Below are 52,120 nucleotides of genomic sequence, written 5' to 3'. Positions count from 1 at the left end.
CGGTCCGGCGCTGATTCGGGGTTCGTGCAGAAATAGCGACCGCCGAGCCCTCTACGAGCTCGGCGGTCGCTATTTCTGCACGAACCCCGGCGAACCGGGTACCGGGGGAGGCGGGCTGCTACGCCGCCTTGCCGTAGCGCGCGTCGGAGACGCGGCTGCCGGCAGCGCCGGACGCGCCGTCGCGGCGGAGCGCCGCGCCGGCCGGTACCGCGGTGTCGCGGGGCACGTGCACGTCGTCGGAGACGACGGCCCGCGCGCCCACGCGGGAGTGGCTGCCGATGACGGCGCCGCGGCCGATCACGGCCGCTTCGCCCACGTGCACGTTCGCGCCGACGGCGACTCCCGCGCCGAGCACGGCTCCGGCTTCGATCCAGCTGCCGGCGGCGATGCGCGCTTTCTGGCCGATGCGCGCACCGGTCTCCACGTACGCGGTCGGGTCGACATAGGCGGACACGTCGACCTCGGAGCCGACGGCGACGTATCCCTTGCCGTTGGGGTGGCGGCGATACCGCGACACCACGCCGCGTTCGCCCTCGATCTCATGGAAAGTTCTGCTCACGACGGGTGCAACGCGCCGAGCGCCGGAATCATTCCTCACCTTGGTACCGATCGTTCTCTTTCCCTCCGGCCCGACCGGTGAGCGGCAGGAGGGGCGTCCGGATGCGCGATAATCGTCCGATGGCCGATTCCCGAACCGCGCAGTCGTGGACCGTCGTGGTCCCCGTCAAAGGGACGTCGGCCGGCAAATCGCGCCTCGCCCCCGGTGTCGACCCCGAGACCCGGATGCGTCTGATGCAGGCGTTCGCGAGCGACGCGATCGCGGCGCTGCTCTCGTCCGAAGCGGTGGAGCGCGTCATCGTCGTCACCGAACCGGCGAGCGAGGCCGCCACCGTGCTCGCCGCCCTCGGCGCCGACATCGTCGACGATCCGCGTGCGGGTCTGAACGCCGCCGTCGCGGCCGGCATCGCCCGGGCTGATCCCCGAGCCCCGGTGGCCGCCCTGCTCGGCGACCTTCCCTGCCTCGTCCCCGACGACGTCGACCTGGCCCTGGAGCGCGCGCAGGAGCATCCGCTCGCTTTCGTCCCGGATGCGGCAGGACTCGGGACGACCCTGATCACCGCGCGGGCCGGCGACCGTCTCACCCCGCGCTACGGCGAGGGCTCGGCCGCCCGCCACCGCGCCGCCGGGCACCACGAGCTCGACCTGCCCGCGGCATCCGGACTCCGCCTCGACGTCGACACCGAAGCCGACCTCGCCCGGGCCGTAGCTCACGGGGTTGGCCCCGCCACCCGCAGCGCCCTCGCCCTCCGCACCGCCTGACTGGCGGCCGAGCGCCGCCACTTGGCAGAAGTCGTCACTTTTCGCGCCGACTTGCCACAACATGTGGCAAGTCGCGAACCCCTCAGGCCTCGAGCAGCGAGTGCGCGGTGGCCTCGTCGATGATGAGGTCGGTCATCACCCCGGCCGCCAGGGCGCCTCGCAGCGCCGGCAGCTTCGAGCGCCCCGACACCACGCAGACGCGCCGCGACACCTTCGACAGCAGCGCCAGCGAGGGGCCCGAGGAGCGGGCGTTCATCGGGATGTCCTCGCTGGAGCCGTCGGCCCGGTAGAACACCGTCGCCACATCGCCCACCACGTCGGAGTGCGCGAGCTGCTCGAAGTCGGCGTCGTCGAGGTAGCCGCCCACGTACACGTGCGAGGGCACGTCGGCGAACGCCGAGCCGAGCCCGAACAGCGCGATGTCCATGTGCTTCTGGATCTCCAGCACGCGCCGGATGCTGCGCTCGCGCCACAGCACCTCCTTGGTGCGCGGGTCGTCGAAGAACGCCGGCACGGGGAACTGCTGCACGTAGGCGCCATAGGCCTTGCCGAAGCGGCTCATGATCTCGCTCGCATAGCCGATTCCGGTGGTGCGGGCGTTGGAGGCTCCGTTCAACTGCACGATCTGCGAGTTGTGCGTCACCTTGTCCTGCAGGTGCCGTGACACGGCCGACAGCGTCGAGCCCCAGGCGATGCCCATGGTCATGTTCGAGTCGAAGAAGGGCCCGAGAATCCGTGCAGCGCTCATCGCCACGCGCTCCAGCCGGTCGACCTCGGCGGTCGAGTCGGGCACCGGCACGACATGGGCCGTCACCCCGTACCGGGCCAGGATGCGGTCTTGCACCGACGACACGCGATCCGCCGGCGACTTCACCTGGATCTCCACCAGCCCGGTCTCCCGGGCGAAGCCGAGCAGTCGCGAGATGGACGAACGGGAGGTGTGCAGCTCGCTGGCGATGGCCTCCATCGTCAGATCCTGCATGTAGTAGAGGTGGGCGGCGCGCAGGGCGTCGCGCGTCTTGTCGGTGCCGAGGGCCGGGTCACTCGCCATGCGTCGTCGCATCCTTTCGGGTCGATCCTGCACATATGTGCATCTGGCTTGATCATATGTGAAGAACGTCCTAGAACTGTAAGTCGTCGCATGGATTGCAGCACGGCAACCCTCACGGAGACACGAAGGCGAGTACACAGTGAGTTCCCCCCGATCCGACCGCCCCCAGACCTCGACCCGTCAGGGCGTCGAGGCCATCCGCTCGAACCCGAAAGCGCAGGTGCTCGTCATCGGCGGCGGCATCAACGGAATCGGCACCTTCCGCGACCTCGCCCTGCAGGGCGTCGAGGTCATCCTCGTCGAGCGTGGTGACTACGCCTCCGGCGCGTCCGCCGCCAGCAGCCACATGATCCACGGTGGCGTGCGCTACCTCGAGAACGGCGAGTTCCGCCTGGTGCGCGAGAGCGTGCAGGAGCGCAACCGTCTCCTGCGTCTCGCCCCGCACTACGTGAAGCCGCTGCCCACCACCATCCCGATCTTCTCCACCTTCTCGGGCATCCTGAGCGCACCGCTGCGCTTCATCACCCACAAGCAGGGCAAGCCGAAGGAGCGCGGCGCGCTGCTGATCAAGGTCGGCCTGATGGGCTACGACTCGTTCTCGCGCGACGGCGGAAACGTGCCGCGCCACAAGTTCGTGGGCCGCAAGAAGTCGCTCGCCAAGCTGCCCAAGCTCCGGGGCGACGTGAAGTACACCGCCACCTACTACGACGCCGCGGTCGAGAACCCCGAGCGTCTCGCGCTCGACCTGGTTCAGGATGCGCTGGCCACCGGTCCGCACGCCCGCACGGCGAACTACGTCGAGGCCGTCGGTTCGAACGGCGACGCCGTGGTGCTGCGGGACCTCGTCTCCGGCGAGGAGTTCGAGGTGACCGCCGACGTGGTGGTCAACACGACCGGCCCCTGGACCGACCTCACCAACAAGGCCCTCGGCGAAGCCACCAAGTACATGGGCGGGACCAAGGGCTCGCACATCGTGCTCGACAACGACGAGCTCTACGAGGCCTGCGCCGGCGGCGAGGTGTTCTTCGAGAACGACGACGGACGCATCGTGCTGATCTACCCGCTGAACGGCCGCGTGCTCGTGGGCACCACCGACCTCGAGGCCGACCCGGCCGAGCCCAGCGTGTGCACCGAAGAGGAGGTCGACTACTTCTTCGGCCTCGTCAAGCACGTGTTCCCCACCATCGAGGTGAACCGGCCGCAGATCGTCTACCGCTACTCCGGCATCCGCCCGCTGCCCGGCCACGGTGACACCGCTCCCGGCTTCGTGTCGCGCGACTACCGCATCGAGCAGACCTCCTTCGGGTCGTCGAAGACGGTCAAGCAGCTCAGCCTCGTCGGCGGCAAGTGGACCACCTTCCGTGCCCTCTCCGAGCACATGACCAACGACACGCTGGCCCTGCTCGGCACGACCCGCACGGTGAGCACCGTCGATCTCGCGATCGGCGGCGGCGCCGGCTTCCCGCAGACGGAGGCGGCCACCACCAGCTGGGTCAAGGCCCACGGCGCCGACCTCGGCGAGGCGCGCACCCGCGTGCTGCTGCAGCGCTACGGCACGAACGCCGCCTCGGTGATCGCGCACATCGCGGCCTACGACGAAGACGGGGCGACGGATGCTCCGCTCGCGACCCTGCCCGGCTACAGCACCGGCGAGATCGACCACCTGATGACCCGTGAGCACACGGTGCACCTGGCCGACCTCGTGCTGCGCCGCAGCATCATCGCTTTCGTGGGCTCGCTGGACCAGGCCGTGTTCGACGAGCTGAGCACGCTCGCCGCCGCGGCCCAGGGCTGGGACGACGCCCGACTGACCGCCGAGCGCGAGCTCGCGGCCGAGAACCTCCGTTTCTTCCACGGCATCGTGGTCGACGCGGCGAGCACGACGGCGACCGCCGGCGTCAACTGAGAAAGGGCGGCGATGTCGCCGCCCCTGAAGAAAGGTCAACGTGGACAATCTCGGAATCGACTTCCTGTCGGAGCTGGTGGGCACAGCCCTCCTGGTTCTGCTCGGCTGCGGTGTGGTCGCCAACGTGGCGCTCATCCGCACCAAGGGATTCAACGGCGGAACGCTCATGGTCAACATCGGCTGGGGCCTCGCGGTCTTCGCCGGTGTGATCGTCTCCTACGCCTCGGGCGCGCACCTGAACCCGGCGGTCACGCTGGGCCTGCTCGCCAACGGCGCCACCTCGTTCGGATCGGCGGCGACGCCCGTCGACGTGAACGCGCTCACGGTGATCGCGTACATCGGTGCGCAGCTGATCGGTGCGATCATCGGTGCGGTGTTCGTGTGGCTGGCGTACAAGCAGCACTTCGATGAGGAGCCGGAGCCGGCGAACAAGCTGGGCGTGTTCTCGACCGGTCCGGCGATCCGCTCGTACGGCTGGAACCTGGTGACCGAGATCATCGGCACGTTCGTGCTGGTGTTCGTGGTGATCGGTTTCGGTGGCGGTCGTCAGGGCGACGGCGGTCTCGCGGCTCTGGGCGCTCTGCCGGTGGCGCTGCTGGTGATCGGTATCGGTGCCTCGCTCGGTGGCCCGACCGGATACGCGATCAACCCGGCTCGTGACCTCGGCCCGCGCATCGCGCACTTCATCCTGCCGATCAAGGGCAAGGGTTCGTCCGACTGGTCGTACTCCTGGGTCCCGGTCGTGGGCCCGATCATCGGCGGTGTGCTGGCCGGTCTCGCAGCCATCCCGCTGCTGCCGATCCTCACCTGAGCACCTGACCCATCAGAACCATCTCTACAAAGGAGTTAGACATGACTGACAAGAAGTACGTCCTGGCCATCGACCAGGGCACCACCTCCTCGCGGGCGATCATCTTCGACCACGCCGGCACGATCGTCTCGACCGGCCAGAAGGAGCACGAGCAGATCTTCCCGAAGGCGGGCTGGGTCGAGCACGACCCGATCGAGATCTGGGACAACGTGCGCGAGGTCATCGGCCAGGCGCTCTCCAAGGGCGACCTGACCCGCCACGACATCGCCTCGGTGGGCATCACCAACCAGCGCGAGACCGCGGTGGTGTGGAACAAGAACACCGGCAAGCCCGTCTACAACGCCATCGTGTGGCAGGACACCCGCACCCAGTCGATCGTCGACCGTCTCGCGGCCGACAGCGACCTGGGCGTCGAGCGCTTCAAGCAGATCGTGGGCCTCCCGCTCGCGACCTACTTCTCGGGTACGAAGATCGTCTGGATCCTGGAGAACGTCGAGGGTGCCCGCGAGGCCGCCGAAGCCGGCGACCTGTTGTTCGGCACCACTGACTCCTGGGTTCTCTGGAACCTCACCGGCGGCACCGAGGGCGGCGTGCACGCCACCGACGTCACCAACGCCTCGCGCACCCTCTTCATGGATCTCGAGACGCTTCAGTGGCGTGACGACATCCTCGAGGCCTTCGGCGTGCCGAAGTCGATGCTGCCCGAGATCAAGAGCTCCTCCGAGGTCTACGGCCAGGTCGAGTCGTCGAACCTGCTGCGCGAGGTTCCCGTGGCCGGCATCCTGGGCGACCAGCAGGCCGCCACCTTCGGTCAAGCGGCGTTCGACGCCGGCGAGTCGAAGAACACCTACGGCACCGGCAACTTCCTGATCTTCAACACCGACACCGAGATCGTGCACTCCAAGAACGGGCTGCTCACCACCCTCGGCTACAAGCTGGGCGATGCTCCGGCGCACTACGCGCTCGAGGGATCGATCGCGGTGACCGGTTCGCTCATCCAGTGGCTGCGCGACAACCTCGGCATCATCTCCTCCGCCCCCGAGGTGGAGGAGCTGGCCAAGACGGTCGACGACAACGGCGGTGCCTACTTCGTGCCGGCGTTCTCGGGTCTGTTCGCGCCGTACTGGCGGTCGGATGCCCGCGGTGCGCTGGTGGGCCTGACCCGCTACGTGAACAAGGGCCACATCGCCCGCGCCGCCCTCGAGGCGACCGCCTTCCAGACCCGCGAGGTGCTGGATGCGGTCAACGCCGACTCCGGCGTCGACCTCACCGAGCTCAAGGTCGACGGCGGCATGATCGCCAACAACACCCTGATGCAGTTCCAGGCCGACATCCTGGGCGTGCCGGTGGTGCGTCCGGTCGTGGCCGAGACCACCGCTCTCGGTGCGGCCTACGCGGCCGGCCTCGCGGTGGGCTTCTGGGGTTCGCTCGACGAGCTCCGCGCCAACTGGCAGGAGGACTCGCGCTGGACGCCCAACATGGACGACGCCGAGCGCGAGCGCCAGCTGCGCAACTGGAAGAAGGCCGTCACGAAGACCCTCGACTGGGTCGACGGCGACACGGAGGCCTGAACTTCCTGATCCAAAACGACGGAGATTTCCCCGACACGCGGCGGCGGCGTTCGCGCCGGCCCGCGTCGGGGGAAATCTCCGTCGTTTTGTCACGGTGTTACGGCATTCACATGCGGTTCATATGGCTGAAACACGGCGGCGTTAGCGTGGGGGCATGGGGAGAATCGAGTTTCACGAGAACAAGAGTGCGCTGCTGTTCGTGGGAGAGGCCGAGGTGCCCACCGCGGTGCTGTTCGAGCTGAAGGACGGGTGGCACGCCAAGCTCGCGCGGCTGCACACGGCTCAGGCGTGGTCGGGGCCGTACGAGAGCCCTGAAGCGGCGCTCGGCGCGTTCGCTCGCCCGTAGCATCCGCTCACCCCCGCTCGACGGGCGCCGTTCGGGGCTTGAGGCCGCGCGAGTGCTGTGCCAGGGTGAGCACCAGATCGGTACGCGCGTTCTGGATCGGGGTGCCTCATGAGCGACAGTCCCACCGAGAAGTACCCGGCCTTCCCGCCCGGCGGCTCCGGATCGGGTGCGGGCGGGATCCCGCCGCTGCCTCCCGGGGCGAACACGCCGCCGCCACCCGCGGCCCCACCACCCGCGGCGCCTCCGCCGCCGGGCCCATCCGGGCCGCCGAGTCCGCCGCCGCCGAAGAGGTCCAAGGCGTGGATCTGGATCGTCGTGCTCGCGGTCGCCGTGGTCACCCTCATCGCCGTGGTGCTCGGCCTGATCTTCGCCGACGGTGCGGAGGCTCCGGCGCCTTCGACCTCGTCGACCTCGTCGACCACTTCGGCGACGCCCACCCCCACACCCACTGCGGCGCCGACCGCGAGCGCCACGCCGTCCACCTCGCCGACGGCCGCTCCCCAGCCGGACCCCGATCCGGATCCCGGCCCCGATCCGCAGCCCGGCGTGGCGGCGCCCGTGATCACCTCCTTCTCCGCCTCGCAGAACACCGTGCCGTGTTCGATCGACGCACCGGGGTTCCCGGGCCTCAAGAGCACGCCGATCACCTTCAGCTGGTCGAGCACCGGGGGAGCAAAAGCCTGGTTCGGCGTCGACACCTCGGATGCGCAGGCCGCGCCCTACCAATCGGTGGCCGCCGACAGCGGCTCGATCACGGTCGACTTCCAGTGCTACGACGACCACGTCTACGCCTTCACCGTGGTGGGCGCCGACGGCCAGAAGTCGAGCTCGACGGTCTCGGTCTCCAACATCGGAGACCGGCCCTGAGGCGCCGGGAGACGGCTCCGAGGCGGCTCTGACGGGCGCACCCCCCTTTCGATCCGGAGCCCCGTTACCCCCTGTTCTGGAGCAGTGGCACCCCCACCTTCTGTGGGAGCATGGCCCCATCTAGAGAATGGGAAATCTCATGGCATTGAAAGCGGTCCGCGGCACGTTCCTCGACTTCATCGACGACCCGTGGAAGCACGTCGGAAACGAAGAGGCTGCCGTGCGCTTCCAGCTCGACGGGCTGCTCGTGATCGAAGACGGCATCATCGTCGACTTCGGTCCCTACGACGAGGTCGCTCCGAAGCATCCGGACGTCGAGGTCACCGAGATCGCCGACCGCATCATCCTCCCCGGCTTCATCGACGGCCACATCCACCTGCCGCAGACCCGCGTGCTCGGCGCCTACGGCGAGCAGTTGCTGCCGTGGCTGCAGAAGTGGGTCTTCCCGGAGGAGCACCGCTACGCCGAGCGCGACTACGCCGAAGAGGGCACCAAGCACTTCTTCGACAACCTGCTCGCCTCGGGCACCACCACCGCGCAGACCTTCACCACCGGCAACCTCACCTGCAACGAGGTGTTCTTCGAAGAGGCCTCGCGCCGCAACATGCGCATGATCGGCGGCCTCACCGGTATCGACCGTCACGTGCCCGAGTACTTCGCCAACACCCCCGAGCAGTTCTACGAGGACTCGAAGACGCTGATCGAGAAGTGGCACGGACAGGGCCGCAACCTCTACGCGCTCACCCCCCGCTTCGGCTTCGGTGCCTCGAACGAGCTGCTGGCCGCCTGCCAGAAGCTCAAGACGGAACATCCGGACCTGTGGATCAACACCCACATCTCCGAGAACCCGGCCGAGATCCACGGTGTGCTGGCCCTGCACGACGACTGCCACGACTACCTCGGCGTGTACGAGAAGTTCGATCTGGTCGGACCGAAGTTCACCGGTGGGCACGGCGTCTGGCTCTCCAACGACGAGTTCCGCCGGCTGAGCGACAAGGGTGCGGCGGTGGCCTTCTGCCCGTCATCGAACCTGTACCTCGGTTCGGGACTGTTCCGCCTGGGCAAGGCCCTGGACCCCGAGCACCGCGTGCTGCTGTCGATCGGCACCGACATGGGCGGAGGCAACCGCTTCAGCCTGCTCAACTCGCTCGAAGACGCCTACAAGGTCGGGATGCTGCAGAACACCATCCTCGACGGCTCGATCGTGCCGAGCGACCAGGATCTCGCCGAGTCCGAGCGCAACAAGCTCTCCTCGCTGCGTGCCTTCTACCTGCTCACCCGCGGCGGCGCCGAGTCGCTCTACATCGACGACAAGGTGGGCACCTTCGACATCGGCAAGGAGGCCGACTTCGTCGCCCTCGACTGGACCCAGGGTCCGCCCGCCGCGCCGTGGCACGCCTCGCTGCTGCTGGAGAAGGCCGGCGACGTGCTGAACCTGCAGACCGTCACCGACCTGCTGTTCGGCGTCATGATGGTCGCCGACGAGCGCGCCGTCGACCAGACCTGGGTGATGGGCGAGCTCGCCTACCAGAAGGCGTGACTGCGGTGACCGAGACCAGCACGGGGACCGCGCCGTCGGCGGAAGCCGGCGGGCCCGTCGCGTTGGTGGTCCACCGCAGGCTGGCCGAGTCCAGCTACGAGAAGTACGCCGCCTGGCAGGAGAAGGTGGGCGAGCACATCGCGCAGTGGCCGGGCTTCCTCGACCGGCAGGTCATCCGGCCCGACCCGCCGTTGCAGGTGGACTGGGTGGTGGTGCAGCGCTTCCGCGACGTCGACTCGGCCCGCGGCTGGTTGCAGAGCGCCGAGCGTCAGCAGCTGATGACCGAGATCCGCGACGAGTTCATCGGCAACGACGACGTGCACCTGTTCACCGAGGAGGCGAAGCATCCGTCCGAGGCGGCGTCCGTGCTCATCTCGAGCAAGGTGGCGCCCGAGGACGAGTCGGCCTACCTCGACTGGCAGCGGGAGATCTCGGCGGTGGAGTCGCGCTTCGACGGCTTCCTCGGTCACAAGATCGAGCGTCCCGTCCCCGGTGTGCAAGACGACTGGGTGGTCATCCTCAGCTTCGACACCGACGCCCACCTGAACGCCTGGATCGACTCACCGGAGCGCAAGGCACTGCTGGAGGCCGGCAAGGCCTACAACGAGAAGCTGTCGCTCACCAAGGCGAGCTACGGCTTCGGCTTCTGGAGCGGGCAGAAGGACAAGCCGCTGCCCGACCCGGTGTTCAAGAGCAACCTGCTGGTGCTCATGATGCTCTACCCGATCGTGTTCCTCTGGGGCTACTTCGTCGCGGCGCCGCTGTTCGACGACCACGGGGTTCCGTTCTGGCTCTCGCTGTTCATCGGCAACCTGGTGTCGACCCAGCTGCTCGGCTGGTTCTTCGTGCCCTGGGCGTTCCGGATGTTCGGCTGGTGGATCAAGCGCAACCAGCCCGCCCGGGTGCACTTCTACGGGTACGCCATCGTGATCGCCGTCTACGTGATCTCGATGGCCGTCTACGCCTGGCTGATCGCGATCAAGGCCGTCTAGCGACGCTCGCTCCCGCGCCGGGGAAAGGTCACGAGAGGGCAGCTGCCAGGGCGTCGGCGGCGAGCTGGGCGCTCGTGTCGGGGTCGCGCATCCAGAGGGGCACGGCGCGGGTGCGGATTCCGGCCGCCTCGAGCACGGGGACGGATGCCGCATCCGTCTCGTCGACCAGCCAGGCGTCGAGCAGGCCTGTGGTGCTGCGGCGGCGGGAGCCGTAGTGCTTGGCGACCGCTGCGGCTGTGGTCTCGACGCCGATCGCCGTGAGGCAGGCGTCGGCCATGCCGCGCACGGCCGCGCCGGAGATGATGGGGGAGACTCCCACGATCGGGGCCTTCGCCTCGCGGAGGGCGGCGCGCATCCCGGGCACGCCCAGAATGGTGCCGATCGAGACGACGGGGTTCGAGGGGGCGAGCAGAACGATGTCGGCGTGCGCGATGGCGTGCCGCACCTCGGGGGTGGGCGTCGCGGCATCCACGCCGACCTGGATGAAGCGCTTGGCCGGCACGGTGGCGCGGTGCTTCACCCACCACTCCTCGAAGTGCACGATGCGACGCCGGCCGTCGAGCTCGATCTCGACGTGGGTCTCGACGGACTGGTCGCTCATCGGAAGGAGCCGGATGCCGAGGTTCCAGCGCTCCGCCAGGCGTGCGGTGGCCTCGGTGAGCGTCAGGCCGTCGCGCAGAAAGCTCGAACGGGCGATGTGGGTGCCGAGGTCGAGATCGCCGAGCGTGAACCACGGCCAGCCGATGCCGTAGGCGGTGAGCTCGGCCGAAACCCGCTCGCTCTCGCCCTTGCGGCCCCAGCCGCGCTCGTCGTCGTTGGCGCCGCCGAGGGTGTACATGATCGAGTCGAGGTCGGGGCACACCCGCAGCCCTGTGAGCCACATGTCGTCGCCCGTGTTCACCACCGCGGTGATCTCGGCGGTCGACCCGCCGTCGCCGTTCGGATACGCCTTCCGCAACTGCGTGCGCAGCCCCCGCAGGAACCTCGCACCCCCGACTCCGCCCGCCAGCACCGTGATCTTCACGTCCCCATTCAACCGCACGCCGTGCGCCGGCCGAGTCGCTCGCTGAATTCTCAGCCGATCCAGGGATTGACGACTTCGATTCCCGCGTACTCGAAATCGCGGGTATTGCGGGTGGCGATGGTGGCGTGATGCACCCGGGCGATCGAAGCGATCTGTGCGTCGGCGTACGAGACAGGCCGTCCGAGTGCTTTGCGTGTGCTGAACACCTCAGCGAACTCCAGCGCCGCGTCGGCATCGAACGGGTGGATGCGGCCGGCCAGTTCCACGTCGAGCATCATGGAGACGAGTTCTGCCACGGTGGTGCGTTTCGCGCCCTCGGGCATGGTGGCGATCCCCTTGAAGAGTTCGGCCGCGCACACAGCCGTCGTCGCCACCTCCTCCCGCGGGAGGTCGGCGAACCAGTGCAGCACTCCGCTGTCGGCCTCGGTGAGCATGAGCTCGGAGATGACGTTCGTGTCGAGCAGGATCATTCGTCGATCCCGTACTTCGGGTGGGTGAAATCGGGGATGCGGTGGGACCCGTCGTTCTCGCGGATGGGCAGGTGGGGAATCAGGTCGTCCGCCCCTCCCCGTTCAGCGACCAGGGCTCGGATTCGTGTACCCAGGGGTTCCCACTTCGTGGGTTGATCGGCGACCGCCGAATCGAGAATTGCGCGCACTTCTGCCTCCATCGAGCGTCCGTTGCGGGCTGCCCGGATGCGCAGCTTGGCTCGGGTCGTTTCGTCGAGATCTCGCACCGTAATCGTCGCCATCTCGTCCCCTCAGGTCGTGGGCACGATGCTAGCAATGCCAGCAATAGGAAGCAAGAGAAAAATGAGCAAAGATCAGCGCGGTGATGCCAGTGCGGCCGCCGCCAGCAGGCCGCCCACGAGCTCGAAGTCCTCGCCCACCCGCCCCGCGGTCACGCGCAGGAACTGCCCGCCCCCCGGCGCCATCGCGAACGTCGATCCCGCGGCCACCCGGATGCCGCTGGCCGCCAGCGTCACGATCGCCGCCTTCTCGTCGGCCACCGGAATCCAGGTGTTGATCCCGTCGGAGGGCGTGTGCGGCAGCCCGTTGCGCACCAGGGCCTCCGACAGCATCCGCTGCCGGGCCTGGTAGATGCGCCGCGCGTCGTGCACGGCGTTCACCGAGACGCTGGCCGTGAGCAGCTGGTACAGGATGGTCTGCAGCATCCGCGAGGTCCAGCCCGGCCCCAGCATCCGTCGGGCCACGATCCGGTCGATCAGCGGCTCGGGCCCGCCGAGCGCTGCGATACGCAGGTCGGGGCCGTGCGACTTGGCGTAGCTGCGGATGTGCAGCGTGCGCTGGGGCAGCCAGGCGCCGAGGCTCTGCGACGGCGACGACGAGATCTCGCCCGAGTGGTCGTCTTCGATGATCACCGGGTCGCCGAGGTGCTCGTGCGCCCGCAGCACCCGCGCGAGCTCGCGCATCCGCCCCGCCGTCATCGAGATGCCGCTGGGATTGTGGGCGCGCGGCTGCAGGATGATCGCCACGGGGTTCAGCAGCAGGGCCCGGGCGAGCTGGTCGGGCCGCATCCCTTCGCCGTCGAGCTCCACCGGGATCCGCTCGACCCCCAGATGCTCGAGCAGATCCAGGAACGGCGGGAATCCGGGGTTCTCCACCACCACGCGGTCGCCGAACCGCACGAGCGTCTCGAGCGAGCGCGAGACGGCGTCGAGGGCGCCGTCGACGATCGTCAGCGAGCCCACCGGATAGGGCCAGGATGCCCGCAGGTGCCGCTCCAGCTCGGGCAGCACGGGGCTGGAGAGATAGCTCGCGGTGTCGGCCCGGGTCGGGAGCTTCGTGAGCGCGGCGCTGAGGTCGGGCAGCAGCGCAGGGTCGGGCGTGCCGGTCGAGAGGTCGAGGCGGGCCACGACGTGCGAGCCGGCCAGCTCACCGAAGTGCGGCGGCATCCAGGGCGCCGTGGCCTGCAGCACGAAGCTGCCGGCCCGGCCGCGGGAGGTGATCAGGCCCACTCCGCTGAGGGCCTGCCAGGCGCTGCTCACCGTGGCGGGGCTCACGCCCAGACGCGAGGCCACGTCGCGCACCGTCGGCAACCGGTCGCCGGCGTTCAGCGCCCCCGTGCGGATGAGCCGCGAGATGGCGGCCGCGATACCTTCCGGAGTGCGGTGTTCGACCGCCTCCACGATCGTGTCGAGCATCTGGCTCCGATTCGTCGAAGGACCCGGTGATAGCCCACCGGGGGTGGTGCTCGCAACTCTTGACATATTTACTCTCGCGTCACAGTCTGAAACACACGAGAAATGTTCAGACCGAATAATAACAAAACGGGCTGCGGAGACAAGCCGCTCGTCCCCCACCGAAAGGACAGTGCAGATGGCGACGATCCGAGCGGCGATCACCCAGGCGTCATGGACGGGCGACAAGGAATCCATGATCGCCAAGCACGAGCAGTTCGCCCGCGACGCGGCGGCCGACGGAGCCCAGGTGATCTGCTTTCAGGAGCTGTTCTACGGCCCCTACTTCGGCATCACGCAGGACAAGAAGTACTACGCCTACGCCGAGGCCGCCGACGGCCCGATCGTGCAGCGCTTCGCGGCCCTGGCCAAAGAGCTCGGTCTCGTGATGATCTTGCCGATCTACGAAGAAGACCAGCCGGGCATCTACTACAACACCGCCGTGGTGGTGGACGCCGACGGCACGATCCTCGGCTCCTACCGCAAGCACCACATCCCGCACGTCGACCGCTTCTGGGAGAAGTTCTACTTCCGCCCGGGCAACCTCGGCTACCCGGTGTTCGACACCGCCGTCGGCAAGATCGGCGTCTACATCTGCTACGACCGCCACTTCCCCGAGGGATGGCGCGAGCTCGGCCTGAACGGCGCCCAGATCGTGTTCAACCCCAACGCCACGAAGCCGGGCCTCTCGAACCGGCTCTGGGAGCTCGAGCAGCCCGCCGCGGCCGCCGCCAACGGCTACTTCGTGGCCGCGCCGAACCGCGTGGGGCGCGAGGACAACGAGTACGGCGACCTCGCCGTCACCTTCTACGGCACCAGCCAGTTCGCCGACCCCCAGGGCAACATCGTGGGCGGCTACGCCTCGGGCGATTCCGAGGAGCTCGTCATCCGCGACCTCGATCTCGACATGATCCGGGCCGTGCGCGACGACTGGCAGTTCTACCGCGACCGCCGCCCCGAGTCGTACACGAGCATCCCGAAACCGTAATCACCGAGCGAGCAACGGAGCTGACGATGACCAAGACCCTGATCACCAACGGAACCGTCGTGAATGCGACGGGCACCGCCCAGGCGGACGTGCTGATCGACGGCGACACGATCGCCGCCGTGCTCGCGCCCGGGAGCACTCTGCTGGGCTTCGACCTGGCGGGCAATGTCGACCAGGTGGTGGATGCGGCCGGGAAGTACGTGATCCCGGGCGGGATCGATGCGCACACGCACATGCAGATGCCGTTCGGCGGCACCGAGGCCAGCGACACGTTCGAGACGGGCACCCGCGCGGCGGCCCACGGCGGCACCACGTCGATCATCGACTTCGTGGTGCAGTACGCCGGCGAGAACATCCTCGACCAGTACAACCTGTGGCAGGAGAAGGCGGCCGGTCAGTGCGCGGTCGACTACGGGTTCCACCAGATCCTCTCCGACGTGCAGGACAGTTCTCTGACGGCGATGGATGAGCTGATCAACGAGGGCGTCACCTCGTTCAAGCTCTTCATGGCGTACAAGGGCGTGTTCCTCAGCGACGACGGCCAGATCGTGAAGGCCATGCAGAAGGGCGCCTCGAACGGTGCGCTGATGATGATGCACGCCGAGAACGGCTCGGTGATCGATCTGCTCGTGCAGCAGCACATCGAGCGGGGCGAGACGACCCCGTTCTACCACGGCACCTCGCGCCCCTGGCAGGCGGAGGAGGAGGCCACGCACCGCGCGATCATGCTCGCGAACCTCACCGGCGCCCCGCTCTACATCGTGCACGTCAGTGCCAAGGAGGCGCTCGCGCAGATCACCCAGGCGCGCGACACCGGCCAGAACGTGTTCGCCGAGACCTGCCCGCAGTACCTCTACCTGTCGCTCGAAGACCAGCTCGGCGCCACGAGCGAGCAGTGGGGCGACTTCGAGGGCGCCAAGTGGGTGTGTTCCACTCCGCTGCGCTCCAAGCACGAAGGCCACCAGCACCACATGTGGCAGGGCCTTCGCACGAACGACCTGCAGGTCATCTCGACCGACCACTGCCCCTTCTGCATGAAGGGCCAGAAAGACATGGGGATCGGGAACTTCTCGAAGATCCCGAACGGCATCGGCTCGGTCGAGCACCGGATGGACCTGATCTACCAGGGCGTCGTGATGGGCGAGATCTCGCTGCCCCGCTGGGTGGAGCTGACGAGCACGACGCCGGCGCGGATGTTCGGCATCTACGGCAAGAAGGGCGTCATCCAGCCCGGCGCAGACGGCGACGTAGTGATCTACGACCCCAACGGCCACACCAGCATCGGGGTGGGGAAGACCCACCACATGAACATGGACTACTCCGCCTGGGAGGGCTACGAGATCGACGGCCACGTCGACACCGTGTTCTCCCGCGGCCGCAAGATCGTCGACGAGAACGCCTACCTCGGCACCAAGGGCGACGGCGCGTACTTCAAGCGCGGCCTGAGCCAGTACCTGATCTGAGAGAGAGACACACAGCATGGATTTCGGCGTCGTCGTACAGACCAACCCGCCCGCCGCCCGCACGGTCGGCCTCGCGAAGCTCAGCGAGCAGTTCGGCTTCGACTACTTCTGGACCTTCGACTCGCACCTGCTCTGGCAGGAGCCCTACGTGATCTACTCGCAGATCCTCGCGGAGACGCACAAGATCAAGGTCGGACCGATGGTCACCAACCCGGCCACCCGTGACTGGACCGTCACGGCATCCGTCTACGCCACCCTCAACGAGATGTACGGCAACCGCACGGTCTGCGGCATCGGCCGAGGCGACTCGGCGGTGCGCGTCACCAACGGGGCGCCCACCACGCTGAAGGCGCTGCGGGAATCGATCCACGTCATCCGCGAGCTGGCCTCCTCACGGAGCGTCGAGTACAACGGGGCCACCCTGCAGTTCCCCTGGAGCCACGGCTCCGAGCTCGAGATGTGGGTGGCCGCCTACGGGCCGCTGGCGCTGAAGCTCACCGGTGAGGTCGGCGACGGTTTCATCCTGCAGTGCGGCGACGTCGACATCGCCAAATGGATGATCGCCACCGTGCGCAAGGCCGCCGAGAACGTGGGCCGCGACCCCGATGCCATCAAGTTCTGCGTGGCCGCACCCATGTACATCGGCGACGACTGGGAGCACATGCGCGACCAGTGCCGCTGGTTCGGAGGCATGGTGGGCAACCACGTGGCCGACATCGTCTCGAAGTACGGAACAGACGGCGCGGTTCCGCAGGCGCTCACCGACTACATCAAGGGCCGCGAGGGCTACGACTACAACGAGCACGGCCGGGCCGGCAACACGCACGCCGACTTCGTGCCCGACGACATCGTCGACCGCTTCTGCATCCTCGGCACCGCGGAGGATCACATCGCGAAGCTCCAGCAGTTCAAAGACATCGGGGTCGACCAGTTCGCCGGCTACCTGCAGCACGACAACAAGGAGGAGACCCTCCGCGTGTACAGCGAGACGGTGATGCCCGCCATCCGCGAGCACATCACGGCCAAGGCATGACCGCAGCCCCCTCGTCGAGCGCTCGCGCGAAGCCGGCCCGGCCCCGCTCCGGCCCGGGCGGCCAGAACGCGCCCCGCGGCAACGCCGTGCTGAAGCGGATCGCCTTCGGCGTCGGAGGCGTGCTGCTGCTGGTGGTGCTCTGGGAGCTGTACAAGGCGCTCGGCCCCGCATCCGGAGTCGTGGTGGGCGACCTCACGATCCTGCCCCGCACCACCGACCTCGCCATGCCGCACGTCTGGGACATGATCGGCCGGTTGTTCGGCGAGACCGGATCGGGCCGCAACGCCCAGCCGGTGTGGCTGGCCGTGGCACAGGCCGCCGTGTTCACCCTCGGCGTCGCTGCCGTGGGCTGGGTGGCCGGTGTGGCCGTCGGGCTGCTGCTGGCCGTGCTGATGCAGCGCTTCCGCACGGCCGAGTCGGCGGTGCTGCCGTGGATCATCCTCAGCCAGACCGTTCCGCTGATCGCCATCGCCCCGCTGGTGCGCCGCTGGGGCTCGCAGCTGGAGTTCGGCGACTTCACCTGGGAGAACTGGATGTCGGTGGCCGTGATCGCCTCCTACCTCGCCTTCTTCCCGGTGTCGATCGGCGCCCTCCGCGGCCTCAACTCGCCCGACGCCATCCACGTCGAGCTGTTCCGCAGCTACGGGGTCGGCTGGTGGAAGACGCTGTTCACCCTGCGCCTGCCGGCCAGCGTGCCGTACCTGCTGCCGGCACTCCGCCTCGCGGCCGCCAACGCCGTGATCGGCACGGTCGTCGCGGAGGTGTCGATCGGCCTCCGCGGCGGCATCGGCCGGATGATCATCGAATACGCCCAGCAGGCCTCCGGCGATCCCGCCAAGACCTGGGCGCCCATCTTCGGAGCCATCGCGGTCGGCCTCGTCGCCGCCGGCTTCATCGCACTGCTCGGAGTCCTGCTCCGCCGTTACCGCAGAGGGGAGGTGCCCGCGTGAGCGAGGCATCCGCAGCATCCGCCGTCGAGGTGGCCGCCCTTCAGGTCACCGGGGTCGACAAGATCTTCACCGGCAAGAAGAAGGCCACCATCACGGCGCTGGAGAAGATCGAACTCACGGTCGCACCGGGCGAATTCGTGTCGTTGATCGGGCCCTCCGGATGCGGCAAGTCGACCCTGCTGCGCCTGATCGCCGATCTCGACACTCCCACCACGGGCACGATCTCGGTGTTCGGCAAGACCGCGCGCCAGGCCCGGATCGACCAGGAGTACGGCATCGCCTTCCAGCAGGCGGGCCTGCTGCCCTGGCGCACGGTCACGGCGAACATCGAACTGCCGCTCGAGCTGCACGGCGTGGGCGCCGCCGCCCGCAAGGCGCGGTCGGCCGAACTGCTTTCGCTCGTCGGCCTCTCCGACTTCGCCGAGAGCTATCCCGACCAGCTCTCGGGCGGCATGCAGCAGCGCGTCGCGATCGCCCGCTCGCTCGCCGAGAGCCCGCGACTGCTGCTGATGGACGAGCCGTTCGGCGCGCTCGACGAGATGACCCGTGAGCGGATGCAGACCGAGCTCGTGCGCGTCACCGCCGAGACCGGTGCCGCCGTCGTGTTCGTCACCCACTCCATCCCCGAGGCCGTGTACCTCTCCAACCGCGTCGTCGTCATGTCGCCTCGGCCCGGCCGCATCCGCGACATCCTGACCGTGTCGCTCGGCAGCGCCTCCGAGCGCACCGAGCAGCTGCGCGAGAACGAGGCCTTCTTCGAGAACGTCAGCAAGGTGCGCGAACTGCTGCACGGCGAGGCGCCGGTCGGCATCCGCGGGGTGGAGACCCGATGAACGCCTCCGCCGGCCGCCTGCGCACCGTGCTCGCGCCGGTGCTGCTCGGCGTGGCCGCGCTCGCGCTCTGGCAGCTGCTGATCGTGGCGTTCGAGATCAAACCGTTCATCGTGCCGGGCCCGCTGGCGATCGGCGAGCAGTTCGGTTCGAACTTCGACACCGTGCTCGCGGGCGCTCTGGTCACCGGTGGCAACGCCCTCGTGGGGCTCGTCATCGGGGGAGTGCTGGGCATCCTGTTCGCCATCATCTCGGCCCTCATCCGGGTGATCGACGAGCTCAGCGCGGCCGTGATCGCCGCGCTCGCCGTGGTGCCGATCGTGGCCCTCGCCCCCGTGCTCTACACGATGTTCGGGGCGGGAGCCGAGACCGCGCGGCAGCTCGTCGCGGCGATCGCCGTGTTCATCCCGGTGTACATCAACACGCTGAGGGGACTTCGGCAGGTGCGCCCGGTGCATCGCGACCTGATGCACGTCTATGCGGCATCCGCCTGGCAGACCACCCGCACGGTCACCGTGCCCGGTGCCCTGCCGTTCATCTTCACCGGGCTGCGGATCGCGTCGAGTCTCGCCGTGATCTCGGCGCTGATCGCCGAGTACTTCGGCGGCCCCGTCGGCGGCCTCGGCAAATCGATCACCTCGGCCGCCTCGTCGTCGAACTACCAGCTGGCCTGGGCGTACGTGCTCGGCGCCATCCTCGTCGGGCTCCTCTTCTACTGCGTCACCCTCGGCATCGAGACCTTCGCGACCCGGCACTACAAGCCGAGCCGGTAGCCGGCCCACCAGACCCCGGATGCCTCGCACCACCCGCATCCGGTCGCTCCACCCGCACCATCCGCAGCACACGCAGCATCACCCATTAGGAGGAAGCATGAAACGCAGCACACGTCTCATTCGGGCCCGTGTCATTGGGGGCGTCGGAGCGCTCGCCGTCACGGCACTCGCGCTCGCCGGCTGTTCCAGCGGAGGCTCGAGCTCGGGCTCCGGCGACTCCACCGACGCCGCATCCGGCGACCTGACCCCGGTGAGCCTGCAGTTGCAGTGGTTCTCGCAGGCCCAGTTCGCCGGCTACTACGCCGCACTCGACCAGGGCTTCTACGAGAAGGAAGGGCTCGACGTCACCATCCTCGAGGGTGCGGCCGACATCGTGCCGATCGACGTGCTCACCGGCGGTGACGCCGACTTCGCCATCTCCTGGGTGCCGAAGGTGCTCGGCTCGATCGAGCAGGGCGCGGCCGTCACCGACATCGCCCAGATCTTCGAGCGCTCGGGCACCACCCAGATCTCGATGAAGGACCAGAACATCACCTCGGTCGCCGACCTCAAGGGCAAGACCGTCGGCAGTTGGGGCTACGGCAACGAGTGGGAGCTGTTCGCCGGCATGGCGAAGGACAAGGTGAACCTCTCCGACATCTCGCTCGTCTCGCAGGCCTTCGACATGAACGGCTTCCTGGCCGGCGACATCCAGGCCGCCCAGGCGATGACCTACAACGAGTACGCGCAGGTTCTCGAGTCGGTGAACCCCGCGACCGGCGAGCTCTTCACCCCCGACGAGCTCAACGTGATCGACTGGAACACCGAGGGCACGGCCATGCTGCAGGACGCCATCTGGGCCGACAGCGACCGCCTGGCCGACGACGCCGACTACGCCGACACCGCGGTGAAGTTCATCAAGGCCTCGATCGAGGGCTGGGCCTACGCCCGCGACAACCCCGAGGAGGCCGCGAAGATCGTGACCGCCGCGGGCTCGCAGCTCGGCGAGAGCCACCAGCTCTGGATGACCAACGAGGTCAACAAGCTGATCTGGCCCTCCACCTCGGGCGTCGGCACCATCAACCAGGACCAGTGGGACCAGACGGTCTCCATCGCGATGGACACGCCCAACGAGACCGGCGCGACCGTGATCACGGAGGAGCCGCCGGCTAGTGCGTTCTCCAACGAGTACGTGGAGAAGGCTCTGGCTGAGTTGAAGGATGAGGGTGTGGATGTCATGGGGTCGGACTACAAGCCGATCGATGTGACGCTCAAGGCGGGCGGCGAGTAACCTCGCCGGTCGGTGATCCGGGGGTGTTTCCACCTCCGCCTAGGGGTTGAGCGGAGCTCAAAGGCGGCTGAGGCGGAAACACCCCCGGATCACCTTGATGTTGTACAAGTCGATGCAGACAGAAGAGAAGTAGGGAAAAGGAATGGAACTCGATCCGGGAGACCAGCAGCTGGCGCTTGAGTTGGATCGGGCGCACGTGTTCCATTCGTGGTCGGCACAGGGGGCGTTGAAGCCGATGGTGATCGCCGGTGGGGCCGGCTCCACGGTGTGGGACTTCGAAGGGAACGAGTATCTCGACTTCTCGTCGCAGCTGGTGAACACGAACATCGGGCATCAGCATCCGGCGGTCGTCGACGCCATCAAGGCGCAGGCCGACCTGCTGACGACAGTGGCGCCGGCTCACGCGAACCTGACGCGAGGCAAGGCTGCCCAGCGGATTCTGGAGAAGGCCGGGTCGTCGTTCAGCAAGGTGTTCTTCACCAACGGTGGTGCGGATGCCAATGAGAACGCGATCCGGATGGCGCGGCTCTACACGGGGCGGGACAAGGTGCTGTCGCAGTACCGGTCGTACCACGGGAACACGGGGGCTGCCGTGGTGGCCACCGGCGACTGGCGGCGGGTGCCGAACGAGTATGCGCGGGGACACGCGCACTTCTTCGGGCCGTTCGCCTACCGCTCGGAGTTCTGGTCGTCGTCGGTCGAGGAGGAGTGCTCACGGGCGCTGCATCACCTCGAGCGGATCATTCAGGCCGAGGGACCGGCGGGGATCGCCGCGATCCTGATCGAGACCGTCCCCGGCACCGCGGGCGTGCTCGTGCCGCCGCCCGGGTACCTCAGCGGGGTGCGGGCGCTGGCCGACAAGTACGGGATCGTGCTGATCTTCGACGAGGTGATGGCCGGGTTCGGGCGCACCGGAGGTTGGTTCGCGTTCCAGTCGCTCGCCTCGCAGGAGGGCAGGCTCGTCGAGCCCGACCTCATCACCTTCGCCAAGGGAGTGAACTCGGGCTACGTCCCGGCCGGCGGCGTGATCATCTCTCCGTCGATCGCCGAGGTGTTCGACGACGCCGTCTTCCCGGGCGGACTGACGTACTCGGGGCATCCGCTGGCCATGGCCGCGATCGTCGGCACGATCGACGCCATGGAGTCGGAGGGCATCGTCGCCAACGCCGAGCGGATCGGCCGCGAACTGCTGGCTCCCGGGCTCGCCGAGTTGGCCGCGAAGTACGAGATCATCGGCGAGGTGCGAGGGCTCGGCGTGTTCTGGGCGCTCGACCTGGTGAGTGACCGGTCGACGCACGCGCCCGTGCCGGCATCCGTCATCGGCGAACTGAAGGCTGCACTGCTGGCGCGCGGGCTGCTGCCCTTCTTCGCCGACAACCGGCTGCACGTGGTGCCGCCGTGCGTGGTGACGGATGCCGAGGTGCAGAGGGCGCTGGCGATCTACGACGAGGCGTTCGCCTCGCTCGGATCGACCGTCTGATACCAGCCGGCCGGTCGCCGGGCGGGCTCGCGGCGGTAGCCGTCGCGGGCAAGCACGGCGATCGAGCCGGCGATGCCGGCCAGGGCGACCAGCGCGAACAGAACCAGTGCGATCATCATGGGGGCCTCCTCGGGTGGATGCTCCGGCCGTCTGCCGGGCCGGATGACTTCACCGTGGCAGTGCTGCGGTGTTAAGCACAATCGATTGATTCTGCAGCTACGGTGTAGAGTCGCTACATGGACGTACGTCGGTTAGAACTGCTGCGCGAACTCGCCGAGCGAGGAAGCATCACCGAGGTCGCTCGCGCGACCCACCGCACCCCGTCGGCGGTCTCGCAGCAGCTGCGCGTGCTCGAGCGCGAGGCCGGGCTGCCGCTGACCGAGAAGGCCGGCCGCGGCATCGTGCTGACGGATGCCGGGCGTGCCCTCGCACGCAGCGCCGCCGATGTGGCCGTGGCCATCGAGCACGCCAATGCGCTGTGGGACGAGTTCCGCAACGACCCGACCGGCGAGGTGTCGCTGGCCACCTTCCCGACCGGCGGGCAGATGCTGCTGCCGGGAACCGTGAAGCGATTGGACGCGATCGGCGGGCTCACCCTGCACTGCTCGGATCGGGATCCCGAGAGCGACGACTTCCCGGCGCTCACGGCCGACTTCGACATCGTGCTGGCGCACACGGCCTCACCCGCGGCCATGAACTGGCCCTCGAACGAGATCACGGTCGTGAAGTTGATGACCGAGCCGCTGGACATCGCTCTGCCGCCCGGGCATCCGCTGGCTTCGAAAGAGCTGCTCGACCCCGAAGACCTGATCGGCGAACGCTGGATCGGCGTGCCCTGGGGCTACCCGTTCGAGAAGGCCATCCAAGACATCTCGACCGCTGCCGGCACGCCCATGAATGTGGTGCAGCGCTTCGGCGACACCCGGGTGACCGAAGCCTTCGTGGCGAACGGTCTCGGCATCGCCATCCTGCCCTGCTACACGGCCGGTGGCGCCTACCGCAGCGAGATCGTGCTGAAGAACCTGCGCGGTGTCGTCTCCGAACGCCACATCTTCGCGCTCATCCGTCCCGACCGCGCCGAGCGCCTCGCCGTCCGCACGGTCGTCGACGCACTCCGAGCCGAGGCCGACGCGGTGGTCGCCGCCAACGCCCACCGCAACCCGCCCTACCCGGCCTGACGCCGCCTCGGTGTCCGGGAACTCGGGTAGGATCTCGTAGTGAGCACATTCAAGAAGACCCCTTACACGGTCAACGTGCGCGACCTCCTCCACAAGCCGGGGGAGATGCGCGAGCACTCCTTCGACGTGGCGGTGAAGGAGAAGCTGGGCGAAGGCCTGGTGGCCGTTCAGGCCGGTGAAGAACTGCATGTCGACGTGCGTCTGGAGTCGGTGCACGAGGGCATTCTGGTGAGCGCCGAGGTCTCCAGTGAGGCCGACGGCGAGTGCGGGCGCTGCCTGCGCGAGATCACTCTGCCTGTAGAAGTCGAATTCCAGGAGCTTTTCGCGTATTCTTCTGACGAAGCTTTCGATCACGAAGTTCACGACGACCATGTCGACCTAGAACCTCTGATCAGGGATACGGTGGTTTTGTCGCTGCCGTTCCAGCCGGTGTGCACGCCGGATTGCCCAGGCCTCGACCCGGTGACGGGCGAGCGACTGGCCGATCAGCCGGCGGCCCCTGCACCCGAAGCGATCGATCCGAGATGGTCGGCGCTGGCCGGACTGAGTCAGTCCGGAAATGTGGCAGCTTCCAAAGACACGGACTCCGACGAAAACTAGTCGCGGGTCCACGAACCCCGGCCGTGTGCGGAACAGCGCAGGGCAGGCCGAGAAGAAGAGAGAAAATCATGGCGGTTCCGAAGCGGAAGCAGTCACGCTCCAACACCCACGCGCGTCGTTCGCAGTGGAAGGCCGAGGTCCCCACGCTCGTCAAGACCATCGAGAACGGCAAGACCACCTACAGCCTCCCGCACCGCGCGAAGGTCGTCGAAGACTCCGCGGGCACCCCGCTGTTCATGGAGTACAAGGGCCGCAAGGTCGCCGACATCTGATCAAACCCTCACGAGCTCGCGCAGGTGACTTCGCGAGCGTGATGGCTGCGGTCTTACTGAAAGGTGCGATCCGTGTCTTCTGACTACACCGAAGACCGATCGCACCTTTTGGCGACCCTGCAGATCGACCTCGACGCCGACCTGCTCGATCTCGCGCTGACGCACCGCTCGTACTCCTACGAGCACGGCGGCATCCCCACCAACGAGCGCCTCGAGTTCCTCGGCGACTCGATCCTCGGTCAAGCCGTCACGGTGATGCTCTACACGACGTTCACGGCGCTCGACGAGGGGGAACTCGCCAAGCGCCGGGCCTCGCTCGTGTCGACCGTGGCGCTCGCCGAGATCGCCCGGACCATCGGACTCGGGGCGTATCTCAAGCTCGGTCGCGGCGAAGAGCTCACGGGAGGCCGCGACAAGGCCTCCCTGCTCGCCGACACCATGGAAGCGCTGATCGGCGCCACCTATCTCGATCAGGGCCCGGATGTCGCGACCGCACTCGTGCTGAGGCTCGTGTCGCCGCTCGCGAACGATCCTCTGCGGTTCGGCATCTCGATGGATCCGAAGACCTCCCTCCAGGAGCGGGCGGCTCAGCTCGGGTACGAGGCTCCGGTCTACGAGATCCAGGAGAGCGGGCCCGATCACCGCAAGACCTTCGAGGCCACCGTGTCGGTGCGTGCGGTGTCCGACGGATCCACGGTCGCCGCCTCGGGCAGCGGGTCGAGCAAGAAGCAGGCCGAGTCGCTCGCCGCCGCGGCCGCGTTCGCACTGCTCGGCGGTTCCGCGGGCACTCCCGCAGGTACCGGATCCGGTGCCTGAGCTCCCCGAAGTCGAGGTCGTTCGTGCCGGCCTCGAGCCCGCCGTCTCGGGCGCGCTGATCACGGGCGTCGAGGTGTTCGACCAGCGGTCGCTCAAGAGGCACAGTCCACTCGAGGGGTCGTTCGAGGCCCTGCTGACCGGGCGCCGGATGCTCGCGGCGGGTCGCCGCGGCAAGTTCCTCTGGTTCCCGCTGTCGGCGCCGGAGACCGCCGAGGCCGGCTCCCACCCCGATGCCGTCGAGCGCGCTCTCGTCGCTCACCTCGGCATGAGCGGGCAGGTGCTGCTGCGCACGCCGGGCGTCGAAGAAGACGGGCTGCTGCGCATCCGGCTGCAGATCGAGCATCCGGAGCACGGGGAGTTCTGGGTGAACTTCGTCGACCAGCGCATCTTCGGGTCGATGGCCGTCGACCGGTTGCTGTCGACACCCGACGGCCAGCCCGGCGGGTACTTCGGGTTCGGAGCCGCGGATGACGTCGAGGCCTGGCGGGCGCGCGTGCCGTCGCAGGTCGCGCACATCGCGCGCGATCCGCTCGACCCCGCCTTCGACGACGGGCGCTTCTTCGCCGCACTCGGGCGCAAGCGCACCGGGATCAAGCGTGCCCTGCTCGACCAGACCCTGGTCTCGGGCATCGGCAACATCTACGCCGACGAGTCGCTCTGGGCGGCGCGCCTGCACTACGAGTACCCGTCCGACAAGCTGGCCCGACCGCGGATGCGCGAGCTCCTCGCCGAGGTGCGGATCGTGCTCGAGAAGGCCCTGGCGGAGGGCGGCACCAGCTTCGACGCGCAGTACGTGAACGTGAACGGCGCTTCGGGGTACTTCTCGCACAGCCTGAATGCCTATGGTCAGCAGGGCAAGCCCTGCACCCGGTGCGGCACGCCGATCGTGCGCGAGCAGTTCATGAACCGCTCGTCGCACCTCTGCCCGCGCTGCCAGCGGCCCTTCCGCGCCCGCTGACCGAATCGTCTCTCAGGCGGCGGTCTCGGCCGGGGCCGGGGCGGATGCCGGCGCGGGGGTGTGCTTCACGTGGGCGGCGATGTGGCCGAGCAGGGCGGCGATCAGCGTGATGAGGGCCGCGACGGCCACGCCCCACCCGATGTGCAGCATGAGCAGGAGGGCGCCCACGCCGGCGCCCGCGGCGATCAGCACGATCGCGGCCGCCCGGCGGAACCAGGGCTGGCCCTTGCCGCCGGCGAGCCGCGAGTCGGCCGCGAATCCGGTGATCGTCGAGGTGACCACCACGGTGGTGACGTCCTTCACCGCGATGTGCCGGGCCGTGGCCGCCTGCAGCCCCATCGCCGTGGCGAGGAAGACCGTGATGATGAGCTCCCAGGGCTGCGGCGGCTTGCCGTTCATCACGAAGAGGGCGATCGCGAGCCCGGCGAGCACGGCGCCGACGACGGCGAAGAGCCAGGTGGTGCGCGTTGCCCAGCCGGCCTTGACGGGGCGCAGCACCCGGCCGCCGATGACGGCGCCGAGCATGAAGGCGAACAGCGCGAGCAGCGGGCCGACCCAGGGCAGGTCGTCGGCCCCGGCGAGGGCCATGCCGAGGATGACGACGTTGCCGGTCATGTTGCCGGCGAACACCTTGTCCAGGCCCAGGTAGCCCACCGCATCCACGACCCCGGTGGAGAAGGTGAGGGCGAGCATCAGCCCGAGGTGCAGGTTGTCGCGCTTGGCGCGGAGTCTGGTGAGCACTGTCGTTCCCGTCGATGAGTTGTGTGAATCAAAGCCGATGCACGTTTCCGCCATGTAAAAGATTTCCGCGACGATTCCGGATGGATCCCGGAAAGATCCCGCGCGGCCGTGCCGACACTGCCCTGAAACGGTAGCCGCTCGGTCGGGGCCCGTGCAAACGGGCGCTACTCTCGGGTTGTCGGCGCGCCTACGGAACGCCCTGTTGCGCCGACAGCACGTGAAGGAGGGAGACCGGATGTCGATGTCGGCCGCACTGCAGCCCGGCGCGGGGGAGATCCGCGCCACCGAATACCTCGCGGCGACCCGCGACAACGTGCTCTGGGGCCGGCTGCCCTGCGCGAGCGACCGCGCGGTGCTCGAGATCGATCCCGGCACCGAGGTGACGATCGACACCATCAGCCACGAGGGCATCCTGGAAGACCAGGGGCGGAATCCGGCGGCGTTCTTCGCGGGGCACGGCATCGAGCGCGACTTCGTGCTCTCGGACGCGATCGGGCTGGCGGCATCCGATTACCCGCGTCACGCCTCGGACGGGCCGCACGTGGTCACGGGCCCGATCGCGATCCGTGGCGCGCGTCCGGGCGACCTGCTCAAGATGACCGTGCTGGAGACCACCCCGCGTGTGCCCTACGGCGTCATCTCGAACCGGCACGGCAAGGGCGCGCTGGTGGGCGAGCTTCCGCTCGGCCCCGACACCGTGAGCGTGTTCGCCGAGGTGCTCGACACGCTCGAGGGCACCCGCATCGGCGCCCTTCCGCTGGTGCCCGGCGGCGAGCCCGTCGTGCGCTTTCCGCTCGCGCCGTTCCTCGGCATCATGGGGGTGGCGGTGTCGGGCGACCAGCGCCCGCACTCGGTGCCGCCGGGAGCCCACGGCGGCAACATCGACATCAACGTGCTGACCGTCGGATCGGCGCTGTACCTTCCCGTGCAGGTGCCCGGGGCGCTCGCCTACGTGGGCGACCCGCACTTCGCCCAGGGCGACGGCGAGGTGGCTCTGACCGCGATGGAGGCCTCGCTGCGGGTGACCGTGCGGTTCGACCTGCTCACGCGATCGGATGCCGAGACCGAGTTCGGTGCGATCGCCGGACCGATGGCCGAGACGAGCGAGTTCTTGGTGCCCACCGGCATGGACGAAGACCTCGACGTGGCCGTGCAGAACTGCGTGCGCGCCGCGCTCGCGCTGCTGGAGGCGCGCTACGGCATGGACCGCACGCTCGCCTACGCCTACCTCAGCGCCGCCACCGACTTCAACATCTCGCAGGTCGTCGACATCGTGAAGGGCGTGCACGCACGCATCCGGGTGTCGGACTTCGCGGGGGTGCGCTCGAGCGCAGCGCGCTGAACGACTGCGCCGCGGAGCCGTCGAACGCCGAAGACGACCACAGGATGCGACCATCGGTCGCCAGGACCAGGAGAGAAACCGCCATGCCCGAGCACGCCATCCCGGCCGGAGTGACCACGATCGACGGCGCGCTGGAGCCGGCGGCCCTCGACGAGCTGCTGTCCGCCTTCCGTGCCTACGAGAGCGCTCTGATGTCCAACGACCTCGAGGTGCTCGACCGCTCGTTCGCGCCGGGGCCGTCGACTCTGCGGGGCGATGCCGCGGGGCTGCTCGTGGGGCACGACCGGATCAGCGCGTTCCGGGGGCTGCGTGGGGGCCTGCCGCCGCGGGTGATCACCGAGGTGCACCTGCGGGTGATCGGCCCGGAGGCGGTGCTGATCGTGTCGGTGAGCGCTCCGGTGAAGGGCGGCTCGGGTCTGCAGACCCAGCTGTGGGAGCGTCGGGACGGGGCGTGGGTGATCTCCGCCGCGCACGTGCACGGAGCGCCGCCGGCGATCAACGGATCGGTGTGGCGGGTGGCCGGGGTGCCGCTGGTGCCGGCGCTGCCCATGAGCACCGCCGGTGCGGGGGAGGATTCCGACGGCGCCGAGCCGCGTGCGCTCGAGGGCATGACGGTGGCGGTGAAAGACCTCTACGCGGTGGCGGGCTTCGCCATCGGCGCCGGCATCCCGCAGTACCTCGCCGAGGCGCCGGTGCAGACGCAGGACGCCGCGGCGGTGGCCGCCCTTCGGGCAGGGGGAGCCGCCCTGCAGGGCATCGCCCAGACCGACGAGTTCGCCTACAGCATCGCCGGGCGCAACGTGCACTACGGCACCCCGCCGAACGCGGCGGTGCCCGGGGCGATCTCCGGAGGATCCTCGAGCGGGCCGGCGGCCGCGGTCGCCCTCGGCCAGGCCACGATCGGGTTGGCGACCGACACCGCGGGCTCGATCCGGGTGCCGGCCTCGTACAACGGTCTCTGGGGTCTTCGCACCTCGCACGGCGCGGTGAGCGCCGACGGTCTGCTGCCGCTCGCACCGAGCTTCGACAGCATCGGCTGGCTGACGCGATCGGCGGCCGCACTGCGGGCGGCCGCGGAGGCGTCGTTCGCGGGCGCGCCCGGAGCGACGGCCGTGGCCGGAGTCGCGAGCGCAACGGATGCGCGCTCGGGTGTGAGCGCGGATGTGGGCGCGAGTGCGGGTTCGGGCTCGGGCGCGCGTGCGGGCTCCGGCGCGAGTGCGGGTGCAGGGTCCGGTGAGGGTGCGGGTGTGGCTACGGGTGCGGGGTCCGGTATGCGTGCGGGGTCTGGTGCGAGTGCGGGCTCCGGGGACACGAGGGATGAGGCATCCGGTGGCCCGGGTGCCGTGCTCGACGCGCGATACGTGGTCGACCCGGCCCTGCTCCAGGGCTGCGACGCCGCGGTGAGCGCCGCCTTCACCGGGCTCGTCGAGGGACCTCGATCGTTGGAGCTCTTCGGTGCGATCGAGCTGGTCGACCTCGGCGACCTCGACGCGGTGTTCGCCGCCTTCCGGACGGTGCAGGCCGCCGAGGCCTGGCGTGAGCACGGGTCCTGGATCACCACGCACCCCGGCGTGCTCGGACCGGACATCGCCGAGCGATTCGACGTGGCCTCCTCGGTGGATGCCGACGCCGAGGCCGCCGGGCGCGCCCACCTGGCCGAGGCCCGCGCCCGGCTCGACTCCGTGCTCGGCGGGCGCATCCTGCTGCTTCCTTCGGCCTCGTCGGCGGCACCTGCGCTGAACGCGCCCGCCGAGTCGATTGCGGACGTGCGAGCGGCAACTCTGCGGATGACCTCGGTCGCCGGCACGGGAGGATACCCCGCCGTCTCGGCCCCCGTGCTCTCGGTGCCCGCTCCGGGCGGCCGCGCCCCGCTCGGCCTCTGCCTCGTCGGCCCGCGCGGATCCGACCTCGCCCTCATCGACGTGGCCGCGCGCCTCGCGGAGGCCCTGCGCTCCTGAGGCGCGTCAGGCCGCCTGCGCCGACCCGTCAGCTCGTGCCGTTCTGGGGTGCCGAAAGCGGGGATCTCTGCCGGGTCGCCGCAGCCCCGCGCCCGACCCGTCAGCTCGTGCCGTTCTGGGGTGCCGAAAGCGGGATATCCTGCCGGGTCGGCGCAGGGCTGCGGCGAAGCGACTGCGAGAAGCGATGAGCGGGGCGCTCGACGAAGCGCGCGAACAGGGCGGCGGCGGGAAAGCAGAGCAGCAGCGCGATCAGCACCGTGCTGGGTGCCGTGCCGAACAGTCGCACCGCACCGACCAGAATCGGCTCGTGCACGAGGTAGATGCTGAACGAGATCGCGCCGAGCCAGTGCAGCGGGCGACTCGTGAACACTCTGATCAGCACCGGGGCCAGGCCCACCAGAACCACGACGAGCGTGACCCCGGCCAGAGCGGATGCCGTGTCGACGATGGTGAGCCAGCCGGCATCGAGCCCGCTGCCGCGGAGGATCGATCCGAGCGAGCACAACGCGACCGCCAGGGCGATCCCGGCGGCCATGACGAACGTGGCGGCCAGCGTTGGAATCGGGGTGGAGCCCGACGGCGTGGTTGGTGTCGGGTGGTCCCGTATCCGTCGCCCGCCCTTGCTACGGAGCCGGCGAGCGAGCGCGCTCAGCCGCGGCCAGCCGAGCGCGAGCGCGACTCCGATCGCGAACATCGGCAGATAGAGCAGGATCTCCGAGCCGATGCACGCGCCGAGCGTCGCCAGGGCGATCCCCAGTCCGACCCCGGCGACCGGCGGCACGCGCCGCAGCACGGTGATGTACAGCACGAGCAGCAGCGAGAACAGCACCTCCCACTGCAAGGTCCAGAGCGGGGAGAGCGTGCCGCTGGTGCCCGCGACCAGGGTGGCGTCGGCGACCAGCCCGGCCGGTGTGATGCCGGGCGGGTGAGCGTCGATCCACTGCCCGAGGCCCAGGTTCGCGGCGCGCGGCACGATCAGGATGCTGAGCGCCGTGAACGCCAGCGCCGCCCACACCGGGATATACAACCGGGCGAGGCGCGACAACAGATAGGCGCCGTAGTCGAAACCGGGCCGACCGGTGGCGAAGCGGGTGAGCACGAGCCCGGAGAGCACGAAGAACAGCCAGACCGCCTTGTTGCCGACCGTGCCCACGCCCTCGGAGAGCTGATGCAGGCCCGGCAAGGCGAGCGCGGGGTCGGCCAGCAGGATCAGGCGGGCATGCCCGAGCACCACCGTGAGCGCGGCGAGCCCGCGCAGGCCGTCGAGGGACGGCAGCCTCGTAATCGTGGTGGGCATGACCGGAGAGACTACCAGAAACTGAGGAAAACTCGCACGCGACCATCGTTCGGTGAGGGGCTCTGGATGCCGCCCTGCCGAAACACGCGTGAAACGTCCGTTTCGTAGACTGGTGGCGAAGAAACAAACTTTTCGGACCATCCCCGCGAGGAGACGACATCATCAGCCAGCCGATCAACCCGCCGCCTCGCCTTCTGATGGGCCCCGGCCCGATCAACGCCGACCCCCGCGTGCTGCGCGCCATGTCGGCGCAGCTGGTGGGTCAGTACGACCCGGCGATGACCGCCTACATGACCGAGACCATGGGGCTGTACCGCGAGGTCTTCAAGACCGCCAACGAGCAGACCCTCCTGATCGACGGCACCAGCCGGGCCGGCATCGAGGCGGCCATCGTCTCGCTGGTCTCGCCGGGCGACCGTGTGCTCGTTCCGGTCTTCGGCCGCTTCGGGCACCTGCTGCGCGAGATCGCCGAGCGGGCGGGCGCCGAGGTGCACGTGATCGAGCGCGAGTGGGGCACCGTGTTCACGGTGGCCGAGATCGAGGAGGCCGTCATCCGCACCAAGCCGGCCCTGCTGGCGGTCGTGCACGGCGACACGAGCACGACGGTGGCGCAGCCGCTCGAGGGGCTCGGCGAGCTGTGCGAGAAGCACGGTGTGCTGTTCTACACCGATGTCACCGCGAGCCTCGCCGGCAACGCCTTCGACACGGATGCCCTCGGTCTGGACGCCGTGACCGCCGGGCTGCAGAAGTGCCTCGGCGGGCCCTCCGGATCGGCTCCCGCCACCTTCTCCGCGAAGGCGGTGGCCGTGATCGAGAGCCGCAAGAGCATCGAGGCGGGCATCGCCGGCGACTCGTCCGAGATCCGCGAGTCGCGCATCCGTTCGAACTATTTCGACCTGGCCATGATCTTCGACTACTGGGGCGAGAAGCGCCTGAACCACCACACCGAGGCCACCACCATGCTCTACGGCGCGCGCGAGTGCGCCCGGCTGTTGGTGGAGGAGGGGCTGGATGCGGCCGTCGAGCGGCACCGCCTGCACGGCGCGGCCATGCTGGCCGGCGTGCAAGGGCTCGGTCTCGAGGTGTTCGGGGATCTCGCCGTGAAGATGAACAACGTCGTCGCGGTACGCATCCCCTCGGGTGTGAACGGCGATGCCGTTCGCGGCGAACTGCTGGAAGACTTCGGGATCGAGATCGGCACCTCGTTCGGGCCGCTGCACGGCAAGGTCTGGCGCATCGGCACCATGGGCTACAACGCGCGCAAGGATGCCGTGCTCACGACGCTCGCCTCGCTCGAGCAGGTGCTGCGGCGGCAGGGGGCATCCGTCACGGCCGGCGGAGGAGTCGGAGCCGCGTACGACGTGTACAGCGACGGGTCGGTGGCCTGATGGCCGCCGTCGAGGTGCCCGAGGTGCCCGCGACGACCACCGCGGAAACACTCCTCGCCCGCTGCGAGGAGCTGGCTACGCACAGCTCCCTGCCCGACGGGCTGATCGAGCGCGTGTACCTCTCGAAGGAGCACGCCGAGGTCAACGCCATCGCCGCCGAGTGGATGCGTGCCGCCGGCATGAGCACCTGGCAGGATGCGGCCGGCAACCTCTGCGGCCGGCTCGAGGGTGCGACACCCGGCCTGCCGGCGCTGCTGCTCGGCAGCCACCTCGACACCGTGCCCTCGGCGGGAAAGTACGACGGCATCCTGGGCGTGCTGACCGCGATCGCCGTGGTGGAGCGGCTTCACGCCTCCGGGCGCGCCGCGACCCTGCCGTTCGCGGTGGAGGTCGTCGCCTTCGCCGACGAAGAGGGCACCCGCTTCGGCCGGGCCCTGCTCGGCAGCCGCGCCTACGCAGGAACCTGGGACGACGCCTGGTGGGAGCTCCGCGGCGAAGACGGCGTGACCCTGCGCGAGGCCTTCGTGGAGTGGGGGCTCGACCCCTCGACGATCGGCGACGCCGCCCGCAAGCGCTCGGACTTCGTGGGCTACCTCGAGGCCCACATCGAGCAGGGGCCGTACCTCGAAGACGAGAACAAGGCGCTCGGCATCGTCTCCTCGATCGCCGGCGCCCGCCGCTTCCTGGTGACGGTGATCGGCCGCGCCGGGCACTCCGGCACCCCGTACGAGCGACGCCGCGACGCGCTCGCCGGGGCCGCGGATGCGATCATCGCCATCGAGCGGATCGCGCGATCCGCTCAGCTCATTGCAACCGTGGGGCACCTCGAGGTGTTCCCGGATGCGGTGAACGTCATCCCGGGCAAGGTCGAGTTCAGCCTCGACCTGCGCGGTGAGTACGACAGTGAGCGCGACCGCATCTGGACGGTCATCCAAGACATGCTGTCGGACATCTGCCGGCAGCGCCGGCTGCGCTGGGAGAGCGTCGAGACGCACTCGGCGCCCGCCGCGGTGTGCAGTGCGCGGCTGCGCGGCGTGATCGCCGAGGGCATCCGCTCGACCGGCGACCGGCGACCGATGTCGCTGTTCTCCAAGGCCGGCCACGACGCCATGGCGATCGCCGAGATCGCCGAGATCGGGATGCTGTTCGTGCGCTGCGAGGGCGGCGTGAGCCACAATCCCGAGGAGCGGGTGACGGCATCCGATGTGGCGGCCACGATCGACGCCTTCGAGCAGGCCGTGCTGGCACTGGCGAGGTCATGACCATCGAAGCCGCCGCGGGCGCCTCGATGAACATCGGCCAGCGGATCGACCGCTCGTACGGCGAGCTGTCGCCGCAGGAGCAGCGGGCGGCCGACTTCATCCTCGACCACCTCAGCGACCTGGCGATCTACTCGGGAACCGAGCTCGCGCAGCGCAGCGGTGTGTCGAAGGCGACGGTGTCGCGGCTGTTCCGCCGGCTCGGCTTCGAGAACGCCCAGGAGGTGCGGGAGCACGCCCGCTCGCTGCGGTCGCTCGGCGTTCCGGTGGGGGGATCCTCGCCCGGGGCATCCGCTGATCTGTCGGCGCATCTCGTGCGCGAGGTGGAGAACCTGCGGCGCTGCCTGGATGCGCTCGGTCCGCAGCGGCTCGAGCAGGCGACCGAGCTGCTGGTGCGCAGTCGCAGCGTGACCGTGGTGGGCCTGCGCAACAACTTCGCCCTCGCACTGCACCTGCGCGAGCAGCTCGCGCAGGGCCGCGCCGGCGTGCACCTGGCGCCGCAGCCGGGGCAGACGATCGCCGAGGAGTTCGCGGAGCGGGATGCGCGCGACGTGGCCGTGGTGTTCGCCTTCCGGCGGCGCACCTCGGGCTTCGGACGGCTCGTGGCCGGGATCGCCGCGCAAGGTGTGCCGATCATCCTGATCGGCGACCCCTCGGCCCGCCGCTACTCGGAGTTCGCCGCGGTCTGGATCGAGTGCCCCATCGACAGCGTCTCGCCCCTGGACAGCTACGCCAGCGCCATGAGCGTCGTGAACGTGCTCTCCTCGAACACCTTGGCCGCGCGCCCCCGCGACTCCCGAACCCGCATAGCCGCGATCAACGGCCTCTACGACGCTCTCGGTGAACTAGAGCTGTAGTTTGGTGCGGGTCGCGCCGGTGAAGCTGCGGGACGGCACCCGAAGTCTCAGGCCGTACTCGCCGACCCAAGGTGAGCGTGTGGCCGAACGTCCCGACCGCAGGCCGGGTCGTTCGACCGCGCGCTCACATGTCGCCCGGCGCCGGGCAGGGACCGGCGCCGCCCGGTCACGCCGAGCGAAGCCCGGCGCGACCGGCAGCTAGCACCAGCCCGGCGCCGGCCAGCACTCTTTCCTCTATCGCGCTGCCTCGGCGAGCTTGGCCACGGCTTCCGTCGCGTTCATGCGCACCACATACGCCGGGCGGTCGCGCTCGAAGCGCCAGCCTTCGGAGAGGGGGCCGGCGTCGACGGCGTCGAAGCCGAACTCGTCGAGCAGGGTGGTGACCGTGGCCTTCGCGGCGGCGTCGTCGCCGGCGATCGGGAGGGCGCGGCGATCGTCGGTACCCGCAGGCGATCCGCTGGTCGTCAGGTCGGCGGCCATGATGTTGTTGAAGGCCTTGACGACGGTGGCCTCGGGCGCGTGCGCCTGCAGCATCTCGGAGACTGTGGTGCGCCCCTCGTCGAGCTCGGGGATGCGGCCGTCGCGCTCGAAGTAGTAGTTGTTCGTGTCGATCACGAGCTTGCCGGCCAGAGGAGCGGCGGGCACCTGGCGGTAGTTCTTGAGCGGCACCGTGACCACCACGAGGTCGCCGGCGGCAGCGGCCTCGGCAGCCGTGGCGGCGTAGGCCTGGGGGCCGAGTTCGGCGACGAGGTCGGCGAGCGTCTCGGGACCGCGCGAGTTGCTGATGACGACGCGGTAGCCGTGCGCGACCGCGAGGCGCGCGAGCTGACTGCCGATGTTGCCGGCGCCGACGAGTCCGATGGTGGTGAGTCCTGTAGCTGTCATGCCTTCAGTCAACGCCGTCGTGCCGACGATACTTCCGGAATGCAACGAAATCGCTGCGGATGCTCAGCCCGGCGTATCCACGTCGTCGCCACCACCGAGGTCGGTGCAGTCGACGATCCGCACGTCGTGTGCCAGCAGATAGGGGCGGGCTCCGGTGTCGCCGTGCAGGTGCTTGAGCAGCGGCGCGAGGTGCGCCGCGCCCAGGAACACCGGATGCCCGGGCCGGCCGTCGTAGGCCGCCTGGAGGAGGGCCGATGCCGGGCTCGGTTGGGCGGAACCCCGCGCGGCCGCCAGCACACGCCGCACCGCGGGCGCTCGCAATCCGGGCAGGTCGACCAGGGAGACGAGGGCGGCGAACCCCGGCTCGGCCTGTACCGCGCGGATCCCCGCGCGAAGCGAAGCGCTCTGGCCCCGCGCCCACTCGTCGGCGATCGTCACCGTGACGCGGGCGCGGAGATCGGCGGGTATCAGCGATTCCGCCTCCGGTGCGGCACCGAGCACCACGACGACCCGCTCGCAGCCGCCCTCGCGCAGCACCCGCACGCCGCGCGCTAGCCACGGTTCGCCATCGTCGTCGATCACGAGCGCCTTCGGCGTGCCCATCCGTCGACCGGCACCGGCGGCGAGCAGTATGCCGACGGCATCCGGAGCCGCATCACGGGTGGGACGGATGCTCATGACCTCATCGTAGGAGTCCCGCACTCGAGCGCCGCCCTAAGCTGGAATCATGGCGGAACCCACTGCAGCCCCAGACGGATCGGACGTTCGCTCGGCCACGGTCGCCGGCCTTCGGGGGGCGCTCTTCTCGTGCCTCGGCGTCGACCGGTTCGCCGACGAGGTGGCGGCTGCGGCCCCGTTCGGGTCGAACGCCGAGCTGCTCGCTCTTGCCGACCGCGTGGCATCGTCGCTGACCCCGGCCGAGGTCGACGCCGCCCTCGCGCACCATCCGCGCATCGGTGAGCGCGCCACCGGTGAGGGGCGCTCACAGGCCTTCAGCCGCTCGGAGCAGTCGGCCGCCGAGGCCTCCGACGCGGGCCTGGCCGAGGCCATCGCCGCCGGCAACGCGGCCTACGAGGCGCGCTTCGACCGCGTGTTCCTCATCCGTGCCGCCGGCCGCGATCGAGCCGAGATCCTCGTGGAACTCACCCGCCGCCTCGAGCTCGACGATGCCGCAGAAGCCGCCACCGTGGCATCCGAACTCCACGACATCACGATGCTCCGCCTCCAGCAGCTCTACCCCGCCTGAACTCCACCGACCCCACCACCCCGGGAGCCCACATGAACGCCGCCGCAGCATCCGGTACCGAGCGCAGCCACGTCACCACCCACGTTCTGGACTCCACCATCGGCAGGCCCGCGGCCGGGGTTCCGGTGATCCTCGAGCACGACGAGGTGGGCAACTGGGTGATGATCGGGGCGGCGGAGACGGACGCGGACGGGCGCGTGAACGCGCTCGGTCCGGTCGAGCTCGCCGCCGGGCGGTACCGCGTGAGCTTCGACACGGCCACCTACTTCGCCGAGCAGGAGGTGAACGCCTTCTACCCGGAGGTGCAGATCACCTTCCAGCTGCACGACACGGCCGCGCACTACCACGTGCCCCTGCTGCTCAGCCCCTTCGCGTACTCCACCTACCGCGGCAGCTGAGCTGTGTTTGTCGCACGAGAGGCCTCTCGCCTGCGGCGAGGGGCCTCTCGTGGTCGCGCCGGTCCCCGCCCGGCGCGAGGCGACATGTTCGGGTGCGGTCGCTGACGCGGCCATGCCCTCACTCTGGGTCGTCGATTATGGCCTGAGACTGGCCGTTCGAACTGGGCTCTGAGACTGGGCGCTAGGACGGGGGACTGCGACCGGGCGCTCGAAAGAGGGCTCTGCAACCGGACGGGCGGGGTGGGTGCGGTTCGAAAAGGCTGCAAATCAGGCAGAGCGGGGCCGTATACGGGGTCGGTCTGCGTTATTTGCAGCTTTTTGAACCGGACGGGGGTGGGTGAGGCATCAGTGCCCGCGGGCGGCGAGGGGCGTTCGGCGGCTAGGCGAAGCCGCCGGCGATGGTCCAGGCCGGGCCGGCGGGGGGCGCGTCGTCACGGAGGACCGAGGCCTGGATGAGGCCGTAGGGGCGGTCGTCGGCGTTGAAGACCTCGTTGTCGTTGGCGACACCGAAGGGGGAGAGGTCGTAGAGGAAGTGGTGCTTGTTCGGCGCCGACATCCGGATCTCGGCCAGGAAGGGGTAGGCCTCGAGCACGGCCTTGCCCATCTCGTAGAGGGTCTGCTGCAAGGCGAGCGAGTGCAGGGTGGCGAACACCTCGATCATCGTCTGCTTGATGCCGGTGTAGGTGGCCTCCCAGTCGAGGTCGGCCCAGCTGCCGTCGGGGGAGGTGAAGCGCCACTGCGCCACCAGGGAGGTGGCCATGATGCGGTCGTTCGTGGGCTGCAGCAGCGTGTACGAGTCTTCGAGGAAGTCGCTGAACTCGCTCCCGGTGGTCTTCAGCAGCACCAGCTCCTTGAAACCGCCGATGATCCAGGTCTGCTGCTCGGAGCCCTTGCCCTCGATCGTGATGGCGGCCGTGCGCACCTCCTGGCCCTTGCGCACGAAGGTGAAGTCGTGCTCCGAGCCGCCGACCACGGCACGCTCCCAGGCGTACTCCTCGATCTCGATCCGGGCGCCGGAGACGGGCTCGACGTCGTCGACGAAGTGCCGCGCCAGGGTGAGGCCGTAGGACTCGATCGAGGTGAGGCCCTTCTCCTTCGCGTAGGAGTAGGCGGTCTGCTTCTGCGTGTCGGTGGGGAGCACCGAGCTCTGGTCGCCGACCAGGTGCGCGGCGTCGAAGGAGCCGCGGAGGGCGGTGGAGACGTTGACGTCGTGGATCTCGTGCCGGGGCGAGTCGCGGTAGATCCGCACGATGCGGTTCTCCGCCTTGCCGTACTGGTGCGGGCCGAGGACGATTGCCATGCTCTCCTACTCACTGCGCGACGGGACGGTGCGGGTGCGCGCGCCTCCAGTCTGGTGTCTGCAGGCAGGCCGGAAGAGCGGATGCGGCCCCCGGCATCCGGAATTTACGTCCAATTTACGTACGGACTCAGTCGCTGGAACGCACCAGCAGCCGGCCCTGGGGGAGGCGCGCGGGATCGGCGGCGCCGAGCACGTGCACGACCGATCCGGCGAGCCAGGTGGTGTGCACCACGCCGTGCAGAGTACGCCCGTCGTAGGCCGTGACCTTGTTCTTGTGCTCGAGGGTCTCGGCGTGCACGGCGAACGACTCCTCGGGGGCGAACGCGACGAGATCGGCGTCGGCGCCGAGGGCGATCGACCCCTTCCGCTCGCCGAGCCCCACGAGGGCGGACGTGTTCACCGCCATCCAGCCGAGCACGCGCTCGAGCGGGATGCCGCGCTCGCGCGCCGCCGTCCAGACCGCGGGGAACGCCAGCTGCAGCCCCGAGATGCCGCCCCAGGCCTCCTGGAAGTCGCCGTCGCCCGCGAACTTCAGCTCGGCCGTCGACGGCGAGTGGTCGGAGGCGATCAGGTCGATCGTGCCGTCGAGCAGCGCCTCCCAGAGCAGATCGCGGTTGCCTTCGTCGCGGATCGGCGGGCAGCACTTGAACTGCGTCGCGCCGTCGGGGATGTGCTCGGCCGCGAAGCTGAGGTAGTGCGGGCAGGTCTCGACCGTGAGCGGCAGCCCCTCGGCCTTCGCCGCCCGGATCTGCGCAAGGGCCCGGCCGCTGGACAGGTGAAGGATGTGCGCCCGCGCCCCCGTGGCCCGCACGCCCTCGATGACGTGCGCGATGGCATCCTCTTCGGCGAGCTCGGGGCGCGAGGCGACGAAGGCGAGGTAGTCGGGCCCGCCGTCGGCCGGTGCCTCGTCGAGCACCTCCGGGTCTTCGGCGTGCACGATCAGCAGGCCGCCGAAGCCGGCGATCTCCTCGAGCGCGGCGCGCAGTTGCGCGGAGGAGAGATGCGGGAACTCGTCGACGCCCGAGGGGGAGAGGAAGGCCTTGAACCCGAACACACCCTCGTTCCAGAGCGGCTCGAGCGCTCCGAGGCTGGACGGGATCGCCCCGCCCCAGAACCCCACGTCGACGCTCGCCTGCGGAGCCGCCGCCTCGCGCTTCACCGCCAGCCCGTCGACCGTCGTGGTGGGCGGGATGCTGTTCAGCGGCATGTCGACGATGGTGGTGACCCCGCCCGCGGCCGCGGCCCGCGTGGCGGTGGTGAACCCCTCCCACTCGGTGCGGCCCGGCTCGTTGACGTGCACGTGCGTGTCGACGATGCCGGGCACGAGCACCTGGCCGTCGGGAAGGGTGACGGTCTGGTGCGCCGGCACCTCTTCGTCGTACTCGGCGATCGCCGCCACCACGCCCTCGCGCACCGCGATGGTGGCCTCTCTCCACTCCCCGTCGACGAACACCGATCGGGCACGGATCGCGAGGTCGTATGGAAGTGTCATGGCGGCTCCAGAGGTCGGGGTGATGTCGCTGCTCCAGCCTAAACGCGCGCGGGTGGGCCACACGCTCGTTCGTCCGCGGGTGAGCCGTACCCTCCCCGGCCGAGGCCTAACCCGCCAGCTGGATCGCTCCGGTCACCATGCCCACCAGCTCCTCGTTGGTGACGTCGACGGTGCGGGTGCCGCCGACCACCTGGCCGGCGCGCATCACCCAGACCTGCGAGGAGAGCCGCTTCACCTGCTCGAAATTGTGCGACACGATGAGAACGGTCTGTCCCTGGTCGACGGTGCGCTTGATCAGCGCCTCCACCTGAGCGGTCTCGCGCAGCCCGAGCGCGGCGGTCGGCTCGTCGAGGATGATCATCCCCTTGGCCCACATCACGCCGCGCGCGATCGCCACGGCCTGGCGCTGGCCGCCCGACAGCCGCTTCACCGAGTTGGTGATGGACGGCACGGTGACGGCGAGATCCTCCACCAGGGTCTTGGCCTGCTTCTTCATCTCCTTGCGGCGCAGGAACTTGAACGGGCCGACGCGGCGCACGAGCTCGCGGCTCATGAACATGTTCTGCCAGACGGAGAGCTGGTCGGAGAGCGCGAGATCCTGGTAGACGGTCTCGATCCCGCCCTCGCGGGCGTCGTCCGGGTTGCGGAAGTGGGCGACCTCGCCGTCGATGATGATCTCGCCGCCATCCGGAACGTAGAGCCCGGTGAGGCACTTCACGAGGGTCGACTTGCCCGCACCGTTGTCGCCGACGATGGCCGTGACCTCGCCTTTGCGCACCGTGAGGTTGGCACCGCGGAGGGCGACGATGCTGCCGAAGAGCTTCTCGACGTCGCGGACTTCGACCTTGATGTCGCCGGCGCCGGTCGCGCCGTTGTCGAACGAGCTGCGGGAGCGGGTGTTGTCCGTCATTTGCGGCCTCTCATGAGTGTGGCGGCGGCGATCACGACGATGCCGATGACTAGGGGGGAGTAGAAGGCGCTCACGCCCAGCAGGGTCAGGCCCGACTGGAGGAACGTGAGCAGGATGGCGCCGAGCACGGGGCCGATGATGGTGGCGCGACCACCGAAGAGGCTGACGCCGCCGAGCACGACCGCGGCGATCGCCTTGAGCAGGTAGTCGGTGTTCGCGGCCGGCTGGCTCGAACCGATGTACGAGGTGAGCAGCACCGCCGCGACCCCGCCCATCGTGCCGCAGAGCATGTAGCCGGCGAGCTTGATGCGAGCGACCTTCAGGCCCATCGCCTTGGCCGCGTCGGCGTTGTCGCCCACGGCGAGCAGATGCGTGCCGAACCGCGTGTGGAACAGCACGACGTGCAGGATCACCGCGATCCCGATCGCGATCAGGATGTTGTACCGGATGCCGAACAGCGACTGCGTGCTGATGAAGGTGAGCGCGGGCTCCCGCATCTGCACGGGAACGCCCGTCGACAGGATGAGGGCCAGTCCCATCACGAGGCTCAGTGTTCCGAGCGTCACGATGAAGTCGGGGATCCTCACCCAGCCGACGAAGACACCGTTGAAGGCGCCGACGGCGACGCCGGTCGCGATGGCGACCAGCACGCAGACGATGAGCGGCCAGCCCTGCTGGTAGGCCAGACCCATGGTCACGCTGCCGAGGGCGACGGTGGCCGCCAGGGAGAGATCGATCCCGGCGAGGGCCACCGCGAAGGTGGCCCCCAGCGCGAGGACGACGGGGATCGTCGAGTCCGCCAGCATCCCGCTCAGGTTGGCGGCGGTGAAGAAGCGCGGCGAGGCGATCGAGAACAGGATGACGATGGCGAGCAGCGCCACCGGTGCGGTGGCCTTCGCCCACACCTCCTCGGTTCCGAATCTCTTCGCCAGCCCCTTCACGCGGCCGGACCGGCGTGCGGGAAGCAGGGGTGTTCGTGTTTCAGCGGTCATCGGTGATGATCCCGTCTAATCGATGTCTGTTCGAAGCGTGTTCAGTGAGTGGTCGCGCGGGTTCGGATGCGGATCACTCGAACGGGTTCGGCACGTCGAAGCCGGCCGGCGGCGCGGGCAGCGCTTCCAGGGCCGCCTCGGCGTTCTCCGAGGTGACGATCAGGACAGGGGTCTCGACCGTCTCCGGGATGGTCTTGCCGGAGATCGCGGCCTCGCAGGCCTGAACCGACTGCACGCCCATCAGGTAGGGGAACTGCTCGATCGCGGCGGGCTGGCCGCCGGCCACGATGTCCTTCAGTTGGTCTTCGGTTCCGTCGATGCCGACCACCGCGACCTTGCCCTTCATGCCCTCCTCCTCGACCGCCTGCTGGATGCCCATGGCCATGTCGCCGGACGGGGTGAAGAAGCCCTTGATGTCGGGGTTCGCGCGGAGGATGGTGGCGGCGGCGCTCTTGGCCTTCGCCTTGTCGAAGTCGGCGGCCACCGTCTGCGTCACGGTCAGGGTGCCGTCGACCGAGTCCTCGAAGCCCTTGAGGCGAGCGATGTTGCCGGGGTCTCCGACGAGACCGCCGATGATGGCCACCTGGCTGTCGGCGGCGACGAGATTCATCATGGCCTCGCCGCCGGCTGCGCCCGCGGTCTCGTTGTTGGTGCCCACGTAGGTGGTGACCGTCACCCCGGCGTCCTTCGCCGCGTCGAGGTCGATGGGCAGATCGAGGTTCACGATCGGGGTGCCGGCCTGCGACACCGGGACGAGCGAGGTGAGCAGGTTGGTCTGGCTGGTGGGGTTCACCACGTAGCAGTCGTAGCCCGCGGTGACGAGCGAGTTGAGCTTGTTGGCCTGGCCCGAGTCGTCGGTGACGTTCTCGGCGGCGACCACGGTGAGGTCGATCCCCGCGTCGTCGGCCGCCTGCTGGGCGCCTTTCGCCATGGCACCGAAGTAGGTGTTGTCCAGCGGCTTGATCACGAATGCCACACGGGGTGCGGCGCTGTCACCGCCGTCGGTGCTCGACGCAGTGGTGCCGGCCGAGCATCCGGCCAGACTGACCGCTAGAATCGACACTGCTGCGGTAGCAGCCGTGCGGATGGTGCGCTGACGGGTGAGCTTATTCATCGTCTCATCTCTCCTTTGAGTGGTGACTTGCGTGGGGTGGGTTTCGCTTTTCGGCGTTCGACGCAGGGTCGGTCGCGGCTGTTTCATTCGACTGGTGCAGCCGCGACCGGCTTGGTGTGTTCGGTTGTCTTCTTGTGGTGCTGCCACACGGCGGCGTCACGCCGGGCGGAGGTTCTCGGGGTCAGGTGGCCGGGTGGATCATCGTGGCGGGGCCGTGCCCACCATCAACGGTGAGGTCGAGAGCGGGACGCATCCGCAGGTCGTGCCGTACTCGATGTCGAGGTCGACCGTGACGGTGCGGGGAGGCAGGGTCGGATCGCTGATCCGCTCCTGCAGCAGCTGCATCGCCCGGGCGGCCACCGTCGAGACCGGGACCACCGCCTGGGTGGGCTGGAGGCCCGTCACGGTCGCCTCGCCGATCGAGTCGATGGTGGTGACGATGACGTCTTTCGGGATGCGCAGGCCGAGCCGGGCGATCGCGGCCATCGCGCCCCAGAACATCCGGTTGTTGGTGGTGAACACGCCGAACGGGGGAGTGAGCGTTCGGAAGAGCGCATAGGCGCCGGCGGCGGCATCGTCGGGCGTGGTGTGCCCGTTGGTGATGAACGTCTCCAGCCCTGCCTGCTTCAGGATGCGGCTGTAACCCGTCTGGCGTTCGCGCACGTTGGAGATCGAGAGGTCGCCGGCCACGATCGCCACCTGCTTCATGCCGTGGTGGTTGACCATGTGCGCCACGAGGGTCTCGGCCGCCTTGCGGTTGCTCGCCATCACGTGGTCGGCCTTGCCGCGCACCGAGGGCACGGTGCGGTCGACGATGACGGTGGGGATCTCCATCACCGCATCCGGGAGGCTGGGCGCACCGCACGGCAGCACGATCAGCCCGTCGACGCGCTGCTGGCGGAAGGTGCGGAGGTATCGCTCCTCCTGGGCCTGCTCTTCGTCGGAGTCGCCGAGCAGGAGCGTGGGGCTGCTCGGCGAGAGCCGCTCCTCGATCGCCCGGGTGAGCAGGGCGAAGAAGCCGTTGCGCACATCCGGGATGATGAGGCCGATGAACCCCGACTTCTTGGAGCGCAGACCGCTGGCGGCGGCGTCGCCGACGTAGCCGAGCTCGTTGACGGAGCGGGTGACGCGCTCGCGCATCGCGGCGGTGACGTACGGCTCGTTGTTCAGCACGCGCGACACGGTCTTCGACGAGACACCGGCGTGCTTCGCGATGTCGACCAAGCGCGAGGGCTTACGCAGCCCGCTCGGGTTCAGCGGGTCGCTCAGGGCAGGTGCATCCTTGTCATCCACAGTCCACAGAGTAGCTTTTCTGACACCGTTGTCAAGATCGTGGACATCCGAGCAGGAAATGTGTCGCCGCATCGTTATCGTCATGAGGGCGTACCTCCGGCTGCCGGCCCCACGGGAGACAGCAGTTCGACGACGGGATCGATGTCGGCGGGCGGGTAGCACGACGGGTCCCACCACCCGGCCGCGACACCGGCGAGCAGGGCGGCGCCTCGGGAGACCGCCTCCGGCTCGCGGGCCGCGAGCACCGGATGCGTGGCCCGGCGGCGCTTGGCCTCGACCCAGCGTGGCGAGCGCAGGCCTCCGCCGATCAGGATGATCGGGCCTTGCGTGCCGGTGAGCCCGCGGATCGACGCCTCGCCCTGCGCGGCGAGCAGCGCGTAGCCCTCGAGTACCGAGACCCAGGCGCCGACCGGGTCGGACAGGTCGAGTGCGGGGGGCAGGATCCCCGACTCGAGACGGGCGATGGCCGAGGCCGAGACGGGCTCGACCTGGTCGCGCCGCGTCGCGGCGTTCTCGAGTTCGAGGCGGTCCGATCCCAGTGATTGTAGGAGAGTCGCCAGACCCATGCCGGGACGCAGGGTCTCCCAGAGCAGCATCAGGCGGTCGGTTCCGGGCCAGCGAGACACCGTGATGTGGCCGTCTCCGGAGCCGGCGATCTCGGGATGGAACGCGCGATCCGGCCCGGGCGTCCAGGCGGCGACGATCGGCTCTCCGGTGCCCATCGAATCGATCACCTCGTTCGGAGTGCCGCCCGCTCCGAGCACGCCGACCGGATGATCGTGGCCCGCGATGGTGACGACGGCGCCGACGGGTATACCCGACCAGCGGGACCCCTCGCCGTGCACGGTACCGACGGGGGTGCCGGCCACGAACGGCTCGGTCCAGACCGCGTCGCTCACGCCGGCCACGGCGAGCACGTCGGCGTCGTAGCTGCCGGAATAGGGATCGTAGGCGCCACTCGTGGCCGCGAGCGAGGCCTCCTGGCCGAACCCGCCGGTGAGCCGCCAGGCGACGAGCCCGGCCACACCGAGCCAGGTGCCCTCCAGCTCGGCTCCCCGTGCGCCCAGCCAGCCGAGCTTCGCGATGCTCGTGACGGTGCGGCCCTCCCGGCCGGTCTTGCTGCGGATGCCCGCGTCGCCGAAGGCCGTCCGGAGTGCCTCGACGACCTCTTCGCCGCGCTTGTCGTGCCAGGCGATCAGGGGCAGTGCGCCCGGCCCGTCCGGGGTGACCAGGGTGCCGGTCTCTCCCATGCTCGCGATGCCCACCGCACGCACCTCGGAGAGCCGCGATCCCAGTGATTGCACGGCTTCCCGAACCGCGGAGAGGAAAGCGCCGGCCGTCATCTCGACGCCGTCGGGGGTGGTGCGGAACGGCGTGAGGGCACTCCCGATGGCCACGGATCGCCCCTGGGGGTCGATGAGGTTGGCCTTGATGCGCGAGGTGCCGATGTCGATACCCAGCAGCAGGGGAATGGTCATTCTGACGCGTCTCCTTCGACGGCGATGGTGCCTGATGACTCGGTACGCTAGCATCGTCACAGACATTCTGTCTATCGTTGTCAGAAAGATCGGCCAGATCCGGTCCGGCGACGTGCAGCTTCCACACGAAGGAGTAGGAACAGTGGCACTCATCACATTGCGTCAGGCGCTCGACGCGGCTCGCGAGGGCGGATACGGCGTCGGGGCGTTCAATGTCACCGATCTCGTGCAGGCCGAAGCGGTGCTCGACGCGGCCCGGGCGACCAAGTCCCCGGTCATCGTGCAGACGATCGTCGGGGCCTCCGCGCATCGCAGCGACGAGTTCTTCTGGAAGGCGCTGCGCAACGGCATCGACGACTACCCCGACGTGCCCGTCGTGCTGCACCTGGATCACGGGCCGAGCTACGAGGACTGCGTGCGCGCCATCGAGGCCGGCTTCACGAGCGTGATGATCGACGGCAGCCTCGCCGCCGACCGCATGACGCACTCCACCTTCGAGGAGAACGTCGCGATCACCAAGAAGACCACCGACTACGCGCACGCCCGCGGTGTCTCCGTCGAAGGCGAGCTCGGAACCATCGGCGGCTCGGAAGACGGCGGTGCCCACAAGGAGATCGTTCTCGCCGACCCCGACGAGGCCGCCGCCTTCGTCGAAGCGACGGACGTGGATGCTCTGGCGGTGGCCATCGGCACCTCCCACGGCGCGTACAAGTTCACCAGCCCGCCCGACGGCTCGGTGCTGCACATGGACCTCATCGTCGAGATCGCCTCGCGTGTTCCCGACACCCACCTGGTGATGCACGGCTCGTCGTCCCTGCCGGCAGATCTCCGAGCGGTGATCAACGCGCACGGGGGCACGCTGCCGGAGTCGTGGGGTGTGCCCGAGGCCGAGAAGGCGCGCTCGACCAAACTCGGCGTGCGCAAGATCAACCAGGGCATGGACTCGCACATGGCCTTCGCCGCCGCGGTGCGCAGCTACCTCGCGGAGGACGGGATCAACGTCGACCCGGCGCTCTACGAGAAGCGCGGCCGTGCGGCGATGCAGGCGATCGTCGCCGAGCGCATGGAGGTCTTCGGCCAGGCGGGTCAGGCCTGGAGGCACGAACTCGTCACGGCGAACTGAGCGGAGCGACCACCGGATGTCGCGCCCGGCCTGAACCCCGGCGCGCGACATCCGCAGCACCCAGGCGCCCGCAAAGAAGACTCGACGCGAAATCTCGCTGACACACCCCGCCGCTACCATGTGCGGATGAACGTCACCGCCTCCGAGCGCGCCGGCTGCCCCAAGCACATGGAGTACGGGCCGTGCGGGGGCGTCGACTTCGACGGCACCTGCGAGGTGGGCGACTTCCGCTGCGTGTTCCTCGAGACCCCGACCGTGCGCTGGCACGGGATCGCACCGAACCTGCTGTCGCCCGAGCTCCACTCGGTGGCGCGGACGGGCGAGCGCCCCGCCACCCACTCCGGCGCCTCGGTCGAGGTGCACCACCTCGGCGATGCGCACGAGTTCCCGGTTGCGCCGCACGGGGGCGCCGCCGCCATGCGCGCGAGGATGGCGGCCGGGCCCGTGGTGATCGCCGACTTCCCGGGCCGATCCGTCGACCGCGCCTCGCTGCGGGACTGCGCCCAGGCGCTCGCCGGCCGGGCAGATGCGACGCTCGCCGGCGACTCCGGGCGCAGTCGCGTGCAGTTCTCGCCCAGCTACCGCGCGCATCTCATCCAGGAGGCCGGCCTGCCGGTGTGGTCCGGGCTGAACGCCCGCGACCGCAATCGCGTCGCCCTCGAGGGCGAGCTCGCGGGCCTGGCCGAGGTGGGCGTGGCCGGCGTGCACTGCGTGACGGGCGACCACACCGCCACGGGCGACCGGCCGGATGCTCTGCCCGTCTTCGATCTGGACTCCACCCAGATCGCCGCCCTCGCCCGTCAGTCCGGCCATCTCGTGTCGGTGGGCGAGTCGCCCACCACGCCGCCGCAGCAGAAGAGAGCGGCCCGCCTGCACGAGAAGGTGCTGGCAGGCGCCGACCTCTGCTTCGTCAATCACGCGGGCGGTGTCGAGCCGGTGCGCCGGTTCATCGACGAGGTGCGCGAGCTCGGCGTCTCGCCCGGCTTCATCCCGTGCGTACCGATGGTGGTCGACGCCGGCAGCGCCGGGCTGTTGAAGACGTTCACCACGCTCGTGCTGCCCGAGGGCTACCTCGACCGCATCCTGCACGCCGCCGATCCGTTCGCCGAAGGCATGGATGCCGTCACCCGGCTCTGCGAGCAGCTGCTCGAGGTCGACGGGGTGGTGGGTGTGAACCTCTCGGGAGGGGCGGCGGCCGGCGCCGAAGTCGCCTTCGCGGATGCGATGGGACGGGTCGCCGACCGCCTGGGCCTCAGGCCGTAGGCACCGCGGGAGCAGCAGCCGGCGCGGGCGCGGGCGGCACCGGGCCGTCCAGCACGGCCCCGTTCGAGGACACCAGCTCCTGGTACCAGAAGAAGCTGTCCTTGCGCACGCGGTCGTAGCTGCCGTGGCCGGCGTCGTCCGCGTCGACGTAGATCACGCCGTACCGCTTGGTCATCTGCGAGGTCGAGGCGCTCACGATGTCCAGGCCGCCCCACGCCGTGTACCCCATGAGCTGCACGCCGTCGGCGATCGCCTCGCGCACCTGGCGCAGGTGCTGCACGAAGTAGTCGATGCGGTAGTCGTCGTGCACGCGACGGGTGTCGGATGCTCCGGTGGCGGCATCCGGAGCGGAACCCTCCAGCACATCCGTGGCCCCGAGACCGTTCTCCACGATGAACAGCGGCACCTGGTAGCGGTCCCACAGGTCGTTCAGCACGTACCGCAGGCCCTCCGGATCGAAGTGCCAGCCCCACTCGGTGGTGGGCAGGTGCGGGTTCTTGATGGTGCTGAACAGATTGCCGCCGGTGGCCCCGTACTTCTCGGGCGAGACCGACGAGACCAGGCTCATGTAGTAGCTGAACGAGAGGAAGCCGACGGTGTTCGCCGCCAGCAACTCCTCGTCGCCCGGCTCCATGACCACCCGGATGCCCTGGTCGCGCCAGAAGCGGCGCACCGTTCCCGAGTAGCGGCCGCGCACCTGCACATCGGTGTGGAACAGGTTCAGGTTGTTGTCGAACTGCGCCTTCACGATGTCGGCCGGGTCGCTGGAGGCGGGGTAGTGCGCCATCCGCGCGAGCATGCAGCCCACCTGCGCGTCGGGATCCAGCTGGTGCACCAGCCGCACGGCCAGCGCGCTCGCCACGAACTGGTGGTGCAGCGCCTGGTAGCCGGCCTGGCGCGGGTCGACACCGGGCGCCGGCTCGCGCTCGATCACCCCGCCGCCCGTGTAGGGCTCGATGATGGTCGTGTTGATCTCGTTGAACGTCAGCCAGTAGCGCACGAGACCGCGGTAGCGCGTCACGAGCGTGCGGGCGTAGCGCTCGAAGAAGCCCACCACCGCGCGGTTCGTCCAGCCGCCGTACTCGGTCACGAGGTGCAGCGGCATCTCGTAGTGCGACATCGTGACGACCGGTTCGATGCCCTTCTCGCGCAGCCGCGTGAAGAGGCGCTCGTAGAACAGCAGGCCCTCCTCGTTGGGCTCCGCGTCGTCGCCGTTCGGGAAGATGCGCGACCAGGCGATCGACATCCGCAGCGCCTTCAGGCCGAGCTCGGCGAAGAGATCGACGTCGCCCTCCCAGTGGTGGTAGAAGTCGCTGGCCGAGCGTTTGGGGTAGCGGGCCGAGCCCGGGGTGGCGACCGCCTCGGCGATCGTCGCATCCGTCGCCTTCATCAGCGCGCTGATGTCGACGTAGTCACGAGCGGTGCGGAAGGGGATGACGTCGGCCTGCGAGAGGCCCTTGCCGCCCTGGTCGAAGCCGCCCTCGACCTGGTTGGCGGCGAAGGCCGTTCCCCAGAGGAAGCCCTCGGGGAACGGGCCGGTGGCGCCGGCCGGGCTGGGGTCGGTGGCGATGGAGGCGGAGCCGCCGGCGACGGTGCCGCTTGGGGTGGTGGTGGTGTCGTCGGCGGTCATACGGCGGCTCCCTCGGTGGTGCGGGCGGCGCGGGTCACGCGGATGAGCGCGTCGCCGGAGCGCACCGGCCCAGTGGTGCCGGGGTCGACCGCGTAGTCGCCGGAGTTGGTGATCACGATCACGGTCAGGGTGTCGTTCGTCGTGGCGATCGCGGCGAGGTCGACGTCGAGCGGCAGGTCGCCGGTGGAGACCCGGTCGCCGACGGCCACGTGCGAGGTGAAGCCCGCGCCCTTCAGGTTGACGGTGTCCAGGCCCACGTGGATGAGCACCTCGACGCCCGAGTCGCTGCGCACGGCGACGGCGTGCTTGGTGGGGAACACCGTCACGACCTCGCCGTCGACGGGCGAGGTGACCCGGCCGTCGGTGGGGCGGATCGCGGTGCCGTCACCGACGATGCGCTTGGAGAAGGTGGCGTCGGGCACGTCGTCGAGCGACACGAGCTCGCCGGTCATGGGGGAGGAGACGATCTCGCCGAGGACGGTGCCGGTGGGGACGGGGAGGGTTCCGGATGCTGCGCGGGCGGTCGAACCGGAGACCGCGGCCGTGGCATCCGTCGTCGCCGCGACCGGGGCAGCCGCAGCGGCCGGCGCGTTTTCGGCGGTGCGCGCCAGGATCGACTCGTCGATGCCGAGGATCATCGACACCACGGTCGACACGATGAACGCCACCACGATGCCGACGATCGCCCACACGAAGGTCTCGCCGACGAGGCCGGGGAGGCCCGGGAGTCCGCCGTTGCCGGCGAGCACGTAGGCCTTGACGCCGAGGCCGAGCGAGATCGCCCCGCCCACGCCGGCGCCCGCCATCGATGCGATCAGCGGCCGGCGCAGCGGCAGCGCGAGACCGTAGAGGGCGGGCTCGGTGACGCCCATCAGTGCGGTGAAGGTGGTGGAGAGCGAGAGCGCCTTGACCTGCTTGTTCCTCGCGCGGAGGAACACGCCGAACACGGCGCCGGCGGTGGCGAAGGTCTGCACGTAGGTGAGCGGCAGGAACTTGTCGTAGCCGAGCGTGGCCAGGTTCTGCAGGATGAACGGCACCAGCGTGTAGTGCATGCCGGTCATGATGATCAGCGGCAGCAGCGCCCCGATCACGAAGCCCGCGGGCGCCCCGCCGTTGTCGAGGGCCCAGTTGATGCCGCCGGCGACGCCGTTGCCGATGAAGGTGCCGAGCGGGCCGAGGGCGATCAGGGTGATCGGGGCCACGATGACGAGCGTGAGCATCGGCACGAAGGTGAGCTTGAGGAAGCTCGGGATGATCGCGGTGAAGCCCCGCTCCACCCACGACATCAGGTACACGCCGAGCAGCACCGGGATGACCGAGTACGAGTACGTCACCGCCGTCACCGGGATGCCGAACAGGGCCACCGGGTCACCGGCGCCGAGCAGCGTGCCGAGGGCCGGGTAGACCAGGATCGCGCCGAGCGAGCCGGCGACGTAGGGGTTCGCGCCGAGCTTGCGCGCGGCCGAGATGGCCACGATGACGGGCAGGAAGAAGAACACCGCATCCGCGATGGCCGAGAAGATCAGGAAGGTCTGCGAGGTGGGGTCGACCCAGCCGAAGGCGTTGATCAGGGCGAGCACACCCTTCAGCAGACCCGCGCCGGCGATGGCGGGCAGGATCGGCGCGAAGGTGCCCGAGATGAAGTCGAGGAAGCGGGCGAAGGTGCGCTTGGCCAGGTTGCCGTCGGCTTTCGCGTCGGACCCGGCTCCGGATGCTGCGCCTGCGCCCGATCCGTCGACCGTCTCGGCGCTGGCCAGGCGCGGCAGCTCGGCCACGATGGCGCGGTACACGTCGGGGACGTCGTTGCCGACGATCACCTGGTACTGCGTGCCGGCGTCGTTCACGCCCATCACGGGCGCGATCGCCTGGAGCGCGCCCTGGTCGGCCTTGGCGTTGTCCTTCAGGCCGAAGCGCA

50 protein-coding genes (1 of these 50 running past the window's edge) are annotated in these 52,120 nt (G+C 69.3%); 30 read left to right on the top strand and 20 right to left on the bottom strand.

Going from position 1 to position 52,120, the window contains the following annotated elements; genetic code table 11:
• Positions 1-118: 118 nt before the first annotated feature.
• Positions 119-559, bottom strand: coding sequence for a transferase (locus tag Q0D75_RS04845; RefSeq protein ID WP_291050001.1), 441 nt, complete (start codon positions 557-559; stop codon positions 119-121).
• A 119-nt stretch (positions 560-678) separates the two neighbouring features.
• On the opposite strand from Q0D75_RS04845, the gene cofC reads away from it, so the two are divergent.
• Complete coding sequence (gene cofC / locus Q0D75_RS04840) at positions 679-1,320, top strand: 2-phospho-L-lactate guanylyltransferase (RefSeq protein ID WP_291049999.1); 642 nt, start codon at positions 679-681, stop codon at positions 1,318-1,320.
• 82 nt (positions 1,321-1,402) lie between these two features.
• On the opposite strand, the gene Q0D75_RS04835 is transcribed toward cofC, so the two are convergent.
• The gene (locus tag Q0D75_RS04835) at positions 1,403-2,371 is read right to left on the bottom strand and encodes a sugar-binding domain-containing protein (protein WP_291049997.1); all 969 of its coding nucleotides are present in this window, start codon (positions 2,369-2,371) and stop codon (positions 1,403-1,405) included.
• Between the two features lie 139 nt (positions 2,372-2,510).
• On the opposite strand from Q0D75_RS04835, the gene Q0D75_RS04830 reads away from it, so the two are divergent.
• The 7 genes from Q0D75_RS04830 to Q0D75_RS04800 all read left to right on the top strand — a co-directional run bounded on the left by Q0D75_RS04830 (position 2,511) and on the right by Q0D75_RS04800 (position 10,404).
• Positions 2,511-4,277 carry a glycerol-3-phosphate dehydrogenase/oxidase gene (locus tag Q0D75_RS04830; protein WP_291049995.1) on the top strand — a complete coding sequence of 589 codons (1,767 nt, stop codon included), beginning with the start codon at positions 2,511-2,513 and terminating at the stop codon, positions 4,275-4,277.
• Between the two features lie 40 nt (positions 4,278-4,317).
• Positions 4,318-5,088 carry an MIP/aquaporin family protein gene (locus Q0D75_RS04825; protein ID WP_291049993.1) on the top strand — a complete coding sequence of 257 codons (771 nt, stop codon included), beginning with the start codon at positions 4,318-4,320 and terminating at the stop codon, positions 5,086-5,088.
• 41 nt (positions 5,089-5,129) lie between these two features.
• A complete protein-coding gene (gene glpK / locus Q0D75_RS04820; protein WP_291049991.1) occupies positions 5,130-6,659 on the top strand; it encodes a glycerol kinase GlpK in 1,530 nt (509 codons plus the stop codon).
• A gap of 154 nt (positions 6,660-6,813) precedes the next feature.
• On the top strand, positions 6,814-7,005 hold the full coding sequence (locus Q0D75_RS04815; protein WP_291049989.1) for a hypothetical protein: 192 nt from the start codon (positions 6,814-6,816) through the stop codon (positions 7,003-7,005).
• A gap of 108 nt (positions 7,006-7,113) precedes the next feature.
• Entirely contained in the window at positions 7,114-7,872 is a 759-nt protein-coding gene (locus Q0D75_RS04810; protein ID WP_291049986.1) for a hypothetical protein, read from the top strand.
• Positions 7,873-8,011: 139 nt separating this feature from the next.
• Positions 8,012-9,412 (top strand): guanine deaminase, encoded by a 1,401-nt coding sequence (gene guaD / locus Q0D75_RS04805; RefSeq protein ID WP_291049984.1) that lies wholly within the window; start codon positions 8,012-8,014, stop codon positions 9,410-9,412.
• 5 nt (positions 9,413-9,417) lie between these two features.
• Complete coding sequence (locus tag Q0D75_RS04800; protein ID WP_291049982.1) at positions 9,418-10,404, top strand: antibiotic biosynthesis monooxygenase; 987 nt, start codon at positions 9,418-9,420, stop codon at positions 10,402-10,404.
• 28 nt (positions 10,405-10,432) lie between these two features.
• On the opposite strand, the gene cofD is transcribed toward Q0D75_RS04800, so the two are convergent.
• The 4 genes from cofD to Q0D75_RS04780 all read right to left on the bottom strand — a co-directional run bounded on the left by cofD (position 10,433) and on the right by Q0D75_RS04780 (position 13,592).
• The gene (gene cofD, locus Q0D75_RS04795) at positions 10,433-11,428 is read right to left on the bottom strand and encodes a 2-phospho-L-lactate transferase (protein WP_291049980.1); all 996 of its coding nucleotides are present in this window, start codon (positions 11,426-11,428) and stop codon (positions 10,433-10,435) included.
• Positions 11,429-11,478: 50 nt separating this feature from the next.
• Positions 11,479-11,898: a type II toxin-antitoxin system VapC family toxin gene (locus Q0D75_RS04790; protein ID WP_291049978.1), complete on the bottom strand. Its 420-nt coding sequence runs from the start codon at positions 11,896-11,898 to the stop codon at positions 11,479-11,481.
• On the bottom strand, positions 11,895-12,179 hold the full coding sequence (locus Q0D75_RS04785; RefSeq protein ID WP_291049976.1) for a toxin-antitoxin system: 285 nt from the start codon (positions 12,177-12,179) through the stop codon (positions 11,895-11,897). The genes Q0D75_RS04790 and Q0D75_RS04785 overlap by 4 nt, the downstream gene beginning before the upstream one ends.
• A gap of 72 nt (positions 12,180-12,251) precedes the next feature.
• A complete protein-coding gene (locus tag Q0D75_RS04780) occupies positions 12,252-13,592 on the bottom strand; it encodes an aminotransferase class I/II-fold pyridoxal phosphate-dependent enzyme (protein ID WP_291049974.1) in 1,341 nt (446 codons plus the stop codon).
• A 175-nt stretch (positions 13,593-13,767) separates the two neighbouring features.
• On the opposite strand from Q0D75_RS04780, the gene Q0D75_RS04775 reads away from it, so the two are divergent.
• From Q0D75_RS04775 to Q0D75_RS04740, 8 genes are all read left to right on the top strand, one after another.
• Positions 13,768-14,616, top strand: coding sequence for a nitrilase-related carbon-nitrogen hydrolase (locus tag Q0D75_RS04775; RefSeq protein WP_291049972.1), 849 nt, complete (start codon positions 13,768-13,770; stop codon positions 14,614-14,616).
• A 26-nt stretch (positions 14,617-14,642) separates the two neighbouring features.
• Complete coding sequence (gene hydA, locus Q0D75_RS04770; RefSeq protein WP_291049970.1) at positions 14,643-16,079, top strand: dihydropyrimidinase; 1,437 nt, start codon at positions 14,643-14,645, stop codon at positions 16,077-16,079.
• 16 nt (positions 16,080-16,095) lie between these two features.
• Positions 16,096-17,112, top strand: coding sequence for a TIGR03842 family LLM class F420-dependent oxidoreductase (locus tag Q0D75_RS04765; RefSeq protein WP_291049968.1), 1,017 nt, complete (start codon positions 16,096-16,098; stop codon positions 17,110-17,112).
• Positions 17,109-18,062, top strand: a complete 954-nt coding sequence (locus Q0D75_RS04760) for an ABC transporter permease subunit (protein ID WP_291049966.1) — start codon at positions 17,109-17,111, stop codon at positions 18,060-18,062. Before Q0D75_RS04765 ends, Q0D75_RS04760 begins: the two co-directional genes overlap by 4 nt.
• Complete coding sequence (locus Q0D75_RS04755; RefSeq protein WP_291049964.1) at positions 18,059-18,895, top strand: ABC transporter ATP-binding protein; 837 nt, start codon at positions 18,059-18,061, stop codon at positions 18,893-18,895. The genes Q0D75_RS04760 and Q0D75_RS04755 overlap by 4 nt, the downstream gene beginning before the upstream one ends.
• The gene (locus tag Q0D75_RS04750) at positions 18,892-19,665 is read left to right on the top strand and encodes an ABC transporter permease (protein ID WP_291049962.1); all 774 of its coding nucleotides are present in this window, start codon (positions 18,892-18,894) and stop codon (positions 19,663-19,665) included. Before Q0D75_RS04755 ends, Q0D75_RS04750 begins: the two co-directional genes overlap by 4 nt.
• 97 nt (positions 19,666-19,762) lie before the next feature.
• Entirely contained in the window at positions 19,763-20,935 is a 1,173-nt protein-coding gene (locus Q0D75_RS04745; RefSeq protein ID WP_291049960.1) for an ABC transporter substrate-binding protein, read from the top strand.
• A 142-nt stretch (positions 20,936-21,077) separates the two neighbouring features.
• Positions 21,078-22,415, top strand: a complete 1,338-nt coding sequence (locus tag Q0D75_RS04740) for an aspartate aminotransferase family protein (protein ID WP_291049958.1) — start codon at positions 21,078-21,080, stop codon at positions 22,413-22,415.
• On the opposite strand, the gene Q0D75_RS04735 is transcribed toward Q0D75_RS04740, so the two are convergent.
• On the bottom strand, positions 22,376-22,534 hold the full coding sequence (locus tag Q0D75_RS04735; protein ID WP_291049956.1) for a hypothetical protein: 159 nt from the start codon (positions 22,532-22,534) through the stop codon (positions 22,376-22,378). The genes Q0D75_RS04740 and Q0D75_RS04735 overlap by 40 nt on opposite strands.
• A gap of 117 nt (positions 22,535-22,651) precedes the next feature.
• On the opposite strand from Q0D75_RS04735, the gene Q0D75_RS04730 reads away from it, so the two are divergent.
• The 5 genes from Q0D75_RS04730 to mutM all read left to right on the top strand — a co-directional run bounded on the left by Q0D75_RS04730 (position 22,652) and on the right by mutM (position 26,239).
• On the top strand, positions 22,652-23,593 hold the full coding sequence (locus Q0D75_RS04730) for a LysR family transcriptional regulator (protein WP_291049954.1): 942 nt from the start codon (positions 22,652-22,654) through the stop codon (positions 23,591-23,593).
• A 105-nt stretch (positions 23,594-23,698) separates the two neighbouring features.
• The gene (locus Q0D75_RS04725) at positions 23,699-24,193 is read left to right on the top strand and encodes a DUF177 domain-containing protein (RefSeq protein ID WP_291050005.1); all 495 of its coding nucleotides are present in this window, start codon (positions 23,699-23,701) and stop codon (positions 24,191-24,193) included.
• Positions 24,194-24,261: 68 nt separating this feature from the next.
• Positions 24,262-24,465: a 50S ribosomal protein L32 gene (gene rpmF / locus Q0D75_RS04720; protein ID WP_291049952.1), complete on the top strand. Its 204-nt coding sequence runs from the start codon at positions 24,262-24,264 to the stop codon at positions 24,463-24,465.
• Positions 24,466-24,537: 72 nt separating this feature from the next.
• Complete coding sequence (gene rnc, locus Q0D75_RS04715) at positions 24,538-25,281, top strand: ribonuclease III (RefSeq protein ID WP_291049950.1); 744 nt, start codon at positions 24,538-24,540, stop codon at positions 25,279-25,281.
• Positions 25,274-26,239 (top strand): bifunctional DNA-formamidopyrimidine glycosylase/DNA-(apurinic or apyrimidinic site) lyase, encoded by a 966-nt coding sequence (mutM, locus tag Q0D75_RS04710; protein WP_291049948.1) that lies wholly within the window; start codon positions 25,274-25,276, stop codon positions 26,237-26,239. Before rnc ends, mutM begins: the two co-directional genes overlap by 8 nt.
• A gap of 12 nt (positions 26,240-26,251) precedes the next feature.
• On the opposite strand, the gene Q0D75_RS04705 is transcribed toward mutM, so the two are convergent.
• On the bottom strand, positions 26,252-26,980 hold the full coding sequence (locus tag Q0D75_RS04705) for a YoaK family protein (protein WP_291049946.1): 729 nt from the start codon (positions 26,978-26,980) through the stop codon (positions 26,252-26,254).
• Positions 26,981-27,215: 235 nt separating this feature from the next.
• On the opposite strand from Q0D75_RS04705, the gene Q0D75_RS04700 reads away from it, so the two are divergent.
• Both Q0D75_RS04700 and Q0D75_RS04695 read left to right on the top strand, forming a co-directional pair.
• Positions 27,216-28,322 carry an acetamidase/formamidase family protein gene (locus Q0D75_RS04700; RefSeq protein ID WP_291049944.1) on the top strand — a complete coding sequence of 369 codons (1,107 nt, stop codon included), beginning with the start codon at positions 27,216-27,218 and terminating at the stop codon, positions 28,320-28,322.
• Positions 28,323-28,405: 83 nt separating this feature from the next.
• Positions 28,406-30,280, top strand: a complete 1,875-nt coding sequence (locus Q0D75_RS04695; protein WP_291049942.1) for an AtzH-like domain-containing protein — start codon at positions 28,406-28,408, stop codon at positions 30,278-30,280.
• Between the two features lie 100 nt (positions 30,281-30,380).
• Here the strand turns inward: Q0D75_RS04695 and Q0D75_RS04690 are convergent, their stop codons facing one another.
• On the bottom strand, positions 30,381-31,577 hold the full coding sequence (locus tag Q0D75_RS04690) for an acyltransferase (protein ID WP_291049940.1): 1,197 nt from the start codon (positions 31,575-31,577) through the stop codon (positions 30,381-30,383).
• Between the two features lie 197 nt (positions 31,578-31,774).
• Here Q0D75_RS04690 and Q0D75_RS04685 point away from each other — a divergent pair, with 197 nt between their 5' ends.
• The 3 genes from Q0D75_RS04685 to Q0D75_RS04675 are packed head-to-tail and all read left to right on the top strand — an operon-like array spanning position 31,775 to position 35,081.
• Positions 31,775-32,965, top strand: coding sequence for an alanine--glyoxylate aminotransferase family protein (locus Q0D75_RS04685; RefSeq protein ID WP_291049938.1), 1,191 nt, complete (start codon positions 31,775-31,777; stop codon positions 32,963-32,965).
• The gene (locus Q0D75_RS04680; protein ID WP_291049936.1) at positions 32,965-34,227 is read left to right on the top strand and encodes an allantoate amidohydrolase; all 1,263 of its coding nucleotides are present in this window, start codon (positions 32,965-32,967) and stop codon (positions 34,225-34,227) included. Before Q0D75_RS04685 ends, Q0D75_RS04680 begins: the two co-directional genes overlap by 1 nt.
• Positions 34,224-35,081 carry a MurR/RpiR family transcriptional regulator gene (locus Q0D75_RS04675; protein WP_291049934.1) on the top strand — a complete coding sequence of 286 codons (858 nt, stop codon included), beginning with the start codon at positions 34,224-34,226 and terminating at the stop codon, positions 35,079-35,081. The genes Q0D75_RS04680 and Q0D75_RS04675 overlap by 4 nt, the downstream gene beginning before the upstream one ends.
• Before the next feature lie 234 nt (positions 35,082-35,315).
• On the opposite strand, the gene Q0D75_RS04670 is transcribed toward Q0D75_RS04675, so the two are convergent.
• A complete protein-coding gene (locus Q0D75_RS04670; protein WP_291049932.1) occupies positions 35,316-35,966 on the bottom strand; it encodes an NAD(P)-binding domain-containing protein in 651 nt (216 codons plus the stop codon).
• 63 nt (positions 35,967-36,029) lie between these two features.
• The gene (locus Q0D75_RS04665; protein WP_291049930.1) at positions 36,030-36,644 is read right to left on the bottom strand and encodes a nucleotidyltransferase family protein; all 615 of its coding nucleotides are present in this window, start codon (positions 36,642-36,644) and stop codon (positions 36,030-36,032) included.
• 49 nt (positions 36,645-36,693) lie between these two features.
• On the opposite strand from Q0D75_RS04665, the gene Q0D75_RS04660 reads away from it, so the two are divergent.
• The gene (locus tag Q0D75_RS04660; RefSeq protein ID WP_291049928.1) at positions 36,694-37,212 is read left to right on the top strand and encodes a 2-oxo-4-hydroxy-4-carboxy-5-ureidoimidazoline decarboxylase; all 519 of its coding nucleotides are present in this window, start codon (positions 36,694-36,696) and stop codon (positions 37,210-37,212) included.
• A gap of 32 nt (positions 37,213-37,244) precedes the next feature.
• Positions 37,245-37,610, top strand: coding sequence for a hydroxyisourate hydrolase (gene uraH, locus Q0D75_RS04655; RefSeq protein WP_291049927.1), 366 nt, complete (start codon positions 37,245-37,247; stop codon positions 37,608-37,610).
• A 379-nt stretch (positions 37,611-37,989) separates the two neighbouring features.
• Here uraH and pucL read toward each other — a convergent pair whose 3' ends face one another.
• From pucL to Q0D75_RS04620, 7 genes are all read right to left on the bottom strand, one after another.
• On the bottom strand, positions 37,990-38,910 hold the full coding sequence (gene pucL, locus Q0D75_RS04650; RefSeq protein WP_291049926.1) for a factor-independent urate hydroxylase: 921 nt from the start codon (positions 38,908-38,910) through the stop codon (positions 37,990-37,992).
• Between the two features lie 127 nt (positions 38,911-39,037).
• Positions 39,038-40,402 carry an allantoinase AllB gene (gene allB / locus Q0D75_RS04645; protein ID WP_291049924.1) on the bottom strand — a complete coding sequence of 455 codons (1,365 nt, stop codon included), beginning with the start codon at positions 40,400-40,402 and terminating at the stop codon, positions 39,038-39,040.
• A 106-nt stretch (positions 40,403-40,508) separates the two neighbouring features.
• Positions 40,509-41,312: an ATP-binding cassette domain-containing protein gene (locus tag Q0D75_RS04640; RefSeq protein WP_291049922.1), complete on the bottom strand. Its 804-nt coding sequence runs from the start codon at positions 41,310-41,312 to the stop codon at positions 40,509-40,511.
• Positions 41,309-42,304, bottom strand: a complete 996-nt coding sequence (locus Q0D75_RS04635; protein WP_291049920.1) for an ABC transporter permease — start codon at positions 42,302-42,304, stop codon at positions 41,309-41,311. Before Q0D75_RS04635 ends, Q0D75_RS04640 begins: the two co-directional genes overlap by 4 nt.
• Positions 42,305-42,377: 73 nt before the next feature.
• Positions 42,378-43,418 carry a substrate-binding domain-containing protein gene (locus Q0D75_RS04630; protein ID WP_291049918.1) on the bottom strand — a complete coding sequence of 347 codons (1,041 nt, stop codon included), beginning with the start codon at positions 43,416-43,418 and terminating at the stop codon, positions 42,378-42,380.
• A 198-nt stretch (positions 43,419-43,616) separates the two neighbouring features.
• On the bottom strand, positions 43,617-44,711 hold the full coding sequence (locus tag Q0D75_RS04625) for a LacI family DNA-binding transcriptional regulator (protein ID WP_291049916.1): 1,095 nt from the start codon (positions 44,709-44,711) through the stop codon (positions 43,617-43,619).
• Positions 44,712-44,791: 80 nt separating this feature from the next.
• On the bottom strand, positions 44,792-46,189 hold the full coding sequence (locus Q0D75_RS04620) for an FGGY family carbohydrate kinase (protein WP_291049914.1): 1,398 nt from the start codon (positions 46,187-46,189) through the stop codon (positions 44,792-44,794).
• 142 nt (positions 46,190-46,331) lie between these two features.
• Between Q0D75_RS04620 and Q0D75_RS04615 the strand changes: the two genes are divergently transcribed.
• Positions 46,332-47,312 (top strand): ketose-bisphosphate aldolase, encoded by a 981-nt coding sequence (locus Q0D75_RS04615; protein ID WP_291049912.1) that lies wholly within the window; start codon positions 46,332-46,334, stop codon positions 47,310-47,312.
• Between the two features lie 126 nt (positions 47,313-47,438).
• Positions 47,439-48,575: a methylenetetrahydrofolate reductase C-terminal domain-containing protein gene (locus Q0D75_RS04610; RefSeq protein WP_291049911.1), complete on the top strand. Its 1,137-nt coding sequence runs from the start codon at positions 47,439-47,441 to the stop codon at positions 48,573-48,575.
• On the opposite strand, the gene Q0D75_RS04605 is transcribed toward Q0D75_RS04610, so the two are convergent.
• Together Q0D75_RS04605 and Q0D75_RS04600 are read right to left on the bottom strand one after the other, a co-directional pair.
• On the bottom strand, positions 48,565-50,205 hold the full coding sequence (locus Q0D75_RS04605; protein WP_291049909.1) for a glycoside hydrolase family 1 protein: 1,641 nt from the start codon (positions 50,203-50,205) through the stop codon (positions 48,565-48,567). The genes Q0D75_RS04610 and Q0D75_RS04605 overlap by 11 nt on opposite strands.
• Positions 50,202-52,120 carry the 3' portion of a beta-glucoside-specific PTS transporter subunit IIABC gene (locus tag Q0D75_RS04600; protein WP_291049907.1) on the bottom strand. The gene runs 88 nt beyond the window's last position, so the window shows 1,919 of its 2,007 coding nt (coding positions 89-2,007); its start codon lies off the right edge, out of view — the gene reads right to left on this strand; the stop codon is at positions 50,202-50,204. The genes Q0D75_RS04605 and Q0D75_RS04600 overlap by 4 nt, the downstream gene beginning before the upstream one ends.

Origin of the sequence: Herbiconiux sp. (genome assembly GCF_023264855.1) — a bacterium.
In the GTDB taxonomy this organism is placed as follows: domain Bacteria; phylum Actinomycetota; class Actinomycetes; order Actinomycetales; family Microbacteriaceae; genus Herbiconiux.
Note: the sequence above shows the minus strand (reverse complement) of the source record. Positions and strands in the feature narration are given on the sequence as shown.

Excerpts from the sequence above, each read along its gene's own strand:
- cofC (WP_291049999.1), top strand. The coding sequence starts at position 679 with ATGGCCGATTCCCGAACCGCGCAGTCGTGGACCGTCGTGGTCCCCGTC.
- Q0D75_RS04835 (WP_291049997.1), bottom strand. The coding sequence starts at position 2,371 with ATGGCGAGTGACCCGGCCCTCGGCACCGACAAGACGCGCGACGCCCTG.
- glpK (WP_291049991.1), top strand. The coding sequence starts at position 5,130 with ATGACTGACAAGAAGTACGTCCTGGCCATCGACCAGGGCACCACCTCC.
- Q0D75_RS04815 (WP_291049989.1), top strand. The coding sequence starts at position 6,814 with ATGGGGAGAATCGAGTTTCACGAGAACAAGAGTGCGCTGCTGTTCGTG.
- Q0D75_RS04810 (WP_291049986.1), top strand. The coding sequence starts at position 7,114 with ATGAGCGACAGTCCCACCGAGAAGTACCCGGCCTTCCCGCCCGGCGGC.
- guaD (WP_291049984.1), top strand. The coding sequence starts at position 8,012 with ATGGCATTGAAAGCGGTCCGCGGCACGTTCCTCGACTTCATCGACGAC.
- Q0D75_RS04790 (WP_291049978.1), bottom strand. The coding sequence starts at position 11,898 with ATGATCCTGCTCGACACGAACGTCATCTCCGAGCTCATGCTCACCGAG.
- Q0D75_RS04785 (WP_291049976.1), bottom strand. The coding sequence starts at position 12,179 with ATGGCGACGATTACGGTGCGAGATCTCGACGAAACGACCCGAGCCAAG.
- Q0D75_RS04780 (WP_291049974.1), bottom strand. The coding sequence starts at position 13,592 with ATGCTCGACACGATCGTGGAGGCGGTCGAACACCGCACTCCGGAAGGT.
- Q0D75_RS04775 (WP_291049972.1), top strand. The coding sequence starts at position 13,768 with ATGGCGACGATCCGAGCGGCGATCACCCAGGCGTCATGGACGGGCGAC.
- hydA (WP_291049970.1), top strand. The coding sequence starts at position 14,643 with ATGACCAAGACCCTGATCACCAACGGAACCGTCGTGAATGCGACGGGC.
- Q0D75_RS04765 (WP_291049968.1), top strand. The coding sequence starts at position 16,096 with ATGGATTTCGGCGTCGTCGTACAGACCAACCCGCCCGCCGCCCGCACG.
- Q0D75_RS04760 (WP_291049966.1), top strand. The coding sequence starts at position 17,109 with ATGACCGCAGCCCCCTCGTCGAGCGCTCGCGCGAAGCCGGCCCGGCCC.
- Q0D75_RS04750 (WP_291049962.1), top strand. The coding sequence starts at position 18,892 with ATGAACGCCTCCGCCGGCCGCCTGCGCACCGTGCTCGCGCCGGTGCTG.
- Q0D75_RS04745 (WP_291049960.1), top strand. The coding sequence starts at position 19,763 with ATGAAACGCAGCACACGTCTCATTCGGGCCCGTGTCATTGGGGGCGTC.
- Q0D75_RS04740 (WP_291049958.1), top strand. The coding sequence starts at position 21,078 with ATGGAACTCGATCCGGGAGACCAGCAGCTGGCGCTTGAGTTGGATCGG.
- Q0D75_RS04735 (WP_291049956.1), bottom strand. The coding sequence starts at position 22,534 with ATGATGATCGCACTGGTTCTGTTCGCGCTGGTCGCCCTGGCCGGCATC.
- Q0D75_RS04730 (WP_291049954.1), top strand. The coding sequence starts at position 22,652 with ATGGACGTACGTCGGTTAGAACTGCTGCGCGAACTCGCCGAGCGAGGA.
- Q0D75_RS04725 (WP_291050005.1), top strand. The coding sequence starts at position 23,699 with ATGCGCGAGCACTCCTTCGACGTGGCGGTGAAGGAGAAGCTGGGCGAA.
- rpmF (WP_291049952.1), top strand. The coding sequence starts at position 24,262 with ATGGCGGTTCCGAAGCGGAAGCAGTCACGCTCCAACACCCACGCGCGT.
- Q0D75_RS04700 (WP_291049944.1), top strand. The coding sequence starts at position 27,216 with ATGTCGATGTCGGCCGCACTGCAGCCCGGCGCGGGGGAGATCCGCGCC.
- Q0D75_RS04695 (WP_291049942.1), top strand. The coding sequence starts at position 28,406 with ATGCCCGAGCACGCCATCCCGGCCGGAGTGACCACGATCGACGGCGCG.
- Q0D75_RS04690 (WP_291049940.1), bottom strand. The coding sequence starts at position 31,577 with ATGCCCACCACGATTACGAGGCTGCCGTCCCTCGACGGCCTGCGCGGG.
- Q0D75_RS04685 (WP_291049938.1), top strand. The coding sequence starts at position 31,775 with ATGGGCCCCGGCCCGATCAACGCCGACCCCCGCGTGCTGCGCGCCATG.
- Q0D75_RS04680 (WP_291049936.1), top strand. The coding sequence starts at position 32,965 with ATGGCCGCCGTCGAGGTGCCCGAGGTGCCCGCGACGACCACCGCGGAA.
- Q0D75_RS04675 (WP_291049934.1), top strand. The coding sequence starts at position 34,224 with ATGACCATCGAAGCCGCCGCGGGCGCCTCGATGAACATCGGCCAGCGG.
- Q0D75_RS04670 (WP_291049932.1), bottom strand. The coding sequence starts at position 35,966 with ATGACAGCTACAGGACTCACCACCATCGGACTCGTCGGCGCCGGCAAC.
- Q0D75_RS04665 (WP_291049930.1), bottom strand. The coding sequence starts at position 36,644 with ATGAGCATCCGTCCCACCCGTGATGCGGCTCCGGATGCCGTCGGCATA.
- Q0D75_RS04660 (WP_291049928.1), top strand. The coding sequence starts at position 36,694 with ATGGCGGAACCCACTGCAGCCCCAGACGGATCGGACGTTCGCTCGGCC.
- uraH (WP_291049927.1), top strand. The coding sequence starts at position 37,245 with ATGAACGCCGCCGCAGCATCCGGTACCGAGCGCAGCCACGTCACCACC.
- pucL (WP_291049926.1), bottom strand. The coding sequence starts at position 38,910 with ATGGCAATCGTCCTCGGCCCGCACCAGTACGGCAAGGCGGAGAACCGC.
- allB (WP_291049924.1), bottom strand. The coding sequence starts at position 40,402 with ATGACACTTCCATACGACCTCGCGATCCGTGCCCGATCGGTGTTCGTC.
- Q0D75_RS04640 (WP_291049922.1), bottom strand. The coding sequence starts at position 41,312 with ATGACGGACAACACCCGCTCCCGCAGCTCGTTCGACAACGGCGCGACC.
- Q0D75_RS04635 (WP_291049920.1), bottom strand. The coding sequence starts at position 42,304 with ATGACCGCTGAAACACGAACACCCCTGCTTCCCGCACGCCGGTCCGGC.
- Q0D75_RS04630 (WP_291049918.1), bottom strand. The coding sequence starts at position 43,418 with ATGAATAAGCTCACCCGTCAGCGCACCATCCGCACGGCTGCTACCGCA.
- Q0D75_RS04620 (WP_291049914.1), bottom strand. The coding sequence starts at position 46,189 with ATGACCATTCCCCTGCTGCTGGGTATCGACATCGGCACCTCGCGCATC.
- Q0D75_RS04610 (WP_291049911.1), top strand. The coding sequence starts at position 47,439 with ATGAACGTCACCGCCTCCGAGCGCGCCGGCTGCCCCAAGCACATGGAG.
- Q0D75_RS04605 (WP_291049909.1), bottom strand. The coding sequence starts at position 50,205 with ATGACCGCCGACGACACCACCACCACCCCAAGCGGCACCGTCGCCGGC.